Annotated in this window: 56 protein-coding genes and 1 tRNA gene (2 of these 57 cut by a window edge); 25 read left to right on the forward strand and 32 right to left on the reverse strand. The window is 69.1% G+C overall.

The genetic code is table 11. The features are described 5' to 3' along the window. Positions 1 to 1093, reverse strand: the 5' portion of a protein-coding gene (purD, locus tag ABIE38_RS16935) for a phosphoribosylamine--glycine ligase (RefSeq protein ID WP_354058276.1). The gene continues 164 nt to the left of window position 1, outside the view; 1093 of the gene's 1257 nt are visible here — the first part of the coding sequence; the start codon lies at positions 1091 to 1093; its stop codon lies off the left edge, out of view. Positions 1094 to 1165: 72 nt separating this feature from the next. Next, on the reverse strand, positions 1166 to 1870 hold the full coding sequence (locus tag ABIE38_RS16940) for a TetR/AcrR family transcriptional regulator (RefSeq protein ID WP_354058278.1): 705 nt from the start codon (positions 1868 to 1870) through the stop codon (positions 1166 to 1168). Between the two features lie 127 nt (positions 1871 to 1997). Here ABIE38_RS16940 and ABIE38_RS16945 point away from each other — a divergent pair, with 127 nt between their 5' ends. Further along, positions 1998 to 2426, forward strand: coding sequence for an HIT family protein (locus tag ABIE38_RS16945; RefSeq protein WP_354058280.1), 429 nt, complete (start codon positions 1998 to 2000; stop codon positions 2424 to 2426). A gap of 5 nt (positions 2427 to 2431) precedes the next feature. On the opposite strand, the gene ABIE38_RS16950 is transcribed toward ABIE38_RS16945, so the two are convergent. The 3 genes from ABIE38_RS16950 to ABIE38_RS16960 form a co-directional block, all read right to left on the reverse strand. After that, positions 2432 to 2839, reverse strand: a complete 408-nt coding sequence (locus ABIE38_RS16950) for a nuclear transport factor 2 family protein (protein WP_354058282.1) — start codon at positions 2837 to 2839, stop codon at positions 2432 to 2434. 3 nt (positions 2840 to 2842) lie between these two features. Continuing rightward, positions 2843 to 3262, reverse strand: a complete 420-nt coding sequence (locus tag ABIE38_RS16955) for a nuclear transport factor 2 family protein (protein ID WP_354058284.1) — start codon at positions 3260 to 3262, stop codon at positions 2843 to 2845. A 92-nt stretch (positions 3263 to 3354) separates the two neighbouring features. After that, positions 3355 to 3427: transfer RNA gene (locus ABIE38_RS16960), tRNA-Thr, on the reverse strand. A 90-nt stretch (positions 3428 to 3517) separates the two neighbouring features. Between ABIE38_RS16960 and ABIE38_RS16965 the strand changes: the two genes are divergently transcribed. The 3 genes from ABIE38_RS16965 to ABIE38_RS16975 all read left to right on the forward strand — a co-directional run bounded on the left by ABIE38_RS16965 (position 3518) and on the right by ABIE38_RS16975 (position 6653). Beyond that, entirely contained in the window at positions 3518 to 4900 is a 1383-nt protein-coding gene (locus tag ABIE38_RS16965) for a threonine/serine exporter family protein (protein ID WP_107748800.1), read from the forward strand. A gap of 69 nt (positions 4901 to 4969) precedes the next feature. Continuing rightward, positions 4970 to 5158 (forward strand): hypothetical protein, encoded by a 189-nt coding sequence (locus tag ABIE38_RS16970; RefSeq protein ID WP_107748799.1) that lies wholly within the window; start codon positions 4970 to 4972, stop codon positions 5156 to 5158. Between the two features lie 31 nt (positions 5159 to 5189). Beyond that, positions 5190 to 6653 carry an alpha,alpha-trehalose-phosphate synthase (UDP-forming) gene (locus ABIE38_RS16975; protein WP_354058286.1) on the forward strand — a complete coding sequence of 488 codons (1464 nt, stop codon included), beginning with the start codon at positions 5190 to 5192 and terminating at the stop codon, positions 6651 to 6653. Here the strand turns inward: ABIE38_RS16975 and ABIE38_RS16980 are convergent. The 12 genes from ABIE38_RS16980 to ABIE38_RS17035 form a co-directional block, all read right to left on the reverse strand. Continuing rightward, complete coding sequence (locus tag ABIE38_RS16980; protein ID WP_354058288.1) at positions 6640 to 7482, reverse strand: hypothetical protein; 843 nt, start codon at positions 7480 to 7482, stop codon at positions 6640 to 6642. The genes ABIE38_RS16975 and ABIE38_RS16980 overlap by 14 nt on opposite strands. Further along, on the reverse strand, positions 7479 to 8033 hold the full coding sequence (locus ABIE38_RS16985) for an Rv1363c family protein (protein WP_354058290.1): 555 nt from the start codon (positions 8031 to 8033) through the stop codon (positions 7479 to 7481). The genes ABIE38_RS16980 and ABIE38_RS16985 overlap by 4 nt, the downstream gene beginning before the upstream one ends. A 3-nt stretch (positions 8034 to 8036) precedes the next feature. Then, a complete protein-coding gene (locus ABIE38_RS16990) occupies positions 8037 to 9455 on the reverse strand; it encodes an MCE family protein (RefSeq protein WP_354058292.1) in 1419 nt (472 codons plus the stop codon). Further along, positions 9452 to 10675: an MCE family protein gene (locus tag ABIE38_RS16995; RefSeq protein WP_354058294.1), complete on the reverse strand. Its 1224-nt coding sequence runs from the start codon at positions 10673 to 10675 to the stop codon at positions 9452 to 9454. Before ABIE38_RS16995 ends, ABIE38_RS16990 begins: the two co-directional genes overlap by 4 nt. Continuing rightward, the gene (locus ABIE38_RS17000) at positions 10675 to 11940 is read right to left on the reverse strand and encodes an MCE family protein (RefSeq protein ID WP_354058296.1); all 1266 of its coding nucleotides are present in this window, start codon (positions 11938 to 11940) and stop codon (positions 10675 to 10677) included. Before ABIE38_RS17000 ends, ABIE38_RS16995 begins: the two co-directional genes overlap by 1 nt. Further along, on the reverse strand, positions 11937 to 13085 hold the full coding sequence (locus tag ABIE38_RS17005; protein WP_354058298.1) for an MCE family protein: 1149 nt from the start codon (positions 13083 to 13085) through the stop codon (positions 11937 to 11939). Before ABIE38_RS17005 ends, ABIE38_RS17000 begins: the two co-directional genes overlap by 4 nt. Then, positions 13078 to 14133, reverse strand: a complete 1056-nt coding sequence (locus tag ABIE38_RS17010; RefSeq protein ID WP_354058300.1) for an MCE family protein — start codon at positions 14131 to 14133, stop codon at positions 13078 to 13080. The genes ABIE38_RS17005 and ABIE38_RS17010 overlap by 8 nt, the downstream gene beginning before the upstream one ends. After that, complete coding sequence (locus ABIE38_RS17015; RefSeq protein ID WP_354058302.1) at positions 14130 to 15368, reverse strand: MCE family protein; 1239 nt, start codon at positions 15366 to 15368, stop codon at positions 14130 to 14132. Before ABIE38_RS17015 ends, ABIE38_RS17010 begins: the two co-directional genes overlap by 4 nt. A gap of 9 nt (positions 15369 to 15377) precedes the next feature. After that, complete coding sequence (locus ABIE38_RS17020) at positions 15378 to 16229, reverse strand: MlaE family ABC transporter permease (RefSeq protein ID WP_502914801.1); 852 nt, start codon at positions 16227 to 16229, stop codon at positions 15378 to 15380. A gap of 1 nt (position 16230) precedes the next feature. Continuing rightward, positions 16231 to 16995 (reverse strand): MlaE family ABC transporter permease, encoded by a 765-nt coding sequence (locus ABIE38_RS17025; protein WP_182609475.1) that lies wholly within the window; start codon positions 16993 to 16995, stop codon positions 16231 to 16233. A 234-nt stretch (positions 16996 to 17229) separates the two neighbouring features. Continuing rightward, positions 17230 to 18159, reverse strand: coding sequence for a 3-oxoacyl-ACP reductase (locus ABIE38_RS17030; protein WP_354058304.1), 930 nt, complete (start codon positions 18157 to 18159; stop codon positions 17230 to 17232). Beyond that, the gene (locus tag ABIE38_RS17035) at positions 18156 to 18350 is read right to left on the reverse strand and encodes a ferredoxin (protein WP_107748788.1); all 195 of its coding nucleotides are present in this window, start codon (positions 18348 to 18350) and stop codon (positions 18156 to 18158) included. Before ABIE38_RS17035 ends, ABIE38_RS17030 begins: the two co-directional genes overlap by 4 nt. A 108-nt stretch (positions 18351 to 18458) precedes the next feature. Between ABIE38_RS17035 and ABIE38_RS17040 the strand changes: the two genes are divergently transcribed. Genes ABIE38_RS17040 through ABIE38_RS17050 form a run of 3 tightly spaced genes read left to right on the forward strand, consistent with a single transcriptional unit; the run spans position 18459 to position 22472 of the window. Continuing rightward, complete coding sequence (locus tag ABIE38_RS17040; RefSeq protein ID WP_354058408.1) at positions 18459 to 19715, forward strand: acyl-CoA dehydrogenase family protein; 1257 nt, start codon at positions 18459 to 18461, stop codon at positions 19713 to 19715. 1 nt (position 19716) lies between these two features. Further along, complete coding sequence (locus tag ABIE38_RS17045) at positions 19717 to 20781, forward strand: acyl-CoA dehydrogenase family protein (protein WP_354058306.1); 1065 nt, start codon at positions 19717 to 19719, stop codon at positions 20779 to 20781. After that, the gene (locus ABIE38_RS17050; RefSeq protein WP_354058308.1) at positions 20778 to 22472 is read left to right on the forward strand and encodes an AMP-binding protein; all 1695 of its coding nucleotides are present in this window, start codon (positions 20778 to 20780) and stop codon (positions 22470 to 22472) included. Before ABIE38_RS17045 ends, ABIE38_RS17050 begins: the two co-directional genes overlap by 4 nt. 61 nt (positions 22473 to 22533) lie before the next feature. On the opposite strand, the gene pstB is transcribed toward ABIE38_RS17050, so the two are convergent. The 4 genes from pstB to ABIE38_RS17070 all read right to left on the reverse strand — a co-directional run bounded on the left by pstB (position 22534) and on the right by ABIE38_RS17070 (position 26362). After that, positions 22534 to 23424 carry a phosphate ABC transporter ATP-binding protein PstB gene (gene pstB, locus ABIE38_RS17055; RefSeq protein WP_354058310.1) on the reverse strand — a complete coding sequence of 297 codons (891 nt, stop codon included), beginning with the start codon at positions 23422 to 23424 and terminating at the stop codon, positions 22534 to 22536. Between the two features lie 36 nt (positions 23425 to 23460). After that, positions 23461 to 24294 carry a phosphate ABC transporter permease PstA gene (gene pstA / locus ABIE38_RS17060; protein WP_354058312.1) on the reverse strand — a complete coding sequence of 278 codons (834 nt, stop codon included), beginning with the start codon at positions 24292 to 24294 and terminating at the stop codon, positions 23461 to 23463. A gap of 98 nt (positions 24295 to 24392) precedes the next feature. Then, a complete protein-coding gene (gene pstC, locus ABIE38_RS17065; protein ID WP_354058314.1) occupies positions 24393 to 25355 on the reverse strand; it encodes a phosphate ABC transporter permease subunit PstC in 963 nt (320 codons plus the stop codon). A gap of 32 nt (positions 25356 to 25387) precedes the next feature. Continuing rightward, positions 25388 to 26362 carry a PstS family phosphate ABC transporter substrate-binding protein gene (locus ABIE38_RS17070; RefSeq protein ID WP_354058315.1) on the reverse strand — a complete coding sequence of 325 codons (975 nt, stop codon included), beginning with the start codon at positions 26360 to 26362 and terminating at the stop codon, positions 25388 to 25390. 215 nt (positions 26363 to 26577) lie between these two features. Here ABIE38_RS17070 and trhA point away from each other — a divergent pair, with 215 nt between their 5' ends. Beyond that, positions 26578 to 27276 (forward strand): PAQR family membrane homeostasis protein TrhA, encoded by a 699-nt coding sequence (gene trhA, locus ABIE38_RS17075; RefSeq protein ID WP_354058317.1) that lies wholly within the window; start codon positions 26578 to 26580, stop codon positions 27274 to 27276. A gap of 48 nt (positions 27277 to 27324) precedes the next feature. Here the strand turns inward: trhA and ABIE38_RS17080 are convergent, their stop codons facing one another. Then, complete coding sequence (locus ABIE38_RS17080; RefSeq protein WP_354058410.1) at positions 27325 to 28431, reverse strand: NAD(P)H-dependent flavin oxidoreductase; 1107 nt, start codon at positions 28429 to 28431, stop codon at positions 27325 to 27327. 2 nt (positions 28432 to 28433) lie between these two features. Further along, positions 28434 to 30071, reverse strand: coding sequence for an acyl-CoA synthetase (locus ABIE38_RS17085; RefSeq protein WP_354058319.1), 1638 nt, complete (start codon positions 30069 to 30071; stop codon positions 28434 to 28436). A 76-nt stretch (positions 30072 to 30147) separates the two neighbouring features. On the opposite strand from ABIE38_RS17085, the gene ABIE38_RS17090 reads away from it, so the two are divergent. After that, positions 30148 to 30954, forward strand: coding sequence for a crotonase/enoyl-CoA hydratase family protein (locus ABIE38_RS17090; protein ID WP_354058321.1), 807 nt, complete (start codon positions 30148 to 30150; stop codon positions 30952 to 30954). Between the two features lie 18 nt (positions 30955 to 30972). Here the strand turns inward: ABIE38_RS17090 and ABIE38_RS17095 are convergent, their stop codons facing one another. After that, a complete protein-coding gene (locus ABIE38_RS17095) occupies positions 30973 to 32433 on the reverse strand; it encodes an aldehyde dehydrogenase family protein (RefSeq protein WP_354058323.1) in 1461 nt (486 codons plus the stop codon). A 70-nt stretch (positions 32434 to 32503) separates the two neighbouring features. Further along, entirely contained in the window at positions 32504 to 34108 is a 1605-nt protein-coding gene (locus tag ABIE38_RS17100) for an acyl-CoA synthetase (protein ID WP_354058325.1), read from the reverse strand. A 62-nt stretch (positions 34109 to 34170) separates the two neighbouring features. On the opposite strand from ABIE38_RS17100, the gene ABIE38_RS17105 reads away from it, so the two are divergent. Continuing rightward, the gene (locus tag ABIE38_RS17105) at positions 34171 to 34827 is read left to right on the forward strand and encodes a hypothetical protein (protein ID WP_354058326.1); all 657 of its coding nucleotides are present in this window, start codon (positions 34171 to 34173) and stop codon (positions 34825 to 34827) included. 37 nt (positions 34828 to 34864) lie between these two features. Here ABIE38_RS17105 and ABIE38_RS17110 read toward each other — a convergent pair whose 3' ends face one another. Then, a complete protein-coding gene (locus ABIE38_RS17110) occupies positions 34865 to 35899 on the reverse strand; it encodes an LLM class F420-dependent oxidoreductase (protein ID WP_354058328.1) in 1035 nt (344 codons plus the stop codon). Between the two features lie 89 nt (positions 35900 to 35988). Here ABIE38_RS17110 and ABIE38_RS17115 point away from each other — a divergent pair, with 89 nt between their 5' ends. The 5 genes from ABIE38_RS17115 to ABIE38_RS17135 are packed head-to-tail and all read left to right on the forward strand — an operon-like array spanning position 35989 to position 40697. Then, the gene (locus tag ABIE38_RS17115; protein WP_354058330.1) at positions 35989 to 37014 is read left to right on the forward strand and encodes a Zn-ribbon domain-containing OB-fold protein; all 1026 of its coding nucleotides are present in this window, start codon (positions 35989 to 35991) and stop codon (positions 37012 to 37014) included. A gap of 9 nt (positions 37015 to 37023) precedes the next feature. Continuing rightward, positions 37024 to 38085 carry a thiolase family protein gene (locus ABIE38_RS17120; RefSeq protein ID WP_354058332.1) on the forward strand — a complete coding sequence of 354 codons (1062 nt, stop codon included), beginning with the start codon at positions 37024 to 37026 and terminating at the stop codon, positions 38083 to 38085. Beyond that, positions 38082 to 39266 carry a thiolase family protein gene (locus ABIE38_RS17125; protein WP_354058334.1) on the forward strand — a complete coding sequence of 395 codons (1185 nt, stop codon included), beginning with the start codon at positions 38082 to 38084 and terminating at the stop codon, positions 39264 to 39266. The genes ABIE38_RS17120 and ABIE38_RS17125 overlap by 4 nt, the downstream gene beginning before the upstream one ends. Next, a complete protein-coding gene (locus ABIE38_RS17130; RefSeq protein ID WP_354058336.1) occupies positions 39263 to 39781 on the forward strand; it encodes a nuclear transport factor 2 family protein in 519 nt (172 codons plus the stop codon). The genes ABIE38_RS17125 and ABIE38_RS17130 overlap by 4 nt, the downstream gene beginning before the upstream one ends. Position 39782: 1 nt before the next feature. Further along, positions 39783 to 40697, forward strand: a complete 915-nt coding sequence (locus ABIE38_RS17135) for a TIGR03619 family F420-dependent LLM class oxidoreductase (RefSeq protein WP_354058338.1) — start codon at positions 39783 to 39785, stop codon at positions 40695 to 40697. A 23-nt stretch (positions 40698 to 40720) separates the two neighbouring features. On the opposite strand, the gene ABIE38_RS17140 is transcribed toward ABIE38_RS17135, so the two are convergent. Next, on the reverse strand, positions 40721 to 41746 hold the full coding sequence (locus ABIE38_RS17140) for an alpha/beta hydrolase (protein ID WP_354058412.1): 1026 nt from the start codon (positions 41744 to 41746) through the stop codon (positions 40721 to 40723). Positions 41747 to 41914: 168 nt separating this feature from the next. Continuing rightward, positions 41915 to 43159 (reverse strand): cytochrome P450, encoded by a 1245-nt coding sequence (locus ABIE38_RS17145; RefSeq protein WP_354058340.1) that lies wholly within the window; start codon positions 43157 to 43159, stop codon positions 41915 to 41917. Positions 43160 to 43329: 170 nt separating this feature from the next. On the opposite strand from ABIE38_RS17145, the gene ABIE38_RS17150 reads away from it, so the two are divergent. The 4 genes from ABIE38_RS17150 (at position 43330) to ABIE38_RS17165 (ending at position 47835) form a co-directional block, all read left to right on the forward strand. Then, on the forward strand, positions 43330 to 44496 hold the full coding sequence (locus ABIE38_RS17150; protein WP_354058341.1) for a steroid 3-ketoacyl-CoA thiolase: 1167 nt from the start codon (positions 43330 to 43332) through the stop codon (positions 44494 to 44496). A 1-nt stretch (position 44497) separates the two neighbouring features. Beyond that, positions 44498 to 45085, forward strand: a complete 588-nt coding sequence (locus ABIE38_RS17155; protein ID WP_354058343.1) for a GNAT family N-acetyltransferase — start codon at positions 44498 to 44500, stop codon at positions 45083 to 45085. Positions 45086 to 45165: 80 nt separating this feature from the next. Then, positions 45166 to 45585 (forward strand): nitroreductase family deazaflavin-dependent oxidoreductase, encoded by a 420-nt coding sequence (locus ABIE38_RS17160; protein ID WP_182635238.1) that lies wholly within the window; start codon positions 45166 to 45168, stop codon positions 45583 to 45585. Positions 45586 to 45906: 321 nt separating this feature from the next. Then, positions 45907 to 47835, forward strand: coding sequence for a hypothetical protein (locus ABIE38_RS17165; protein ID WP_354058344.1), 1929 nt, complete (start codon positions 45907 to 45909; stop codon positions 47833 to 47835). A gap of 141 nt (positions 47836 to 47976) precedes the next feature. Here the strand turns inward: ABIE38_RS17165 and ABIE38_RS17170 are convergent, their stop codons facing one another. Next, complete coding sequence (locus ABIE38_RS17170) at positions 47977 to 48894, reverse strand: SDR family oxidoreductase (protein ID WP_354058345.1); 918 nt, start codon at positions 48892 to 48894, stop codon at positions 47977 to 47979. A gap of 29 nt (positions 48895 to 48923) precedes the next feature. Further along, positions 48924 to 49697 carry an SDR family oxidoreductase gene (locus ABIE38_RS17175; RefSeq protein ID WP_354058347.1) on the reverse strand — a complete coding sequence of 258 codons (774 nt, stop codon included), beginning with the start codon at positions 49695 to 49697 and terminating at the stop codon, positions 48924 to 48926. 78 nt (positions 49698 to 49775) lie between these two features. Here ABIE38_RS17175 and ABIE38_RS17180 point away from each other — a divergent pair, with 78 nt between their 5' ends. The 5 genes from ABIE38_RS17180 to ABIE38_RS17200 all read left to right on the forward strand — a co-directional run bounded on the left by ABIE38_RS17180 (position 49776) and on the right by ABIE38_RS17200 (position 54155). Further along, complete coding sequence (locus ABIE38_RS17180) at positions 49776 to 50570, forward strand: enoyl-CoA hydratase family protein (protein WP_354058349.1); 795 nt, start codon at positions 49776 to 49778, stop codon at positions 50568 to 50570. Then, a complete protein-coding gene (locus tag ABIE38_RS17185) occupies positions 50567 to 51502 on the forward strand; it encodes a CoA transferase subunit A (RefSeq protein ID WP_354058351.1) in 936 nt (311 codons plus the stop codon). Before ABIE38_RS17180 ends, ABIE38_RS17185 begins: the two co-directional genes overlap by 4 nt. Next, a complete protein-coding gene (locus ABIE38_RS17190; protein ID WP_354058353.1) occupies positions 51502 to 52272 on the forward strand; it encodes a CoA-transferase subunit beta in 771 nt (256 codons plus the stop codon). Before ABIE38_RS17185 ends, ABIE38_RS17190 begins: the two co-directional genes overlap by 1 nt. Continuing rightward, positions 52269 to 53354: an NAD(P)H-dependent flavin oxidoreductase gene (locus ABIE38_RS17195; RefSeq protein ID WP_354058355.1), complete on the forward strand. Its 1086-nt coding sequence runs from the start codon at positions 52269 to 52271 to the stop codon at positions 53352 to 53354. Before ABIE38_RS17190 ends, ABIE38_RS17195 begins: the two co-directional genes overlap by 4 nt. 177 nt (positions 53355 to 53531) lie before the next feature. Further along, the gene (locus ABIE38_RS17200) at positions 53532 to 54155 is read left to right on the forward strand and encodes a hypothetical protein (RefSeq protein ID WP_354058357.1); all 624 of its coding nucleotides are present in this window, start codon (positions 53532 to 53534) and stop codon (positions 54153 to 54155) included. Between the two features lie 69 nt (positions 54156 to 54224). Here ABIE38_RS17200 and ABIE38_RS17205 read toward each other — a convergent pair whose 3' ends face one another. Beyond that, on the reverse strand, positions 54225 to 55394 hold the full coding sequence (locus tag ABIE38_RS17205) for an acetyl-CoA C-acetyltransferase (protein ID WP_354058358.1): 1170 nt from the start codon (positions 55392 to 55394) through the stop codon (positions 54225 to 54227). 29 nt (positions 55395 to 55423) lie between these two features. Then, positions 55424 to 56005 (reverse strand): TetR/AcrR family transcriptional regulator, encoded by a 582-nt coding sequence (locus tag ABIE38_RS17210; protein ID WP_354058360.1) that lies wholly within the window; start codon positions 56003 to 56005, stop codon positions 55424 to 55426. A 111-nt stretch (positions 56006 to 56116) separates the two neighbouring features. Between ABIE38_RS17210 and ABIE38_RS17215 the strand changes: the two genes are divergently transcribed. Continuing rightward, positions 56117 to 56118: a 2-nt sliver of a hypothetical protein gene (locus tag ABIE38_RS17215; protein WP_354058362.1), read on the forward strand. It continues 787 nt past the right edge of the window; only 2 of the gene's 789 nt are visible here; only part of the start codon is in view: it crosses the right edge, with 2 bases visible at positions 56117 to 56118; the stop codon falls past the right edge of the window.

Below are 56118 nucleotides of genomic sequence, written 5' to 3' on the forward strand. Positions count from 1 at the left end.
AGACCAGTCGCCCGTCCGCGTCGCGGGCCGTCCCGGCGTGGAAGACCCCCGGCTGCTCGGCGCCCTCGATGACGTCCCCCCGGCGTGGCGCGGACGGGTAGTTCTCCGCGGCCAGCACGACGGTCACGGCGGCGCCGTCGCGCCACACCAGCGGCGGGAGCTCCGCGAGACGGCCTGTGGCCACCGCGTGCAGGGCCCGGCCGAGCGGCGACTCCAACAGAGCCAGGACCGCCTGTGTCTCGGGATCACCGAAACGGCAGTTGAACTCCACGACCTCGGGCCCCGACGTGGTGATCGCCAGCCCCGCGTACAGGAGACCGGAGAAGCCGCACCCCCGCGCGACCATCTCCCGGGCGACCGGCTCGCACACCTCGGAGACGATGCGGTCGACCATCCCCTGCGGCAGCCACGGGAGGGGGGTGTAGGCACCCATCCCGCCGGTGTTGGGTCCGCGATCCCCCTCCCCGACACGCTTGTGATCCTGAGCGGGGAGGAGCGGGACCACCGTCTCGCCGTCCACGAGGCAGAACAGCGACACCTCGGGGCCGTCGAGGAAGGACTCGAGCAGAACCGGGTGCCCGTCGTCGAGGCAGGCGAGCGCATGGGCGTGCGCGGCGGCGCGGTCGGGCGTGACCACGACCCCCTTGCCCGCCGCGAGGCCGTCATCCTTGACCACCCAGGTCGGGCCGAACCGGTCGAGCGCCCCGTCCAGGTCGGCGGGTGAGTCGACGACCTCGGCGCGCGCCGTACGGACCCCCGCCGCGGCCATGACGTCCTTGGCGAAGGCCTTGGAACCCTCGATCCGGGCGGCCTCGGCCGAGGGGCCGAACACCGGGATCCCGGCCGCGCGGAGGGCATCGGCCACCCCCGCCACCAGCGGCACCTCCGGTCCGATGACGACCAGGTCCACCTCGAGTCGGCGGGCCAGCGCGGTGACCGCCGACGGATCCGTCACCGCCGTGTCGTGACACGTGGCCTGCACCATGCCGGGATTGCCCGGCGCGGCGTGGAGCTCCGTCACCGCGGGATCCGCGGCGAGGGCGACGAGGAGGGCGTGCTCACGGGCACCGGAACCGATCACGAGAATTCGCACAGCGACCACAGTAGTCGCGCCCCCCGGGCGACGTGACCCGGCACGGCCGGTGCGGGCGACGACGGGTGGACCTCAGTTCGGCAGGTCGGTCGCGATCCCGTCCGGCAACGTGGCCTCATCGCGGACCCGAAGCCCCTCCGCGGTGAGCATGTCCGTCATACAGAGATCGAGCGTGCGCGCCGTCGCGTGGTCCGCCTCAGGGGTCCCCATCGGCTCGAGTCCGAACATCGCGTGCGAACAGAGGCCGTCGATCCCCGCCCACAGGACGCGCTGGTCCCTGATCCTCGTCCCCGGACGGAAGACCCCCGCCTCGATCCCGCGGTCGACGATCCGCTGCATGATCTCGACGACGTCCGACGCCGCGAACGCGACCGTCGGCGACGCCCCGAGCGTCTCGACCATCATCCGCGCCCAGGCGGGCTCCGCGACCGTGAACTCCACGATCGCGATCCCCGTGTTCCGGAGGTCCACGTAGGCCGCGAGCCCCGGGTCCGCCTCCGCGCCGGCGACTCCCGGCAGGTTCGCGCGCTCACCCATCGCGGCGAACCCGCGGGCCGAGACCTCCTCGACCAGCTGCTGCCGGTTGGTGAAGTGCCGGTAGGCGGCGGTGGCCGACACCCCGATGACCGGCGCGATCTCCCGCAGCACGATCGCCTTCTCCCCCGAGGACCGCGCACGCGAGGTGGCCTCGTTGATGATCGCGTTCCGCAGGTCACCGTGATGGTAGGACTTCTTCTTCACGGTGTCGTCTGCCGTCGGTGCCGATACCTCGATCATCTGCCGTCCCTCCGCCATCCTCTACGGACCGATCGCCGCTCGTTGTCCGGGTGGCGTACCCCTCATTACACCACGAGTCACCGCACAACCGCGGCAACCGGCCGCCCGGGAAACGTAGGCTGAGAGCATGTCGACCGTATTCAGCAAGATCATCTCCGGCGAGCTCCCGGGAAGGTTCGTCTGGGAGGACCCCGAGGTGGTCGCGTTCCTCACGATCGCGCCCGTCGCGGCCGGCCACACCCTCATCGTCCCGCGAGAGGAGATCGACCGCTGGACAGATCTGGAGCCACGACTGTTCACGCGGCTCAACGAGGTCGCCCAGGCTGTCGGCAAGGCCGTGGTCGAGGGTTTCGGGGCGTCGCGGGCCGGTTACCTCATCGCGGGGTTCGAGGTTCCGCACACCCATATCCACGTCTTCCCCGCCGACGACATGTCCGGCTTCGACCTGTCCCGGGCGGACCCCGACGCCCCGGCGGAGGAGTCGGACGCGGCGGCGACGACGATCCGGCGCGCCCTGCGCGAGCTCGGTCACGCGGAGTTCGTGCCCGGGGACTGACCGGCTCAGTGACCGAGCGCGCGCGCCACCTCGCTCATGTCCAGATAGTCGCTCCATTCCCGCACCAGGCCGTCGCGCAGCGTGAAGAACGCGCCCGCGCTGAGCTCGACGGCCTGCCCGCTGATGGTGAGGAACATCGTCCGGCTCATCGCGACGGTGTCACCCGAGGCCATGACCCGGTGGATCTCGACACGGACGTTGGTGGCGACCTCTCTGTTGAACTCCATCAGGTGCGCCACTCCCTCCCGGCCGCGCACCTCGTGGGACCCCTCGATCCGCAACACGATGTCGGGCGCGCACAGAGCGGTCGTCGCGGGCACATCCCCATGGAACCTGGCCTCGACGAGTGCCCTGACCACCACGGCGGCGTCGACGAGATGCTCCTCCCGGTCCATCGGACCACTCCCGTTCACCGTCTACTCCGCGATCGCGTTCAGGGTGCGTAGGTCCTTGTAGTCCTCCCAGCGCGTGACCAGTCCGTCCTCGACATCGACGAAGGCCAGCGCCGGGATATCCACTCCCCCCTCGGGCAGGGTGTAGGTCTCGAGTCGCCGGAGGGCGACGGTCCCCGCTTCCGCCACCGCCGAGAGGACGGCCACGTCGAGGAACCCGGACAGACGTGCGACATCCTCGATCATGTCGCGCACTCCGGCGTGCCCCTCGTAGAGACGGAGGTGGCCGCCGTTGGTGTACACGATCGACGGAGAGGAGAGCGCCAGCGCGGCGCCCTCGTCACATGTAGTGACGGCGCGCATCCACGCCTCGGCGATCCGCCGTGTGGACTCGGCGTCCCCGCCCACATCGCCGTATCCGGAGTCCTCGCCGTCGCTGAACACCTGTCACATCTTACCCAGTGACCTGAGAAAACTGAACGTAGGCCGCACGCCCGTGTGGCGCGCGCTCCGGGCTCCGCCGGGCGGCGGGTGGGAGCTGGAGACGAGACTTGAACTCGCAACCGCCCGATTACAAGTCGGGTGCGCTACCAATTGCGCCACTCCAGCACGGCTCCGGCTCGGCCGGGGCCCGGCTCACATCCTAACCGGATCCCGGGCCGCGCTCTCGACCGCCGCGGTCTTGACTACGGTGTCCACGTGGAGATCCGCGACGCACCTGCACCGTTCACCCGCCCCCTGGCGTGGCTGGGTCTGCGCAAGTCCACGATGGACCTGGCGGTCGAACCGCCCCTGTCCCCGATGGCACCGGTCGACCTGGACGACGACGGCGCCGTCACCGACGTGTTGAACCTCGCCCTGGAGATCGCCGGGATCCTCCTCTCCTCCGGAGAGGGCGCGGCGGACACCGTGGCACAAGGTGAATCGGTCGCGGCGGCGTTCGGTCTGCCGGGCGCCACCGTCGAGGTCACCTTCACCTCGTTGACCATCGGCGTGAACCGCCGACGTGGCCGCCCACCCATCTCCGTCATCCGGGTGGTCAACTACCGCACGATCGACATGACCCGGGTGACCCGTGTCGCCCGGCTCATCGACCTCATCGTGCGGCGTCAGCTGACGGTCGAGCAGGCCACGGCGGAGGTCGAACAGATCATCGCCTCCCCGCACCCCCACTCGTTCCGGGTCGCGGTCCTGGGGTGGGCGATGCTGGGTTGCGCGGTCGTCATCCAGCTGGGCGGCAGCCCGCTGGCCGGACTCCTGTCCATGGTGTCGACGTTCGCGCTGATGTACGCCAACCGGTATCTGGACGGCCACCGCCTCCCGAAGTTCTTCCAGCAGATCGTCGGGGGGTTCATCGCGGCCGCCTGGGCGCTGTTGGCCTACGTGTTCCTGAGCGACAACTTCGTGGACATACAGCCATCGACCCTCGTCGCCGCGGGAATCATCGTGCTACTCGCGGGCCTCACGCTCGTCGGCGCGATCGAGGACGCCATCACCGGTTTCCCCGTGACGTCGGCCGGCCGCGGCGTGGAGACGATGATCCTCACCGGCGGGGTTCTCGGCGGCATCACGATCGCCCTGGCGGTGTTCGCGCGACTGGGCATGTCCCCACCCCCCATCGACCCGACCATCTCCGGCAACGCGCCTCTGTATCTCGCCGTCTTCGCGGCGGGGGTCGGGGCCGCCGGCTTCGCGGTGGCCAGTTACGCGACCGTGCGCGCGACGTGGCTCGCCGCGGCCGTCGGAGCGATCGGGATGGTCATCTTCCAGGTCGTCACGACGACCGGGTTGGGCGTGGTCGTGGGTTCCGCGCTCGCGGCCTGTGCGATGGGGTTGTTCGGCGGCATCCTCGCCCGTATCGCGACCGTCCCGCCACTGATCGTGACCATCGCGGGGATCACGCCGCTCCTGCCCGGGCTGTCCGTCTATCGGGGGCTGTCGGCCCTCACCAGTGATCAGACCGGTATCGGTGTGGGACTGATGTTCCAGGCCCTGGCGATCGCGGTGGCCCTGGCCGCCGGCATCGTGTTCGGCGAATGGGTCACGCGTAATCTGCGCAGGTCCGCCGCCGCCGACCAGTGACGTAAGATGACCTCGGACGTCTGAGCCCACACGGGCCCTCCGTCCCATACCGACCACGGGAGGACACACATGGCATCCGCCGCAGCGGCCAGCAAGGAACCCGAGCTCGACGTCGACCTCGAGCCCGTCGCCGACGAGACCGCATACCAGGCCCAGAGGATCGTGGCCTCGTACGCCGCAGACGCCGACGAGTGCCTGATGCTCCTCGAGATGCTCGGGATCGGCCCCGAGAAGGTCGACCCTGCCGACGTCGACTAGCCGCATCACAGCGATCACGGAGGGGACGGGGATGACGCGCGCGACCGAGCAGACGCCGCCCGACGCCGGTGCGGACTTCGTCGTCGTCGCCAATCGGCTACCCGTCGACCTCGTCCGTGACAAGGACGGCCGGGAACACTGGAAGGCCAGCCCCGGCGGACTCGTGACGGCTCTGGAGTCCATCCTCAAGGCCAACCACGGTGCCTGGGTGGGCTGGCCCGGCGTGGCGGACGCCGCCCCCGAGCCCTTCGACGCCGACGGCATCCGATTGCACTCGGTCACGCTGTCCGCCGAGGACGTCGAGCTCTACTACGAGGGGTTCTCCAACGGCACGCTGTGGCCGCTGTTCCACGACGTGGTGGTCCCCCCCGAGTACCACCGAGAGTGGTGGAACGCCTACGTCGCGATCAACCGCCGGTTCGCCGAGGCCACCGCCGCGGCCGCCGCCACCGACGCCACGGTCTGGGTGCAGGACTACCAACTCCTGCTGGTCCCCCGCCTGCTACGCGAGATGCGACCCGACCTGACCATCGGGTTCTTCCTCCACATCCCGTTTCCCCCCGTCGAGTTGTTCATGCAGCTGCCGTGGCGCTCGGAGATCATCGACGGGATGCTCGGGGCCGATCTGGTGGGCTTCCACCTGCCCGGCGGAGCGGACAACTTCCGGATCCTCGCCAACCGACTCGGCGGCCACCCCTCTGTGCGGCTGCGCTCGACCCGGGGTCGGGCGTCCGAGATCCGCGTGGACGACCGCAGGGTCCGGGTGGGGGCGTTCCCCATCTCGATCGATTCGGCCGCCATCGACTCGGCCGCCCGCGACCGCGACACCCGCGCCCGCGCGGAACGCCTGCGCACCGAACTCGGCTCTCCCCGGATCCTGCTGCTGGGTGTCGACCGCCTCGACTACACCAAGGGGATCGACGTCCGGCTCCGCGCCCTGGAGGAGCTGTTCGAGGAGGGACGGCTCGAGACCGCCGACGTCACCCTGCTCCAACTCGCCACCCCGAGCCGCGAGAGGGTCGAGCAGTACCAGATCATGCGCTCGCGGATCGAGGAGTCCGTGGGCCGGATCAACGGCAGTTTCGGCGAGATCGGGCACCCCGTGGTGACCTACATCCACCGCCCCGTCCCCAAGTCCGAGCTCACGGCCTTCTACGTGGCCGCGGACGTCATGCTTGTCACCCCCGTGCGGGACGGCATGAACCTCGTGGCCAAGGAGTACGTGGCCTCCTGCACCGACGGCGAGGGCGCGCTGGTGCTGAGCGAGTTCGCCGGCGCCGCCGCCGAACTCCGTCAGTCGTACCTGTGCAATCCGCATGACCTGGAGGGGGTCAAGGACGCCATCATGGCGGCCGTCACCGAACCGAAGGACGACCGGCGTCGACGCATGCGGGCGCTGCGCCGACAGGTGCTGGGCAACGACGTACACGCGTGGGCACGCCGGTTCTTCGAGACCCTCGACGCGACGTCCGAGCCCCCCGTCACAGAGCGTTGAGTTCGCCCAGCTTCCACTCCCCGTCCACCCGGACCATCTGGATACTGAGCCTCGAGGCCGAGCTGGCCGCCTCGGGCGCCTCCTTGGTCGAGACCATCCGGTTGAGCATCACCAGCACCGTCACGTTGTCCGCGTCCACGACCTCCTGCGGCGCGGCGGCGGCCACGGTCGCGTAGACGCTGGCCTCCTGCTGTTTGGCCGCCGAGGCCACTGTCGGCATGGACTGATCGACGAACTCGGTCAGTGCCGGCTCGGTGAGACGCTCGCGCACCGCCGCGAGTTCGGCGTCGACCGTCCGGTGATCGTAGGTGAACATCTGCGTGACGATCTCGCGCGCCGCGTCGGTGGCCTGCGTGGGGGCCGAGGCCACCTGCTGTTCGACGGCCGTGGCGTCCCTGGCCTCGAGATAACGCCAGACGGCGATCCCGGAGAACACGAGCAGGATGACCGAGGCCACGGCCAGGACCGACATCAGTCGGCGCCGCCGGGCCGGGTCCATGGGTTCCGTCGGGGCGGCCCGGTGAGGAGCGGTCTTCCCCGCGCCGGTGGTCGGGGTGGTACCCGACGGGGAGGGCGACATAGCCTGGGCGTCGCGGGACCGGGTCGGCGCGGGCCCGGGGGCCGTGGCCTCGCCGCGGGGCATGGCCGCCATCCCCTCGAAGAGGCCGCCCGCCCGGGCCGCCTCCATGGCGCGTTCACGTGCCGCGTCGGCCTTGCGCTGCGCCCGCGCAGCCCGTTCGGCCTCGCGTTGCGCACGACGGGCGGCGCGGACGTCGGGCCTGCTCGCGTCGGGTGTGGTGTCGTCGGGTGTGGTGTCGTCGGTGCTCATGGGATGAAGTTCACCCCCGAGACCTTCATCTCGCCGTCGTCGTGCCGGTTGACGGTGACGCGCACCCGGTACTGGCGATCCTGGTCCTCCTGAGACCTGGGGTTGCCGATCGTCTGGTCGATCGCCATGATCACGTCCGCGTGGTCGGGGTAGGACCTCTCGACCGCGGCCGCGGAGACGACACCGTCCGCCACGACCTCCGTGGTCTGGACGACCTCCTCGTACGAGTCACGACGCGGAGCGAACTGCTCCGAGAAGTCACCCTCGATCATGCCCACTATGCGGTCGACGTCCTCGGAGAGCGTCTCCTGGCGGATCGTCATCAGATGGGTCAGAACCTCCGTGGCGAAGTCACGGTAGGCCTGGTCGAGCTCGGTGGCGGAGGCGCGGTCGGCGCGGACCGACGCCGCCTTCCCCTGCTCGGACAGCCAGAGTCCTCCGGTGACGAGTGCGGCGAGGAGGGACAGGGCGGCGATGACGGCCAGCGGCATGAGGCCGCCCCGCCCCGCGCGGTCGGGCTGTTCCCGATCGTTCGAGGGCTGCGATGACACTGGCTAGGTCACTCCGTTCGTCATGACGTCGGTGAGGCTGGCGTCAGCCGGCAGGCGGGCGGCCGTGCCGAGGTTCAACTGACGATACGTCTTGCCGTCGGCCCCGAGATACTCGCCCGTCGCCGGGTCGTACATCGCCGCCGAGGTGCGGATCTCCCGCTCTCCCGTCGTCGACGACGGCACCACGTTGTACCCGTTGGGGTTGTTCCCGGGCGGGCCGACCTCACTGGTGTCGGGGGGGTTGTGCCCCTCGGGCGTGTAGTTGTTCGACCTGCACTCCTCGGGCGAGGCCGCGCGGCGGCCCGGGAACTCCATACACGGCAGGTTGCGCGCTCCGCGGACGGTCAACTGGGAGTCCTGGGGGACTTTGCAGTAGATGCCGTTGATCAGCGGCGGGACGGAGAGGTCGGCGGGCGACCGCCGCTGGTCCGCCGGCAGGAATCCCGTCGTACACGGCGGGGTCTCGTTGATCTGGAGGTTGAAGTCCACCTTGATCTCCCCGTCGTCCTTCGCCCCGTTGATGGCCGTGATCAGCGAGGACACCAGGGCCGGGTAGATCACGAGCAACTGCTCGATCGACCGGTTGTAGACCACCCCGACCTCGCCGACGCTCACCAGGTTGGCGACCAGGACCGGCATGGTCGGTTGCAGGTCGTTGAGGACTCTGGTCGCCCGTCCGAGCGAGTCCGGCCCGCGCTGCACGAGGGAGGTGAGCTGCGGTTCGTTGGTCCGGAGTTGATCGGTGACGTCGGCGAGGTTGCGGGTCCAGGCCCGGATCGAGTCCGACGAGCGCAGCTGGGAATCCAGGACCGGCTCGGCGTCCTCGATGAGCTGGCGGGTGACCCCGGAGTTGTCCCGGGCCTCGTCCAGCAGCAACTGTGCGGAGTCGAGGAACTGTCGCAGGTCCCGCTCCGACCCGTTGAACGCGTCGAACGCCTCGGAGATCACGCGGCGCATCTTCGCGTCGTCGATCGACGCCATCAGCACCGTCGCCTGGTCCAGGACCGGTCCGATGCCCTGGGGCATGTCGACACGGTCCGTCCCGAACACCGCGCCGTCCTCCAGTCGACCGGCCGGCTCCCCCTCGGGCACGAACTCCACGTACTGCTCACCGATCGCCGAGACGCTGCGGATCTGAGCACGCACGTTCGCGGGAACGTCCGCATTCGACTCGAAGTGCATCTCCGCGACGACGTGCCCGGGCTTGAGGGTCACCGAGTCGACACGGCCGATGACCGTCCCGAGGTAGGTGACGTTGGCGTTCTGGTACAGACCACCGGTATCCGGCATCTCGAGTGCGACGTCCGTCCGGTTCCACCCGAGCGACGTGGGCAGTTTGAGGTACACGACCGACATGACGGCCAGGGCGAGGACCGTGACGACGGCGAAGACCGTCAGCTGGAGTTTAACGAACCTGGTCATCGGGGGGCCTCCTCGGCCGGGGGCGCGGGGTCGCCGGCGGAGTCCGGGGCGGCGAGGCCCCCAGCCGGTTGGTCCAGCTGTTCGGGCGCCGGGGGCTGCGGGACGTCGAGCGAATACGGGTCCGCGCTCGCCAGCGGGTTCGGCGCCAGACCGACGTACCCCTCGAGACCGGCCATCCGGTTTCCGAACTCCGTTCCCAGCAGGAACGTCTCCGCCAGACGGTCATTCGTCATGTCCGCATCGATGTACAGGTTCGCGTAGTCGCCCCGGAGGAAGTTGTCGATGCCGGCCTGGGGGAACGGGAAGGTGATGAGGATCTGCATGACGCGGGTGAGATTTCGGCCGCTGTTCGCCAACCCCTCGAGGACAGGGGTGATGTCCTGCAGGTTGGCCACGAGGTTGCTTCCACCACCGGCGTCGATGAGCTGGTTGGCCTTGTTGCCGAAGTCGCCCAGGGAGACCAGCGCGGTGGTGAGTTCCTGCTTCTGGGCGTTGACGAGTGACAACGCCTCCGGCATCTGACCCAGCGCCTTGGCCAGGGTGTCGTTCTGCTCGTTGATCTGCCGGGAGAGCCGGTCCAGACCGTCCATCGCCGCGATGATGTCGGCCCGCTGCTGGTCGAGACCGCTGACGGTGGTCTCCAGCTGTGAGATGACCTCCTTGGCCTCGAACTGGCGACCGTCCAACGCGGTGTTGAGCTCGCGGGAGATGGTCTCGAACTGGGCCAATCCGCCGTTGGTGAGGACCACCGACAGTGCCGACAGCGTCTGCTCGGTGGTCGGGTACACACCGGCGCGGGCCAACGGGATGACGTCCCCGTCGGAGAGCGAACCCTCGGGTTCTCCGTCCGGGGGCGGGAAGATCTCGAGGTGTTGCGACCCGAGGAGGCTGGTCTGCCCGATCTTGGCATGCGCGTTGGCCGGGAGCCGGACGTCCTCGTTGAGCGAGACCGTGACGATCGCCGTGTAGTCCTCGACCCTCATGCCGGTGATGGAACCGACGTTGACGTCGTTGACGCGTACCGGCGAGTTGCGGGTGATGGTCGTGACGTTGGGCATCTCGATGGTCACCTCGTAGGCGCCCTCACCGTTGCCCTGGGCGCCCGGGAGCGGGAGCGAGTTGAGCCCCTCCCAGGTGCACCCCGCACCGGCGAGCAGCACGGCACCACCGAGCGCGCCGGCCGCGAGCAGACGTCTGTTCCGGGAACGATCGCGGGTCATCACGCACCTCCCGTCGCGATGAGCGTGTCAGTGAGGTTGTCGCCGCGGTTGACCACGTTGATCAACGGGTCCGGGCGGGCGGACACGGGCTGCACACCGGGCGCGGTCTGGGTACCGGGCCTCTGGGAGTTCCAGATCTGGTCCCTCTCCGCGGTCGGGGTGATCGGCGGGGTGACCGCTCCGTACGGGTAGTTGGAGGTGAGCGAGTTGAACAGCGGCCCCATGTACTGCGCACACAGTTGCGCGTCGGATTCGGCCGTGTTGTTGGCCAGACCCGCGATGGCACCGCAGATGAAGTTGGTCGGGTTGGCCATCTGGTTCATGGCCAGGACACCGGTGAGGACGCCCTGGTACGGGCGGTAGATGTTGTAGAAGTTCGACATCGCCGTGGGACCCACGTGCAACACACCCTCCAGGTCGGCGCGGCGGTCGCGGACCACCTCGGTGGCCTGCCCCAGCTTGTCCACGGCAGTCGTCACCCGTGTCCCGTGGTTCTCCAGGAAGCGGTCGATGTCGATCACCGCCAGGTCGAGATCCCTGAGCGCGGCGTCGATGTCGTCGGTCTGGTCGCCGAGGACCTGGGTGACGCTGGCGAGCCTGCCGCCGAAGGAGACGATCTGCTCCTCACTCCGCGAGAGCGCGGTGACGAAGAGCTGGAGGTTCTTGAGAGTGGTGAAGAGGTTCTCGCGGCCGTCGGAGAGCAGCGCCATGGTCTGCGAGAGCTCGTTGAGGGCGTCTCGCACCTCCGCACCGTTGCCGTCGAGCATCGCGTCGGCGGACTCGACGAACTCACCGAGCGCTCCGGTCTCCTCGTCGCCGGTCGGCCCGAGGGCCGACGAGAGCTTCATGAGCTGTTCCTTCATGGCGTCCCACTCGACCGGCACCGCGGTCCGCTCGACCGGGATCGACCCACCGTCCTCCATCGCCTCCCCGCCCGTGAACGCGGGGGTGAGCTGGACGAAGCGTTCGGCGACGAGCGACTGGGCCACGAGCAGCGCGTTGGCGTCTGCCGGGACGGGCACGTCCTCGTCGACCTTCATCGTGACCTTGGACAACCCGCCCTCCGTGGTGATGTCCGTGATGGTTCCGACGCGCACCCCGAGAACCCGGACCGTGTCATCGACGTAGACGCCCCGGGTCGACTCGAAGTAGGCGCTGATGATCTTCGATCGCGACGTGAAGAACCACACCGCGGCCACGACGAGCATCACCACGACGAGCAGCGCGACGACCTTGGCGAGGGTGGAGGAAAGTAGTCGACTCATCGGGGCAACCTGTTCTCGCCCCAACCGGGGAACTCGTCCATGATCGTCAGGCCGGGGACACCCGGCATGGTCGGCTCGCGCACCAACCCGGGTTCGGGCTGGACGCGGTCGTCGATGAGCGGCATGACGTCGCGCAGGATGGTCTGCTGATACTGGCCCAGAGACAGGTTGGAGACGTACGCGTTGAACCACGGTCCGGAGGCGACCGCCTCGCTGAGCGCGGTCGAGAAGGGAACGATCCGTCGCAGTCCCAGGTCCAACGACTCCCGGTTACGGATGAGCATGTCCGACACCCTCTCCAGCTTGTCCAGTGCCGGCCCCAACTGGGCCTCGTTGTCCTGGACGACCCCGGAGAGCTGACGGGCGAGCTCGTCGATGTTGGCGACCAACTCACTGAGCGCCCTGCGCCGCAGATCGAGCTCGGTGAACAACGTGTTGCCGTCCACCATGAGCTGGTTGAGCTGGTCGCTGCGCCGGCCGAGGATGTCGGTGGTCCCGGCGGCCCTGTCGAGCAGCTCACGGACGCCCTCGTCCCGCTTGTTCAGGGACTGGGACAACCGGGTGATCCCGTCTATCGCACCCCGGACCTCGGGCGAGGACTGCTCCATCGTCTCCGAGATCACCGTCAGGGCCTCGTCCACCGAGTCGGTGTCCATGGCCTCGACGGTGTCGGTCAGGTCGCCGAGGGCGGCCGTGAGCGAGTACGGCACCGAGGTGCGTTCGAGTGGCACGGTGGCGTCCTCGAGTTCCCCACGACCATCGGAGTAGACGGCGAGAGCGCGACGGCCGAGGATCGAGTCGGTCTTGATCTGGGCCGACGTGTCGGACCCCAGCGCGACACCGGTGTCGATGGCGAAGTCCACCCTAACCCTGTCGCCGTCGAGGGCGATCCTGCGAACCGAGCCGACCTTCATCCCCGCCACCTGGACGCTGTCCCCGGTGTTGAGCCCGGCGGCGTCGGCGACGTAGGCGGTCGCGTTCCGCAACCCGTTGACGTACGGGATCCGGTCGTAGTTGAGCGAGACACCCATGAGCACGACGGCGCCCAGAGCCCCCCAGATGCCGATCGTCCGGGGGTCGCGGTCGCGGAACCGGAGCTGTCCCTTGGGCGCCTTCAGCGGCGCGCCGTCCTTCTTGTCACTCATCGGGGAACGAACACCTTCCCGTCGTCTGCTCGTATTGCGGCAGGAAGACGTCCCGGCCGGTGACCGGGTTGGTGAGCCGGACGATCACCCCGCAGAGGTAGAACTGGAAGAAGCTGCCGTAGACGCCCAACCGGCCCATCTTCTCGAAGTCGCCCGGGAGCCGCTGGATCGAGTTCTCGACAAAGGCCTCGTCGTCGTTGAAGAGGGTCGCGATGCGGTCGATCTGCGCCACGTCCTCCTTCAGGGCGGGCCGGACGTCCGACAGCAGGGTGGTCATGTTGGCACTCGCGTCGTTGAGTCGGGAGACGGACTGGCCGATCGGCTGGGAGTTCGCCGACAACCCGGAGATGAGTTGCTGCAGGTTGACGATGATCGAGTCCACGTTGTCGTAGTTGTCCCCGACCGTGGTGAGGACGCCGTTGAGGTTGGTGATGACATCCCCGATGAGCTCGTCCCGATCGGCGAGCGCCGTGGTGAGGGACGAGGTGGAGGCCAGCAGGTCCTGGACGGTGCCCGCCTCACCCTGGAACACCTTGACGATGGACTCTGACAGCTGGTTGACCTGACCCGGGTCGAGCGCCTTGAACAGCGGGCGGAACCCACCGAGGAGAGCGTCCAGGTCCAACGCCGGCGAGGTCTGGGAGATCGGCAGCGTTCCACCCGGTTCGAGCGGCGACTGGTCGCCGGTGCCACGCTTGAGTTCGAGGTAGCGGTCCCCGGTGAGGTTCTCGTAGCGGACCACCGCCTCGGTGCTCCGGTGAACGATCTGGTTACCGGCCACGGTGAACTCGACATCTGCGGTGTTGCCGTCCGCCAGGCCGATCGACCGGACCCGCCCCACCTCGACGCCGGCGATACGGACCCGGTCCCCGGACTCCAGCCCCGAGACGTCGGTGAAGTGCGCGTTGTAGTCCTCGAAGTCGCCCGAGCGGTAGTCGCTGAACACCACCACGAGTCCGGTGAGGACGAGCAGCATGACGACCGTGAAGACCGACAGCTTGATGAAGGTGGCGCGCGCCTGCTTGGCGGCCTTACGACCGGCGGTCACGGGGTCTCCCCGTCCATGCCCAGCATGACCTGCAGCAGCGTCGGGGGCGCGGGCCTGCCGGGCTCCATCGGTCGCAGCGGCCCGAACAGCGGGGCGGGGCGAGAGGTGAACACGTCGGGCATCCCTTCCACGGGATTGGAGCCCGTGTCGGTCACGACGAACGGGGCGTGCACGGTCGGATCGGGGAACGGGAGGCCGTAGCAGTTCGGACCCGTACTGGCGTTGACCTTGGGCAGGTCCTTGGGGTACTCGTACGCCCGCGCACCCTGCTGGAACCCGGCCTTGAACACAAGCCCCGGCTGATCCTTTCCACCGAAGGCCGCCTCGGCGTCCTCGACGTTCTCGTTCAGGCCCACGATGAGGCAGGTGAGCATCGGCGAGTACTCGGCCAGCAGGCTCGTCGACGCGCGCAGGTCAGCGAGCAGCTTGACCAACTCGTTGCCGTTCTCCGCCATCAGTCGCTTGCCGGTCTCACCGGTGCCGATCGCGGCGACGAGCGTCTGCTCGAAGCGCTCCTGGTTGTTGACGATATTCGTGCCGACGTCCGTCCCCGAGTCGAGCAGGCGCATGATCTCCGGGGTCACGTCGGCGTAGAGGTTGACGACCCGGGACCCCTTGGCCAGGTCGCGCTGCAGGGTGTCGATCTGGGGGTTGATCTCCTGCAGGTAGGCGTTGAGATCGGTGATCGTGCGGCCCAACTGCTCGCCACGGTCGTCGACCGCACCGGAGACGGCCCCGAGGGTCGCGTTGAGCTTCTCCGGTTCGATGGCGACCAACAGGTCGGTCAGGTCCTGGAAGAGCGAGTTGACCTCGGCGGTGACGTTGGCGGTCTCGACGACGGCCCCCCTGGCGAGCTGCCCCTCGGGCGCCCCGACCGGCGGTTCGAAGTCGACGGACTTGGCCCCGAAGATGGTGTTGGAACCGATCCTCACCTGGGAGTTGGCCGGGATGGCCTCCAGCGCTGCGGGATCCACCTCTATGTCGATCGTCGCACCGTCGAACTCCTGCCGGATCTCTCTGACGTTGCCGATCTCGACCCCGCGGGAGCGCACCTTGGCGTCAGCCTCCATGACCAGTCCCGCACGGTCGCTGCGGACGGTGAGCGGCACCCGGGCGTCGAAGGCGCGCGCGAACATCAGTAGGGAGAGCGCCACCACCACCACCACGAACAGCGTCAGGATCACCGCCGCGACGCGCTGGGGCACCGTGTCGCTCTGATTCAGGGTTCTCGCCACGACCGCCTCCTATCCCGACAGGTTGAAGTTGCCGTCTCCGCCGTAGATCGCGAGGGAGACGAGAAGGGTGACGGTCACCACGGCGATGAGCGAGGTGCGGACGGCGTTGCCCACGGCCGAACCGACACCGGCCGGGCCACCGGCGGCGTTGTAGCCGTAATAGGTGTGGATGAGCATGATCGTGATGGCCATGGCGATGGCCTGCACGAAGGACCACAGGATGTCCGTGGGGATGAGGAACGTCGAGAAGTAGTGGTCGTACACGCCGCCGGACTGACCGTAGATCTGGACCGTCGCGAACCGGCTCGCCAGGAACGAGGCGATGACCGCGAGAGAGTACAGCGGCACGACGGCGATCATCCCGGCGACGATCCGGGTGGACACCAGGTAGGTGATCGAGTCGATCGCCATGACCTCCAGGGCGTCGATCTCCTCGGACACCCGCATCGCCCCGAGCTGGGCCGTCGCGCCGGCGCCGATGGTGGCGGCCAGTCCGATCCCGGCGATCACCGGTGCGGCGATGCGGACGTTGATGAACGCGGCGAAGAAGCCGGTGAGGGCCTCGACGCCCACGTCGGTCAGCGACGAGAAGCCCTGGACGGCGATCACGCCGCCGGTGGCGAGGGTGAGGAAGCCGACGATCACGACGGTGCCGCCGATCATCGCCAGGGCACCCGCACCCATCGCGATCTCGGCGATGAGCCGGAGCGTCTCCTTGGGGTACTGGGTGAGTGCCCGCGGCGTCGCCACGAGAGCGCGCCAGAAGAACAGTGCGACGGCGCCGAAGTCGTCGAAGCGACCGACGGTGAGGTTCCGGGCCCGTGACAACCGCGGGAAACGGGCGGTCTCGATGATGGTCAACTCACGCCCCCAGGACCTTCACGCCGACCGCGGTGAGCACGGTGTTGACGACGAACAGCGCCATGAAGGCGTAGACGACGGTCTCGTTGACCGCGTTTCCGACATCCTTCGGCCCGCCACGGACGTAGAGACCCTTGTAGCAGGCCACCAGGCCGGCGAGCATCCCGAACATCCCGGCCTTGATCTGGGCCAGCACGAGCTCTCCGAACCCGGTCAGCAGCGTGATGCCGTTGACGAACGCCCCGGGGTTGACCCCCTGGAGCAGTACAGAGAAGAGGAACCCGCCGAGGATGCCGATCGTGCACACGAGCCCGTTGAGCAGCAGGGCGACGAAGGTCGAGGCGGCCACCCTGGGGACGACCAGCCGCTTGACCGGATCGATGCCGAGGACCTCCATTGCGTCGATCTCCTCGCGGATGGTCCGCGCGCCGAGGTCGGCACAGATCGCCGTGGCGCCGGCGCCGGCGACGATGAGGACCGTGACCATGGGGCCGACCTGGGTGACCGCACCGAGCGCCGCTCCCGCACCGGAGAGGTCGGCCGCGCCGATCTCCCGCAGCAGGATGTTCAGGGTGAAGCTCACCAGGACGGTGAACGGGATCGCCACCAAGACGGTGGCCAGCATGGAGACCCGGGCGATAAACCACGACTGTTCGACGAACTCGCGGCCCTGGCGCACGATCGACGGGAACGAGACGAATGTGTCGAGACTCAACGCGACGAACTCGCCGACTCCCTTGAGCGGCGCGTCGAGAACTCTCGCCATGTCGCCCCCCTCCTGTCGTGTGCCGGCCCCCGGCCCCACCGATCTGAACAAGTGACCGGTTCGGTGTGACCCCGATTACACAGTAGCTAGAACACGTTCTCATTAGCAAGGCCTACCGGTCACCCCCGAACGGTGCCCCTGCGCATGTGTCGGGAATCTAACACGCCCCGACACAACGAAAGCGGTCCCCGACACGTCTCTCAGTAAACGCGTCGGGGACCGCATCGTTTCAGGTCAGAGCGCCATGATCTCCGAGGCGGAGAAGGACTTGCCCTCAGGCCGCCCTGACCAGTGCCCGGAGACCGCGTCGGCGAACTCCCGGCGGCCCCACACACCGCCCTCGGCGTCGAACCGCTTCTCCACCACCGGTGCCTCCACCAACGCGACCATGCCGCCGTATACCACGAACAGCTGACCGCTGACACCGGCCGCGGCGGGTGACGCGAGGTACGACACCAGGTCCGCCACCCGGTCCGGCGACAGCGGATCGGGCCCCTTCGACTCGTCCCAGTCCTCGAACACGCCCTCGGTCATCCCCGTCCGCCCACGAGGAGCGATGGCGTTGGCCGTACAGCCGATCCGGGCGAGCACACGTGAGGCCGAGAGGGTGAGAGCGGTGATGGCGGCCTTGGCCGCGCCGTAGTTCGCCTGCCCGGGCGGGCCGAAGAGACCCGCCTCGGACGAGGTGTTGATCAGCCGCCCGTACACCGGGGCGTCGGACTTCTTGCTCTCGCCCCGCCAGTGAGCCGCGGCGTTACGGGTGAGCAGGAAGTGCCCGCGCAGGTGCACCCTGATCACCGCGTCGAAGTCGTCGTCCTCCATGTTGAACAGCATCTTGTCCCGGGTGATGCCTGCGTTGTTGACCACCACGTGCAGACCGCCGAGCCGCACGGCCTCGGCCACCATCGCGTCGGCGGTCTCCCGCTCGGAGACGTCACCCACGACGAGCGCCGCCTTGGCGCCCGCCGCCTCGATGTCGGCGATCACCGCGTCCGTGGCCTCGCCGGACCGGATGTCGTTGATGACGACCGCGGACGCCCCCGAGCGCGCCAACTCCACGGCCTCCGCGGCACCCAGCCCGGAGCCGGACCCGGTGACGACCGCCACCCGGCCGTCGAGCGAGAGATCCGTCCCGAGGTCCGTCCGACCCTGCCCGGGTGTCACTCCGCGACCTTGAGCGCCGCCATCGGGCACTTCTCGACAGCCTTGAGCGCGCGCTTCTGCAGCTCCTCGGGAACCTCGTCGACGATCACCCGCACCACCTCGTCGTCGTCGTTCAACTCGAAGACCTTCGGGGCGAGCCCGACACACACGGCCTGCCCCTCGCAGCGGTCGGGATCCACGTCAATCCTCATACCCGTCCTCCTTGGCCGGGCCCGCGTCCACTGTGGCCGCGAGCATGATTCGATACTATGTGAGACACGACACTAGAACGTGTTCCACTCGAGATGAGCTTAGGGCATATGGACATCACCTACACCACAGACCAGCAACGGCTGCGCGGGGAGTTGCGCGAGTACTTCTCCGCCCTGATGACCCCCGAGCGCCGAGAGGCCTTCACCTCCACGACCGGCGAATACGGCCACGGCAACGCCTACCGGGAGATCGTGGCCGAGATGGGCCGGGACGGCTGGCTGACGATCGGCTGGCCGGAGGAGTTCGGCGGCCGGAACCGCCCGATGGTGGAGCAGCTGATCTTCACCGACGAGGCCGCGATCGCCGGGGTGCCGGTGCCCTTCCTCACCATCAACTCGGTGGCGCCGACGATCATGGCCTTCGGATCCGAGGAACAGAAGAGCTACTTCCTGCCGCGGATCAGCCGCGGCGAGCTGCACTTCGGCATCGGTTACTCCGAGCCGGAATCGGGCACGGACCTGGCCTCCCTGAAGACCCGGGCCGTCCGCGAGCCCGGGACCGGGGAGCACGCGGGCCGGGAGGTGTACCGCATCAACGGGCAGAAGATGTGGACGTCCCTCGTGGCGTACGCGGACTGGATCTGGTTGGCCGCACGCACCGATCCGGACGCCAAGCGGCACAAGGGCATCTCGATGATCATGGTGCCCACCGACGCCGAGGGGTTCTCGTGGACTCCCGTGCACACGATGGCGGGCCCGGACACCAGTGCCACCTACTACCAGGACGTGGTGGTGCCCGCCTCCAATCTCGTCGGGCCCGAACACGGCGGGTGGCCGCTCATGACCAACCAGCTCAACCACGAGCGGGTCGCCCTCACCGCAGCCGGTCCGCTCCAGGCCTCGCTCCGGCAGGTCCTGGAGTGGGCACGCACCACGCGCGCGTCCGACGTCGGCCTGCCCGGCGGCGGGGACGTGATCGACAACGAGTGGGTGCGCACCCACCTGGCCCGCGTCCACGCGATGGCGGAGTACCTGGCGCTGCGCAACTGGGAGATCGTCTCCGCCGACTCCACCACGCCCACACGCATCGCCGCGTCGGCGACCAAGGTGTACGGCACCGAGACCGCGTGCGAGGCGTACCGGCTCCTCATGGAGGTGTTGGGCTCCGCCGGGTTCCAGCGTTCCCACTCCCCCACCGCCGTCCTCCACGGGCGCATCGAGAAACTGCATCGCTCCGCCCTCATCCTGACCTTCGGCGGAGGCACCAACGAGGTCCAGCGCGACATCATCGCCGCCGCCGGACTCGGGTTGCCACCGGCGCCGCGCATCGCCCCCACCCCGTCCTCTGCCCGGAAGGACAGCTGACATGGATTTTCACATCGACGACACCACCCGTGAGCTCTCCACGCTCGTCCGCGACATGGGAGAGCAACTGGTCACCGACGACTCCCTGCGCGAGCTCGACGCGCGCTTCGGCCCCGGAACCGAGGCCGAGGGCGGAGCAGACCGCGCGACCGCCCGGTTCCATGCCCGATTCTGGGACGAACTGGTCCGCGCGGGCGTGCCCGCCGCCCTCGCCCCGGAGTCGCTCGGCGGCGCCGGCCTGGGCGTGGTCGGCGAGGCCCTGGTACTGCGCGAGCTGGGCCGGGTCCTGGCCCCTGTCCCCCTGTCCCCCGCGATCCGCGCCACCGTCATGCTCGAGGCGGCCGGCCTCCCCGAGCGGGCCGGGGCCGTGGCCGAGGGGCGCGAGATCGCCGCGGTGGGCGACGGGCCCGCACCCGAGGTCGACTGGGCGCCGATCGCCGATGTGATCGTGCAGGCCACACCCGACGGCATCAGGGTGACCGACCGGACCTCCGTCTCGGTCGAGCGGACCGTCCCGGTCGACTTCTCCTGCGCGGGTCTGGTGTCCGGCGCCGAGGCCGAGCCCACCCCCGTGCCGGGCGCGGTGCTCGAGGTCGACGCCCTGCGCCGCCGCGTCCACCTGGCGGCGTACCAGTGGGGCGTGATCGAGGCCGCGCTGGAGCGCACCGCCGCGTACGCGAGTACCCGTCACCAGTTCGGTCGGCCCATCGGGTCCTTCCAGGCGGTCGCCGCGAGACTGGCCGACGGTTCGATCGACGTCGACGCCGTTCGGCTGAGCACCCTGCGCGCGGCCTTCGAACTCGACGCCTGCGGTGGGGAGCCCGGTGCTCCCGCCCACGCCGCGGTGTCCTCCGCCCACTTCTGGGCCTGCGACGCCGGGCACCGCCTCGCCCACACCGCGGTCCACGTCCACGGGGGCGTGGGGCTCGACCGCTCCGAGCCCGCCCACCGGTACTTCCTCGCCGCCAAGGCCGGGGAGTTCCGCCTGGGCGGGGCCACCCGGCAACTGATCGACCTCGGTGCGGTACTGGCGGCCAACGGTGACCCCTGGGAGTACTCCGCGTGAACGCGCCCGTCCGGACCATCGCGGACGTCGCCGCCGGGCCGTACGCCTCGGTGGCCGAGGCGGTGGTCGCACTGCGCGACGTGCGCGACCGCGGCATCTGGTCCGACGGCGAGCTGACGCCCTGGTCGCAGGCGGTCGGTGCGGTTGCGGTGCGGATCGCGGCGCTGCGGGAGTTGCTCGGCTCATCGTCGACATCTCCGGTGGCATCGTCGCCGGCATCGGCGTCTCCGCCCCACGTCGGGCTGCTCCTGGCCGGCACGCCCGAGTACCTCCACCTGCTCGGAGCGGCCGCGTGCTCGGAGATCGTCGTGGCCGGACTCAACCCCACCCGCCGCGGCGCGGCCCTGGCCCGGGACGCCGCGCTGGCGGACTGCGCGCTGATCCTCACCGACACCGACCACGCCGGGTTGCTCGACGGTCTGCCGATCGACATCCCGGTGATCTCGGTGGACTCCCCGCAGTGGGCTGACCTGCTCGCGCGGCACTCCGACGACTCCGACGCCGTGGCGCCGGACCTCTCCGGAACTCCCGCGGGCCCCGACGACCTGGTCGCCCTGGTCTTCACCTCGGGTACCAGTGGCGATCCCAAGGCGGTACGGATCACCCAGTCCAAGATCTCCGTTCCCGGACGCATGCTGGCCGACAGGTTCGGGATCGGCCCGGACGACTGCGTGTACAGCGCCATGCCGCTGTTCCACTCCAACGCGGTCATGGTGGCCTGGCCGATCGCCCTGTTCACGGGCTGCTCGATCGCGCTGCGCCGCCGGTTCTCCGCCTCCAACTGGCTCGACGACGTCCGCCGCCACGGCTGTACCTTCGCCAACTACGTCGGCGCGCCACTGTCCTACATCCTCGCCACACCGGAGAGGCCCGACGACGCGCACAACCCGATGCGCGTGGTCTACGGCAACGAGGCGCCGGCGGAGGTGCGCCACGAGTTCGCCCGGCGCTTCGGCGTGACCGTCGTCGACGGGTTCGGCTCGAGCGAGGGCGGGGTCTCGGTGTCCCGCACGCCGGACACTCCCGACGCCGCGCTGGGCCCGCTGCCCGCCGGCGTGTCGATCGTCGACCCGGAGACCGGCGCGACGTGTGAGCGAGCCCGGTTCGACCACGCGGGCGTGCTACTCAACGCCGACGAGGCGGTCGGAGAGCTGGTCGCCGACGGGCCGGGCCTCTTCGCCGGCTACTGGGGCGACCCCGCCGCCGACGCCGAACGCATGCGCGGGGGGCGGTTCCATTCCGGAGATCTGGCCTATGTCGACGACGACGGGTGGGTCTACTTCGCGGGCCGATCCGGTGGCTGGATGCGGGTCGACGGGGAGAACCTGGCCGCCGCGCCGGTCGAACGCGTCCTGCGACGCCATCCCGACCTGGTCGAGGTGGGCGTGTACGCCGTGCCGGCGGGCGAGGTGCGCGGCCCGGGCACGATCGGGGACGCCGTCGCCGCGGCGGTCGTCCTGCGGGACGGGGCGGACCCGGTCGAGGTGGCGGCCGGTATGGGCGAGTTCCTCGCCGAGCAGTCCGACCTGGGCCCCAAGCAGTGGCCCTCACTGTTGCGGGTGACCGCGGAGCTGCCGCGCACAGCGAGCTTCAAGTTCCGCTCCCGCGACCTCACCGAGCGGGGCGTGGACCCCGCCGGCGACGGACTGTGGATCCGCGCCGCGGGGTCGACGGGTTTCATTCCCGCCTGACGACCCGGTCGTCGCTCGATCGACCGGGTCGTCAGCAGCTCGTCAGCCCCTCGTCACCGGCTCAGCCGAAGCGGCCGGAGATGTACGCCTCGGTGCGCTCGTCACTCGGGTTCGAGAAGATGGTCGACGTCAGGTCGTACTCCACGAGCACGCCCGTACGGTCACCCGTCCGCTCGTCGGGCAGGGCCGTGAAGAACGCCGTCCGATCTGCGACGCGGCCCGCCTGCTGCATGTTGTGCGTGACGATGATGATCGTGTAGTCGTTGCGCAGCTCCAGCATCAGGTCCTCGATCGCCGCGGTCGCGATGGGGTCGAGCGCGGAACAGGGCTCGTCCATCAGGATGACGTCCGGACGGGTCGCGATAGCCCTCGCGATGCACAGTCGCTGCTGCTGGCCACCCGAGAGTCCGTAGGCCGAGTCCTTCAGCTTGGACTTCACCTCGTCCCAGAGAGACGCCTTCCGGAGACAGTCCTCGACGTGGTCATCCATGTTGTCGATCGACATGCCGGTCACCCGGGGACCGTAGGCGACGTTGTCGAAGATCGACTTGGGGAACGGGTTCGGCTTCTGGAACACCATCCCGATCCGGCGTCGGACCTCGATCGGGTCGACCTTGGCGTCGTAGATGTCCACCCCGTGGTAGAGCACCTGCCCCTCGATCCGAGCGGAACCGATCAGGTCGTTCATGCGGTTCAGGCACCGGAGCACGGTGGACTTACCGCATCCGGAAGGACCGATCAGCGCGGTGATCTCGTTCTTGGCGAAAGTCAGGTCGACATCGTGTACGGCGTGGAAGCCGCCGTAGAACACATTGAGACCCTTGATCGCGAAGACCGGGTGCGCCGGGGCGATCGAGGCGGTCTGGTGAGTCGATGCGTCCGGCGTCCGGATCTCGTGGGACAGCGGCGGCATCCCCGTCGATGTCCGGGAGCGGGCGAGTGGTGTGTTCATCAGATTCTTCCTTTGCATGGTGGGGCCGACATCGGATCAGTTCTCCTGCGTGAAGCGAGCCCGGATCCAGATGGCTATCGAGTTCATGGCCAACAGCATCCCCATCAGGACGACGATCCCCGCCGCGGCGAGCACGTGGAAGTCGGGGTTGGCCTGGCTGCTCCAGTAGTAGATCTGCACCGGGAGAACGGTGAACCGGCCCTCGAAGAAGCCTTCCGGATTGAAGGTCACGAAGGTCGCCGTTCCGATCATGATCAACGGAGCTGCCTCACCGATCGCTCGGGAGAGCGCCAGAATGGTGCCGGTCACGATGCCCGGGATGGCCGAGGGGAGGACCTGGTGCCAGATCGTGCGCCACCTCGTGGCCCCGACCCCCATCGACGCCATACGGATCGACGAGGGCACCGAACGGATCGCTTCCCGGCCCGTGACGATGATCGTCGGGAGGACCAGCATCGTCAGGGTCAACGATCCCGTGTAGATCACCGAACCCAGGCTCAGCCCGCCGCGGTAGATGAACGCCATCCCGAGGATTCCGAACACGATCGAGGGAACGGCCGCGAGATTCTGGACGTTGACCTCGATGAGCCGGACATACCACTTGTCCGGATCGGCGAACTCCTCGAGGTAGACCGCCGCACTAACGCCAAGGGGCACCACCGTGACGACCAGTCCGATCATCACGTAGAGAGTGCCGAAGATGGCCGACTGCACTCCCGAGGTCGCCAGTTGGGTTCGACGACCCGACGGCATCTCCGTGAGCAGATTGAGGTCCAACCGAGGCCATCCCGTGGTCACGGCCCAGGCCAGCACCGCCAGCAACGTCGCGATTGCCACGAAGATGCAGGCGAGGAGCAGTGCTTGGAACATCTGCCCACCCACCCGGCCCGAGCGGGAACCACTCTGCAGATTCGCGAGCGTCACCTCTCGGGCCTGAGTGGTAGCGATGCGATTTCGTGCTGCGGTTTTCACTCGTACTTCTCCCGGAAGCGACGGACCAGCGCGATACTGATCAGGTTCATTGTCAGGGTGAGGACGAACAACAACGCCCCCACCGCGAAGATCACGTTGTAGTCCAGAGTTCCCTGGGAGATGTCTCCCGTTGCGGTGCGCGCGATGAACGCGGTCATCGACAGCACCGATTCGTTGGGCATGAAGGTCAGGTTCGGCGTGGCACCGGCGGCGATCAGGACCAGCATCGTCTCCCCGATGCCGCGGGATATCCCCAGGATGAAGGCCGCCATGATGCCGGACAGCGCGGCCGGCACCACGACGCGGACCGCGACCTGCATTCTCGAGCTGCCCAGGCCGTACGCCGCCTCCCGCAGGCCCGAGGGAACGGCCTGCATGGCGTCCTGGGACACGGAGGCGATGGTGGGGATCAGCATGATGCCCATCACCAAGCCGGCGCTACCCGCGGAGAAGATTCCCGGCGCGTCCCCGAACGGACTGGGAAGGAACGTGGGCCAGACATCCTGGAGGATCGGGGTCACGAAGAGGTAGGCGAACAGCCCGTACGCCACCGTGGGAACACCCTCGAGGACCTCCAATATGGGCTTGAGGATCTTGCGTGCCCGGGGCCCCGCGTACTCACTGAGCCAGATCGCGGCGCCCAGCCCCGCAGGGATGGCGATGAGCAGCGCGTAGAACGTGACGTTGAGCGTTCCCACCACGAGGTTGAGGACATCGAACTCACCCTGTCGGGGCGCCCAGGTCCCGGCCCGGAGGAACTCCCACAGCGCGATATCCGCGAAGAAGTGCCGGGCCGGTCCCAGTAGCGAGATGACGATCCCGATGGTGATGACAACCGAGAGAGCGGCGCAGAACAGGAGCCATCCGATGATGGTCCGTTCGCCCCAGCGCTTACTGCTGGCTGACAGGTCGATCTGTTCGTCAGACTCCGGTGGTCTGGACATGGTGCTGGTCGTCATGCGGCTCCTCGGCGCTCATCCCTCCTGGCAGGTCAGCCGTTGGCGAGCTCGTCGACCTGCTCGTGAGCCTGCTCCTCCTGCTCCTCCGTCAACGGGATGAACAGGGCCTCCTCAGCGATCTCTTCCTGGTTGTCGATGTAGAACTTGAGGAAGGCCACGACCTCCTCGCGCTGCAGGGCCTGGTCGCTCGGGTAGATGTACAGCTGACGACCGAGCGGGTTGTAGGAGCCGTCGCGGACGGTGTCCTGGGTCGGGGCCACGCACTCGCCGGCCTCGTTCTGGATCTCGACGGTCTTCACGGCGTCGCCCGACTCCTCGACGAACGAGAGGGGCACGAAGCCCATGGCCCCGATGCTGCTGGAGACACCGTCGATCGCGGCGTTGTCGTCCTCGCCGATGTCGGTGTAGCGGGCGGTGATGTTGCCCTCTTCGCCGTTGATCGCCTCGGTGAAGTAGTCGTAGGTACCCGAGTCGCTGCCCGGGCCGTAGAGCTGGACCGTCTCGTCCGCCCACTCGCTGTTGACGTCCGACCAGCTGGTCGCCGTGGCGTCGGTGGCCCAGAACTGCGACAACTCCTCCACCGTCAAGCACGTCGCCCAGTCGTTCTCCGGGTTGACGATCACGGCGAGGCCGTCATTGGCCACCGCCACCTGCTCGTACGCGATCCCGTTCGCCTCGCAGTTGGCGATCTCCGACTCCTTGATCGGCCGGGACGCCATCGAGATGTCGGTCTCACCCGCGCAGAACTTCTCGAACCCGCCACCGGTGCCCGAGGTGGCCACCGCGATCTGGACACCGGGGTTCTCGTTCATGAACAACTCGGATGCCGGCACCGTGTGCGGCGTGACCGTGCTGGAACCGTCGATCGAGATCTGACCGGACAGGTCCGATCCCTCACCCTCGGTGCCCGAGGCGCCGTTGGCGTCCTCGCCTCCGCCGCAAGCGGACAGAACGAGAGCGAGTGCGGCTACACCGGACAGCGACGCGGTACGAACAGATGCCTTCATGGCTTCGGTACTCCTGGGTTTTCTCAGTGGGACACCAAGAACCTAGGTGCTCATACCAACCAACTGACGATTCCAATCTGAACAGGAGCTGAACGACTGATGCCTTCTTGGGGGCTCCCGGGGAGCCGGTCGCGTGCCGGCCGGCCACCGCGCCGCACCCCGGTCGAGTACTGTCATCGCGATCACGACGGGATCGCGCTCGATCAGGAGGCCTGGTGGGACCGAACACAGATGCACCGACCGAGACCGGAGGGGACGCGGACGACTTCGGCGTCCCCGCGCTACCCGAGAAGCCGCTGCTCCGAGGGTGGATCCACGCCGGGACTCTGCCCGTGGCCATAGTCCTCGGCGTGGTCCTCACCGTCCTCGCGGACGGGACCGCGCTGAAGTGGGCGTGCGCGGTGTTCCTGGCCACGTCGTCGCTGCTCTTCGGAATCTCGGCCCTCTACCACCGCCGTACCTGGAACCCGGAGGCCACCGCGCTGCTGCGCAGGCTGGACCACTCCAACATCTTCCTGCTCATCGCGGGCACGTACACGCCCATGACGGTCGCCGCGCTCGATCCCCCGGCCAGCACGATCCTGCTGGCGATCGTGTGGACCGGGGCTCTGGTCGGTATCGCGTTCCGCCTGTTCTGGCTGTCAGCGCCCCGGTGGTTGTACGTGGTGCTGTACATCGTCCTGGGGTGGACCGCGGTGTGGTTCGCAGGTGACCTCGTCGAGGCCAACCTCGTGGGGGTCGCACTCGTGGTCGCTGGCGGCGTGGCCTACACGGGCGGGGCCGTGGTCTACGGCCTCAAGCGGCCGAATCCCGTTCCCGGGGTCTTCGGCTTCCACGAGGTCTTCCACACCTGCACGGTCATCGCCTTCGCCTGTCACTGGGCGGCGATGCTGTTGTTCATCACTCAGGCCTGAGCGGCCCCACGGCGCGGACGGCCATCCGCGCCCGCGCCTGCTCAGGGGTCAGCCGAGCGTGCCGCGCAGACGCTCCACCGCCGCCTCGTACTCGGTCACGATCTGCGCCATCGTCTCGGCGACGGGGACGACGCCCTCGAGTGAACCGATGATCTGCCCTGCGGGCATGGCCACCACGCCGGGATCCTGAGACGCCGAGATCCGCTGGTGCGCCTCCGCGACGAGGATGTTCTGCAGCGGCATCGGCAGCGGGCTCGGGGCGCCCTCGGCCGCCCACGCCTCGGTCCACTTGCTCTTGAGCAGTCGCGCGGGCTTGCCCGAGTAGATTCGGGTGCGGACGGTGTCCGCGCTGGTGGCCGCGACGAGCGCCTCCTGCATCGCCTTCGAGCCACCGTCATCGCCGTACTCGGCGGCGGTGAGCCACCGGGAACCCATCCACGCCCCCTCGGCGCCCATGCCGATCGCGGCGGCGACCTGCGAGCCACTCCCGATCCCACCGGCGGCCAGCACGGGCGCGCGACCGTCGAGCGCGGCGACGATCTCCGGCACCAGAACGAGGGTCGCGACCTCGCCGGTGTGGCCGCCGGCCTCCCCGCCCTGGGCGATCACGATGTCGACGCCGTTGTCCACGTGCGCGATCGCGTGCTTCTTCGCACCGGCGAGCGCCGCGACCTTGATCCCGTTGGCGTGCGCGAGGTCCACGATGTGCTTGGGCGGTGAGCCGAGCGCATTGGCGATGAGCACCGGGCGGTGCTTGAGCGACATCTCGACGTGCGCCTCGGCGACCGAGTGGAGCCACCCCAGGACACCGGCGTTGTGCTCGGCGTCGTCGCCCAACGGCGGCACCCCGAGGTCGTCCAGGACCCGGGAGACGAACGCCTTGTGCTCCTCGGGGATCATCGCGGCGATGTCGGTGGTGCTGCCCTCGGTGGGCACCTTGTTGGGCATGACGATGTCCACGCCGTAGGGTTTGCCGTCCGTGTTCTCGTCCATCCAGGTCAGGACCTCGTCGAGCTCGGCCGCGTCGTTGTAGCGGACGCACCCGAGGACGCCCATGCCGCCGGCGCGCGTCACCGCTGCGGCGACCGCCTTGGACGGGGTGAAGGCGAAGACCGGGTACTCGATCCCGAATTCCTCCGCGAGGGGGGTACGGATGCTCACTTGCTGATCTCCTGGCTGTCGTCTGCGGGGCGGGACGCGGCGATCTCCGCGGCCCATCGGTAGTCGGGCTTGCCCGCGGGATTGCGCTTGACCGATTCCTCGACCCACAGCGCTCGCGGGCACTTGTAGCGGGCGATCTCCCGCCGCGCGTGGTCGTTCAGCTCGTCGATCGGCGGACACTTGCCGTCGCGCGTGTGGAGAACGGCGGCGACCTTGTGGCCCATCCGCTCGTCGGGGACGCCGATTACGAGCGCGTCGTACACGTCGGGGTGCGTCTTGAGGGCGGCCTCGACCTCCTCCGGGTGGACCTTCTCGCCTCCGGTGTTGATGGAGACCGATCCGCGGCCGAGCATCGTGACGGTGCCGTCCTCCTCGACCCGGGCGTCGTCACCGGGGATCGAGTAGCGATTCCCGCCGTACGTCTTGAACGTGGCCGCTGTCTTGACCTCGTCCTTGTAGTACCCCACCGGGATGTGCCCGGTGCGCGCGACCTTGCCGATGACATCGGAACCGGGCTGGACCTCGTTGCCCTCGGAGTCGAGGACCGTGGTCTCCCCGTCGATCTTCACGCGGGGTCCACCGGTGTGGGTCTTGCCCTTCTCCGCGAGCGCGATGCCCGAGAAGCCGGTCTCGGAGGACCCGATCGAGTCCGAGAGCATGACGTTCGGGAACGCCTCGATGAACTGGTCCTTGACCGAGGGCGAGAACAGGGCCGCGGAGGACCCGATGTAGAACAACGACGACGAGTCGTACTTCTCCGCGTCCCATTCCTCGATCAGTGGACGCGCCATGGCGTCCCCCGTGATGAACAGGAGATTGATCTTGTGCTCGGTGACGGTCCGCCAGACGGTCTGGGCGTCGAACTCCGGGATGAGCACGCTGGTGTGGCCCGCGAACAGCGCCATCAAGATCGCCCACTGGGCGCCGCCGTGGATGAGCGGGGGCAGGGCGGCGCGGACCAGCACGCCCCCGTCGACCGCCTTGTTCGCCAGCTCCCACTCGTCCGCGACCTTCTCGCCGGTGAGGAAGTCGATGCCGCCGCCGAGGACCATGAACACGTCCTCCTGACGCCACATCACCCCCTTCGGGGAGCCCGTGGTGCCGCCGGTGTAGAGCATGTAGATGTCGTCGTTCGAGCGTTCGCCGAAGTCGCGCTCGGGAGACTGCGCCGCCAGCGCGTCGTCGTAGTGCGCGACGGAGACCCCGTCGGGCGTCTGCGGGTCAGGGGTGTCGGTGCCGTCCTCGATGACCAGGCAGTGACGCACCCCCGGTGTGTTGGGAAGGGCCTGTGCGAGCACGTCCGAATAGCGGCGCTCGTGGACCACCACGACGGAGTCGGAGTTGTCGAGTAGGTACTCGAGCTCGGCCGGGACGTACCGGTAGTTGACGTTGACCATCACGGCGCGGATCTTGAAGATCGCGACCATCGCCTCGACGGCCTCGATGGTGTTGCGGCTGTACACCGCCACCTTGTCGTCGGGCCCGACGCCGACGGACCGTAGGTGGTGGGCGAGCCTGTTGGCCCGCTCCTCCAGTTCCCTGAAGGTGAACGATCGACCCTCCTGGACCAGGACGACCCGGTCCGGAACGCGATCGACACTGTGCTCGACGAGATCTCCGATGGTGTACGCCATACTCCCAAAGTAGAACGTGTTACCGTCGGCCGTGGGCGAAAGCCGTGAACCCGTGTAACTAATTTTTGGAGGCCCGATGACCCGCGTCGAGACGCCCGAGGACCAGCACCTGCTCACCGAGCGGCGCGGCCACGTCCTGATCGTCACCATGAACCGACCCGAGGCCCGCAACGCCCTGTCCGGCCCGATGATGCGCGGCATGGAGGCGGCGTGGGACCTGGTGGACTCCGATCCGGACATCCGTGCGTGCATCCTGACCGGCGCGGGCGGGTACTTCTGCGCGGGCGCGGACCTCAAGGCCATGAACAGAGACGCTCCGGGCGACAAGTTCGCCGGCGGCGGCTGGGACCTGACCCGTCTGCCCGCGTTGCTCAAGGGGCGCCGGCTGAGCAAGCCGCTCATCGCCGCTGTCGAGGGCCCGGCGATCGCCGGCGGGACCGAGATCCTGCAGGGCACCGACATCCGGGTCGCCGGACGCTCCGCGAAGTTCGGCGTCTCCGAGGCCCGCTGGGGCCTGTACCCCCTCGGCGGCTCCGCGGTGCGGCTCGTGCGTCAGATCCCGTACACCGTCGCGATGGAGGTCCTCATGACGGGCCGCCATCTCACCGCCGAGGAGGCGGAGCGGTTCGGGCTGATCGGCCACGTGGTCGAGGACGGCTCCGCCCTGGACAAGGCACTGGAGATCGCCGAGCTCATCACCGCGAACGGGCCCCTCGCGGTGCAGGGGATGATCGAGACGATCCGACGCACCGAGGGCATGCACGAGGAGGAGGCCTTCCGCGTCGACGCCGAGGTCGGCGGGCGGGTCTTCGCCTCGGCCGATGCGAAGGAGGGCCCTCGCGCGTTCGCGGAGAAGCGCAGGCCCGAGTTCCGCGGGGAGTGACCGGGCGCCCGGCCCCGACTAGAGACCCAGTCGGGTCCGGGCCTTCATCGCCCCGAGGTACCCCGAGGCCAGCCTCTTCTTGCCGGCCGTGAACGGGGGCGCCAGGAACCCGGAGACGTTGACGTCGTAGGAGTGCATCGCGACGGCCCGCTCGTGGGTGAACGTCCGGAATCCGTAGTGCCCGTGGTAGCCGCCCATCCCCGAATTGCCGACCCCGCCGAACGGGATGGCCGGGGAGGCCATCCCGATGCCGAAGTCGTTGCCGTAGATATTTCCCGAGCGGGTGCGGTCGGCCACGGTGTCGAAGCGGCCGTTCTTCTGGCCGTACCAGTACAGGACCAGCGGGCTGGGCCGCTCGTTGATGTAGCGGACCGCCTCGTCGAGGCTCCGGTACCCGAAGACCGTGAGGACTGGCCCGAACACCTCGTCCGAGTCGATTTCCATCTCGGGCGTCACGCCGGTGAGCAGGGTGGGTGCGATCTTACGGACGCCCGCGTCCGGCAACCGCTCCCCCGCCGGGGCGGCGTCGCGCCTGACGGCGCCCTTGGCCACGGCGTCGTCGATCAGTCCGACGATGCGCTCGTAGTTGGACGTGTTGACGATCGCGGTGTACTCGGGGTTGCCCACGATCGCCGGCAGGGTCCGACGCCAGTGGTCCAGGACGGTGTCGCAGAACGCCTCCAGCTCGGCCTCGGGAACGAAGACGTAGTCCGGGCACATGCACACCTGGCCGCCGTTGACCATGCGGGAGGCCGCGATGCCCCGCGCGGCTCGGTCGAGGTCGGCACTGGTGTCCACGATGACGGGGTTCTTGCCGCCCAGTTCGAGGGTGACCGGCGTGAGGTTGTCTGCGGCGTCCTTGGCCACGGACCTGCCGACGCCCGGGGAGCCGGTGAAGAACAGGTGGTCGAAGGGCAGAGTGGAGAAATCCGAACCGCGGCCGTGTTCCGGCCCCGCGACGGCCAACTCGTCGACGGCGAAGTACTCGGGCGCCCGGCTGCAGAGCACCTCGGTCGTGCGCGCTGTGACCGACGACGGCCGGATCATCACCCGGTTGCCCGCGGCGAGCGCCGACCCGGCCGGCACGATCGTCAGGTACAGGGGGAAGTTCCAGGGGCCGATGATCCCGACGACCCCCTTGGGATCATGGCGGACCTGTTGGATGAAGCCGACCCGGTCGAGGGCCTGCGAGACCCGTGTGGGTTTCATCCACTTCTTCAGATGGCCGCGCTGGTGGTCGAGGTCCGGGATGGAGGAGGCGATGTCCGTGAGAAGCGAGAGGGTCTCGGGCCGTGAGCCGTAGTCCTCGCGGATCGCCTCGGTGAGTTCGGCCGCGTTGTCCAGGACGAGGTACTTGAGCCGCTGGATCCGATCGCGCCGTATCCCGGCCTCGGGCTGCGGGTCGGCGAGGAACGCCTGCTGCTGCCGCTCGAGGATCTGGGCGAGCGTGAGATCACGGGCGGTCGGGGTTCTGGTCATGCGTCCAGGGTAGTGACCGCCCCGCGTGGCCGGTGGGCAACCGGGCCAGCGGGCATCCGCCCTGGAGGACTCAGCGGGCGTCCGCCCAGTACGGGTCCTTGAGCTTGCGCTTGACCAACTTGCCGTTGGCCTGCCGGGGCAGCTCCTCCACCACGTCGATCGACCGCGGCATCTTGAACTTGGCCAGTCGGCCGGAGAGGTCGTCGAGGATCTGCGCCTTGAGCTCGTCGGATTCGACGTAGCCCTCGGCCAGCTCCACCACGGCCTTGACCTCCTCACCCCAGTCGGCGTGCGGGATTCCGAACACCGCCACGTCGCGGACGGCCTCGTGGCGGGTCATCTCCGACTCGATCTCGGCCGGGTAGATGTTCACACCGCCGGAGATGATCATGTCGTTCTTGCGGTCGCACAGGAACAGATAACCGTCGGAGTCCACGTAGCCGATGTCGCCCATGGTGAACAACTCGCCCACGTAGGTCTTCGCTGTCTTCTCCGCGTCCTGGTGGTACTCGAACTTCGACCCGTGCATCTGGAGGTAGACGTTGCCCGTCTCGCCGGCGGGGAGTTCGTTGCCGTCGTCGTCGAGGATCTTCAGGGTGGTGGTCTTCCACGGCCGACCCACGCTACCGGGCTTGCGCAGCCACTCCTCGCCCGTGATGGTGCAACCACCGCCCTCGGTTCCGGCGTAGTACTCGGTGAGGACGGGCCCCCACCAGTCCAACATCGCCTGCTTGACGTGCTTCGGACACGGGGCCGCGCCGTGGACGATCGTCCGGAGGCTCGACACGTCGTACTTCGCGCGCACGTCCTCCGGCAGCTCGAGCAGGCGCGAGAACTGGGTCGGGACCATGTGGGACTGGGTCACCCCGTGGGCGTCGATGAGACGCAGCATCTCCTCCGGGGACCACTTGTCCATGAGCACCACCGTCTGCCCCAGGTTGAGCGAGATGGCGACGAAGTTGAGCACGGCCGTGTGGTAGAGCGGCGAGCCGCAGATGTGCACGTTGTCCGCGGCCTGGATGCCGAAGCCGGCGAAGAAGAAGTAGTTGGGAACCGTCACCTGGTCGGGAGAGGCGCCGGTCAGAGGCCTGCGCACGCCCTTGGGGCGACCGGTGGTGCCCGAGGTGTAGAGCATCGGGGCGCCGAGGGTACGGCCCGACGGCAAGGGGTCCTCCCCCTCGGCCGGGACGGCGAGCTCGGAGAGCGGCCGGAAACCCGGGACGTCGCCGATCGCGTAGCAGCGGGCGGGTTCGAGTCCGGCCTCGGCGGCGGCGGTGGTGGCCACGTCGGCGAACCTCTCGTCGGCCACGAAGACCGTCGAGCCCGAGTTCTCCAGGATGTAGGCCACCTCGGGCCCCGTCAGGTGCCAGTTGGCGGGGGCCACGTAGAGACCGATCTCGAGTGCGGCGAAGTAGACCTCGAGGAAACCGATACTGTTCGGCGCCATCAGGACGATCCCGTCCCCGGCCCCCAGACCCAGCGCGCGCAGTCCCCGCGCGTGGCCGTGCGCCGCGTCCGCGAGCTCGCCGAAGGTCACCTGGCGGCCGGAGGCCTCGATCACGGCGACGCGGTCCGGGTCGGCCTCGGCGATCCGGTAGACACTGGTCACGTACTCCCCGGTCCGGTCGTTCAGGACTCCGGTCTCGGTGGGAATGGTGGGTGTGGGTGCACTCATACGACCCATAGTAGAACCTGTTCTATTCCTGCGGCGGGCTTTCCCCGCCTAGTCTTGCGATCATGCCCTCCGACTCGCGTGCCCGTCATCTCGCCGCCGCCGCATCTGCCCTGGTCACGGCAGTGGCGCTCACCGCATGCAGCACTGTTGACACCGACACCGACACCGCCCGGTCGGAAGCGACCTCCGAGCTGAGCGCGACCGCGGAGCCGGGCGCCACCTCACCGTCGGGCGCGAACTCACAGTCGGCAGACGCCACCGTCGACGGCGTGCCGGTCGACGACGCCGCCCGGGCGATCAGCAACGAACTCATCGGCGTCCTCGCGGCGGTCCCGGACGAACTGGGCGACGTGGAGGTGGATCTCCTCCAGCTCTATCCCGATTACGTGAGCCTGGTCTACGTGGACCCGGACGAACCGGACACCCGATACCGCGTGGAGTTCCGGGACTCGGCCTGGTCCCCGCCCATGAGCATGCGCAGGCCGGATGTCGGAGCCCCCCTACCGCTGGACGCGATCGATCCGGAGACCCTTCGGGTGGCGTTCGAGGCCACGCCGGGACTGCTCGAGATCGACGATGCGCGACTGAGCCACGTGTCCATCTCGCCGGACGAGAGCGGCCAGACCGACATCCTGATCGCGCTCGCCACTGACGTTTCGCTCGGTCGGGCGACCTTCGGCCCCGACGGTCAGGTGCGCGAGATTCAGGCCCCCCTGTGACCTGATCCTCCGCACCGCAGCCCGGATGCCCGGCCGGTCAGCCGATGAGCCTCCCGAGCTGCTCGACCTCCTCGACCGAGCGGGCGGTCACCACGAGCATGGTCACGCCCGCGGCCTCCCACTCGGCGATCTGCGACCGCACCGAGTCCTCGTCGCCGATGATCGCGGTGGCCTCGACCATCTCGTCCGGCACCGCCGCCGCGGCCTCCTCCTTGCGCCCGGAGCGGAACAGTTCGGTGATGCGGTCGACGTCGTCGGCGAAGCCCATCCGGCGGAACGCCTCGGCGTGGAAGTTCTTCTCCTCCGCGCCCATGCCGCCGGCGTAGAGCGCGGTGAACGGCTTGTACGCGTCGAGGACCGCGCGCCGATCCTCCGTTATGTGGAGCTGGCACAGGAACGCCACCTCGAAGTCCTCCCGGGTACGCCGCGCGCCGGGTCGGGCGAAGCCCTCGTCGAGCCACGCGTTGAACTCGTGCGCGGTCCGCGGCGAGGCCAGGAACCCCAGCCACCCGTCCGCGATCTCGGCGGCGAGTGCGACGTTCTTGGGGCCCTCGGCCCCCAGCCAGATGGGCACGTCCTCGCGCAGCGGGTGGAGGATCGACTTGAGCGGTTTGCCCAGCCCGGAGGCGCCCGGCCCCTGGTAAGGCAGGGCGTATGCCGGACCGTCGGAGGTCACGGGGCCCTCGCGGCGGAGCACCGCGCGGATGATGTCGATGTACTCCCGCGTCCGGGCCAGCGGCTTGGCGAACGGCTGGCCGTACCAGCCCTCCACCACCTGCGGACCGGAGACGCCCAGACCCAGGCAGAACCGGCCGCCGGAGAGGTGGTCCAGGGTCATGGTGCTCATCGCGGTGGCCGTGGGCGTACGGGCGGAGAGCTGCACCACCGCCGTGGACAGGCGGATGCGTTCGGTGAGCGAGCCGTACCAGGCGAGCGGGGTGAACGCATCCGAGCCCCAGGCCTCGGCGGTGAAGACGGTGTCGAACCCCGCCTTGTCCGCGGCCACCACGAGGTCGGCGTGGGTGGTGGGCGGCTGGGCGCCCCAGTATCCGAGCTGCAAGGCGAATTTCATGGGCACCAGTGTGACCCAGACCGCCCCGCGACGGTGTCCGGCTCACGAAAAGTCACACACGGCACAGTGGAACGTGTTCTACTTGTGGCGTGACATCCAGAGAGATCGTTGTCGACATCACCCCGCCCGACGAGGCCGTGCTCGAGGCCCCGCTCGCCCCGTCCTTCGACTACACGCGGTCGACCGGACCGGTCCTGGGCGCGTTCTTCACCGGCCTGCGCGACCGCCGACTCGTGGGGGTCCGCGACTCCCGCGGCGCCGTGCACCTGCCACCGGTGGAGTTCGACCCCCACACGCACGAGGCCCTGACGGACTTCGTCGAGGTCGGCTCGGGGACCGGGATCGACGGCGTCGTCGTCGTCTGGACCTGGGTTCGGCAACCCACCGACGTCAATCCGCTCGACTCGCCGTTCGCCTGGGCCCTGGTCCGGTTCGACGGCGCCGACACCGCCATCCTGCTCCCCCTCGCCGCCGACGGCCCCGAGGACGTGAGCTCGGGGATGCGCGTGCGGCTGCGGTGGTCCGCCGAGCGGACCGGGACCATCCACGACATCGCGTGCGTGGTCCCCGTGGACGTGGCGGGTGGAGACGACCCGGGCGACGACGACGAGGTTGCGCAGACCTCGGGGGACGAGCCCGTCACCATGGTCGTCACCCCGATCGGACTCTCGGTGACCCACACGGCGGGGCCCGCCGAGAGCGAGTTCCTCCGGGCGATCGTGCAGGGCCGCGTGCTCGGGCGGCGCCGATCCAACGGACCCGAGGTCTACGTCCCGCCGCGCGACTACTGCCCCTCGGACGGTGTGGCCATGGGCGAGTACGTGGAGGTCGCCGGCGTCGGCACGGTGACCACGTTCGGGATCGTCAACGTGCCGTTCGCCGGCCAGGAGATCAAGCCGCCCTACGTCACCGCGTACATCCTCCTGGACGGGTCCGACGTCCCCATCCAGCACCTGGTTCTCGGCTGCGAGGCCTCGGAGGTGCGCATGGGCATGAGGGTGCGCGCGGTCTGGACACCCGAGGCCGACCGCCCGGCCTCGATGAAGGCCATCACGCACTTCGAGCCGACCGGCGATCCCGACGCCGACCCCGACACCTACGCCGATCACCTGTAGAGGACACCCGTGACCCCCACCGCACCCCGGGACGTGGCCGTCGTCGGTTTCGCCCACGCCCGACACACAGAGTCCACCTTCGGCACCACCAACGGCGTCGAGATGCTCGCGCCCGTCTTCGCCGAGTGTTACCGGCAGACCGGACTGGACCGCACCGACATCGAGTTCTGGTGCTCCGGTTCCTCCGACTACCTCGCCGGCCGGGCCTTCTCGTTCATCTCCGCCGTCGACACCATCGGCGCGTTTCCCCCCATCTGCGAGTCGCACGTGGAGATGGACGCCGCCTGGGCGTTCTTCGAGGCCTACCTCAAGATCGCCACCGGCCAGGCCGACACCGCGCTGGTCTACGGGTTCGGCAAGGCCTCGGCGAGCACCGACCTCGACTCGGCGCTGGCGCTGCAGCTCGACCCGTACACCGTGGCCCCGCTGTGGCCCGGCCGCCACCACATGGCCGCGTTGCAGGCCCGCGCGGGAATCGACGCCGGCAAATGGTCCGAGGAAGAGATGGCGTCTGTGGCCGCCCGCGCCACCGGCCGGGACGAGCGGGAGCTCCTCGCCGAGCCGTATGTGGCGGACCCGCTGCGCCGACACGACTGCCCGCCGGTCACCGACGGCGCCGGCGCGATCATCCTCGCCTCCGGCGACCGGGCCCGGGAGCTGGTCGACACCCCGGCCTACGTCACCGGGATCGAGCACATCGCCGACTCCGCCGAGTTCGGGGCCCGCGACCTCACCGACTCCCCCTCGGCCCGCGCCGCCGCCGCGCGCGCCACCCGGTCCTCGGGCGAGCGCCCCGATCTCGGTGGAGTGACCGTCGCCGAGCTGCACACCCAGTACACGCACCAGGAGCTGCTCCTACGTGCCGCGCTGGGGATCGGCGACCACGTGGCCGTGACCCCGTCCGGCGGATCGTTGCTCGCGGACCCGCTGTTCTCCGCCGGGCTCGAGCGCATCGGCTACGCCGCCAACGACGTCATGGAGGGCCGTACCGAACGCGCCCTCGCGCACGCCACCAGCGGACATCTGCTCCAGCAGAACCTCATCTGCCTCCTGGAAGGACGCCCCGCATGAGCGCCCACAGCACCGGTCTCCCCGCGGCCGTTCTCGGCACCGGCCAGACCCACCACGTCGCCAGGCGTACCGACGTCTCCATGGCCGGCCTCTGCCGCGAGGCGATCGACGCCGCCATGGACGACGCCGGCGTGGGGTGGGACGACATCGACGCGGTGATCGTGGGCAAGGCCCCCGACCTGTTCGAGGGCGTGATGATGCCCGAGCTCATGATGGCCGACGCGCTCGGCGCGGTCGGCAAGCCGCTCCTGCGCGTCCACACCGCCGGCTCGGTCGGCGGTTCCACCGCCGTGGTGGCCGCCTCTCACATCCAGTCCGGCCGCTACCGTCGCGTGCTGGCCGTGGCGTGGGAGAAGCAGTCCGAGTCCAACGCCATGTGGGCCCTCAGTCTGCCCGTGCCGTTCACGGCCCCCGTCGGGGCGGGTGCCGGCGGTTACTTCGCCCCGCACGTGCGCTCCTACATCCGCACCACCGGGGCCCCTGAGCACGTCGGCGCGATGGTGGCGGTCAAGGACCGGCTCAACGGGTCCATCAACCCCCACGCCCACCTCAAGCAGCCCGACCTCACCGTGGACAAGGTGTTGCAGGGGCAGATGCTGTGGGACCCCATCCGGTTCGACGAGACCTGCCCGTCCTCCGACGGCGCCTGCGCGATCGTCCTCGGTGACGCCGAGGCGGCCGAAGCGGTCGAGGCCACCGGCCGGAACGTCGCCTGGGTGCACGCCACCGCGCTGCGCACCGAGCCCGGTACCTACGCGTTCCGCAACTACCGCAACCCGCAGGCCGGCCGCGACGCCGCCGCCGCGCTGTGGGCCGAGGCCGGGATCACCAATCCGGCCGAGGAGATCGACGCGGCCGAGATCTACGTCCCCTTCTCCTGGTTCGAGCCCATGTGGCTGGAGAACCTCGGGTTCTGCGGGGAGGGCGAGGGCTGGCGCATGACCGAGTCCGGTGCCACCGCGCGCGACGGGTCCCTGCCCGTCAACCCGTCCGGCGGTGTGCTGTGCTCCAACCCGATCGGCGCGTCCGGCATGCTGCGCTTCGCCGAGGCCGCCCGGCAGGTCATGGGCCGCGCCGACGAGCACCAGGTCCCGGGGGCGCGCAAGGCCCTCGGCCACGCCTACGGCGGCGGGTCCCAGTACTTCTCCATGTGGGTGGTCGGAACGGAGCGCAAGGAATGAGCAACCCCTACCTGGGCGAGGACGGCATGTACCGGCCGCTCGAGATGAGTGACGCAGCGCTCGCGAGTCCCGCCTACGCCGCCGCGCGCCGTTCCTGGGCCGCGACCAACACCGGCGACCGCGACGCCTGGATCGCCGGGTGGAACCCCGAGGGCACAATCGAGGATCCCGTGGGGCCGTCGATGTTCGACGCCGAAGGCATCGGTCACACCGGCACCCAGCGGCTCCTGGAGTTCTGGGAGAAGGCCGTGGCCACCCCGGACCACATCGAGTTCCGGTTCGACCGCGGGATCGCCGCGGGCGACGAACTCCTCTGCGTCGGCACCATGCGCACCCACATGGGCTCCAGCATCATGGAGATCGACATCGCCGTGGACTACCGCGTCGACTCCCAGGGTCGGCTCGTGAACCTACGCGCATTCTGGGAACAGGACGTGGCCATGGCCTCGGGTCTGCGACCGCTGACCGACGACGACCGCGCTGCCATCGCCGGTGCCGTCAAGAAGGACGCCTGACATGAGCCGCGTAGTGGACGCCGAGTTCTCCGTCCCCATCTCCTTCTCCCCGGTCGATCAGATCATCGACATCGCCCGCGGTGCCGAGGCCGCCGGCTTCGACCGGATCGTCCTGCCCGACTCGTTGTTCCACCCGCGGCGCCAGGACGAGGACTACCCGTACACCCCCGACGGCTCGCGCATGTGGGATGAGAACACCCAATGGGTCGAACCGCTCATCGCGTCCGCAGCCATGGGCGGGGCCACCTCGACCATCCGCTTCTGCCCGCAGGTACTCAAGGTCGGCCCGCGCAATCCACTGCTGCTCACCAGGCAGGTGGCGTCGGTGGCGCTGCTCACCGGAAACCGGTTGGACCTGGGCGTGGGCATCGGCTGGGACCCCAACGAGTTCGAGTGGTGCGGCGCGCCGTTCAAGGGCCGCGGAAAGCGCACCGACGAGTCGCTGGCGATCATGCGCCAGGCCCTGCGGGGTGAGTGGATGGAGTTCCACGGCCAGCACTTCGACTTCGACGAGCTGATCTTCACCCCCGCACCGAGCGAGCAGGTGCCGTTCTACGTGGGCGGCCACACCGAGATCGCGCTCAAACGGGCCGCACGCGTGGGCCAGGGGTGGACCAGCGCCATGATGGGCTACGACGAGATCGTCACCACCGTCCGGCGGCTGGGCGAACTCCTCGAGGCCGACGGTCGCTCGCTGGCCGACCGCGGCGACGGCAGGCCCTTCGCCATCCAGGTCGTCTGCCTCGACCGCTTCGGCACCCGGGGCTTCACGGAGCTGGCCGAGGCCGGGGTCACCGACATCATCGTGATGCCCTGGATGGTCGACGGCCACGGGTTCGACTGCTCCACCGAACAGAAGCTCGAGTCCATCGCCGCCTTCGGCGAGAAGTACGGTCTCGGTTCCTCCGGGCACTGAACTGCTCCCCGCCGACTCGGGGATCAGGCGGGGACGTGCTGCGAGATGTCCGCCAGGCAGGCGAGGACCTCCCGGTGGGTGTCCTCCGTGGCCTCCAGGTGCATGAGGTGCCCCGCCGGTGACGCGATCGCGCGGACCATCCGGACATCGTCGTGATGACGCCCCAGCTTGGAGAGCGGATCCCGGCCGTGAAAGCCCTCGAGGTCCGGGTCGTGCTCGGAGTAGAGGAAGTAGAACGGCACGGGATTGGTCTGCCGCTCGAACTCCTTGCGGGCGAACCACGACACGTCCATCGCCCGGTACCACTGCAGCGGACCCGCGAACCCCGTGCGGGCGTACTCGGCCTCGTAGACGTCCATCTCCTCCACCGAGAACCACCGCCACGGAAGCGGCGGAGCCTCGGGCAGCGCCTCGAGATAGGTCGACCCCGGGGGGTGCTGCCAGACGTCGAGATAGTGGTACTCCGCGGACAGCGCGTGGAAGACCCGGGTGAGGAACTCGCGCTCGCGACCGGCGAGATCGGCCTCCGCCACTCCCGGCTGCGTGAAGTAGTTCAGGTGCAGGAAGTGCTTCTCGGCCAACATCGCCGAGCCCTCCAGCGGCGGCACCGACCCGGCGGTACCCATGAACGGGTTCTCCATCCCGATCACCGCGCGCACCCGCCCCGGTTCCAGGTGGCACGTGTCGTACGCGACGCCCGCGCCGAAATCGAAGCCCACCACCACCACGCGCTCCGCGCCTTCGGCGTCGCACACCGCCAGGAGGTCGTCGACCACCTCGCGCGGCGAGTAGGCCTCTACCTCGGCCGGCGCGTCCGAACCCCCCATGCCTCGCAGGTCGGGTGCGATGACCCGCCACCCGGCGGCGGCGAGGACGGGGATCATGCGGTGCCAGGTGTACCAGAAGTGTGGGAACCCGTGGACGAGGACCACGGTGCCCGGGTAGCCGTCCGCGGATGCAGGCTGGCCGTCCGCGGATGCGGTGTCCGGTTCGGCGACGACGTAGTGGAGACGAACGCCGTCGCGGTCGACGTAGCGGTGGTCGAGCATGCCGTTCACACTGCCTCTTCCCGCCTCCGCCCGACGGGGTTCAGCCGAATCGGTGGAGCCTTTCCGGGGACGACGACGAGGCCCGCCCGGAGAGAACCGACGGCCCCGACCAGGCCTGGCGGGAAGGCGGGGTCGGGGCCGTGGGCCGGGACGCGTGTGGGGCTCGGGTCAGCGCATGACCGGGCACTTGTAGTCGACCGACCACTCGGTGATGCCGTTGAGCCACCCCGAACGGATGCGGGACGGCTCCCCGAGGGCCTCCAGGTTGGGGAGGTGATCGGCGATGGCGTTGAAGATCAGTTCGATCTGCAGCCTCGCCAGGTTCGCCCCGATGCAGTAGTGCGGGCCGTTCCCGCCGAAGCTCAGGTGCGGGTTGGGGTCGCGCAGGATGTTGAACGAGAAGGGGTCGGAGAAGACGTCCTCGTCGAAGTTCGCCGAGCCGTACATGATGGCGGCGCGGTCGCCCTTCTTCATGGTCACGCCACCGATCTCGACGTCCTCGGTGGCGGTGCGCTGGAACGAGGTGATCGGCGAGGCCCAGCGGAGGATCTCGTCGTAGGCGGTCGCGGGGCGCTCGGCCTTGAACAGCTCCCACTGGTCGGGGTTGTCGAGGAAGGCGACCATCCCGTGTGTGGTGGCGTTCCGGGTGGTCTCGTTGCCGGCCACGGCCAACAACACCACGAACCAGCCGAACTCGTCGGCGGTGAGCCTCTCGCCGTCGATGTCGGCCTGGATGAGCTTGGTGACCAGGTCGTCACGGGGATCGATCTCACGCTTGGCCGCGAGTTCCTGCGCGTAGGACAGGACCATGGCGTTGGCCATCTGCGACTCCTCGACCTTGCCGGGCACGTCGTAGCTGGTCATCTGGTTGGACCATTCGAAGATCTGATGCCGGTCCTCGAGGGGGATGCCGATGAGCTCGGCGATCGCCTGCAGAGGCAACTCGGAGGCCACCTCGGTGATGAAGTCGCCGCTGCCCTTGGCCGCCGCCGTCTCGACGATGACCCGCGCCTTCTCGGCGAGGTGGTCGCGGAGCTTCTCGATGTTGCGCGGGGTGAAGCCCTTGGAGATGGTGCGCCGGTACTTCTTGTGCTCTTCGCCGTCCTGGTTGATGAACAGCAGGCGGGTCAGTTCGACGATCTCGCGCTCGGTGCCCGGCGCGAAGCGCGGGATCGCGGTGTTCTCGAACGTGGAGAACACCTCGTTGGTACGACGCGAGATCTCCTTGACGTCCTCGTGCTTGGTGACCACCCAGTACCCGTGGTCGTCGAAGCCGTCGGCCCCGGGCTCGTTGGAGCACCACCGGATCGGTTCGGTGCGCCGGAGATGAGCCCACTCCGGATGCGGGAGCCGCTTCTCGTAGAGCTCCGGGTCCGTGAAGTCGAAACCTTCGGGGATGGTGACTGCCTGCACTGGTACTCCTTGACCGCGTCGGATGCGTCTCGTGCTCGTCGACCGACGACCCCGGGATACTGCGAACCCGGGACCCGAGCGGTAATCTAGAACACGTTCCACCCACCATACTAGAACACGTTCCCCCCGGGCGCCCGATCCGTCGTGCCCGGTCACCCGGAAGGACCACCATGGGCAATCCCGTCATCGTCGAGGCCGTTCGCACACCGATCGGCAAGGCTCGCGGCGCATTGTCGGGCCTGCACCCCGCACATCTGCTGGGCGCCTCCCAGAAAGAGGTCATCCGGCGCGCCGGGATCGACGCGTCGCTGGTCGAGCAGGTCGTGGGCGGCTGCGTCACCCAGGCAGGCGCGCAGGGCAACAACGTCACCCGCGGCGCATGGCTCGCCTCCGGACTGCCGTGGCAGACCGCGTGCACGACCATCGACTGCCAGTGCTCATCCGCTCAGCAGGCCACCCACTTCATCGCCAACCTCATCCACGCCGGAGCCATGGACGTCGGGATCGCCTGCGGAGTGGAGTCGATGAGCTGGATCGCCCTGCGCGCGGCCGTCGGCAACGGAGAGAACGGCATGCCGCGGCCGGACGACTGGGAGCTCGATCTGCCCGACCAGTTCACGGCTGCGGATCGAATCGCCACCCGCCGCGGACTGAGCCGCGCCGACCTCGAGGAACTGGGCGTGCGTTCCCAGGCCAACGCCAAGCGGGCGTGGGACGAGGGGCGGTTCGACCGTGAGACCTTCGCGGTCGACGCCCCCGAACGCCTCAAGGACGGCACGTACACCGGGGAGACGGTGTCCGTCACCCGGGACCAGGGCCTGCGCGAGACCACCGCAGAGGCGCTCGCCGGCCTCAAGCCGGTACTCGAGGGCGGTCTGCACACCGCGGGCACATCCAGCCAGATGTCCGACGGTTCCGCGGCGGTCCTGCTCATGGACGAGGACGTCGCCAAGGCACACGGACTCCGACCCCGCGCGCGGATCGTCCACCAGGCACTGGTCGGCGGCGAGCCCGAGTACCACCTCGACGGCCCCGTCCAGGCCACCCAGCGCGTGCTCGACCGGTCGGGGATGTCCATCTCCGATTTCGACCTCTTCGAGTGCAACGAGGCCTTCGCCTCCGTGCTGCTCAGCTGGGCACAGGTCCACGGGCCGGACATGGACAAGGTCAACGTCAACGGCGGCGCCATCGCGATCGGACATCCCGTCGGCAGCACCGGGGCTAGGCTCATCACGACCGCCCTGCACGAGCTCGAGCGCACGGACGGCGACCGCGCCCTCATCACGATGTGCGCGGGCGGCGCCCAGGCCTCGGCGAGCATCATCGAGAGGATCTGACATGAGCACCGACGCCATCGAGACAGCCGCGGCCCGCAGGAGCGAGGTCTTCACGACCCTCGCGGCAGCGGAGTCCAGGCAGGATGCCGCAGCGGCACTGGCCGACCTCCTCTCCATCACCTCCGAGGAGGCCGAAGCAGTGCTCCGGGCACCGCTCGAGAACCTGATGGGACAGCCGGGCGGCGCATCCACCCCGGCCGGACCGGGCGGCTTCACCCTGCACCCGTTCCGCGACTCGGAGCACCACAGGTCCCTCTTCCACTCCCGGTCCTCGGACGAGACCTCGGCGACCGGAGGCGCGTGGGACGAGCAGAAGACCGAGGCCGAACTGCGCGAGGGACTGCGGCGCGTCGAGGCCGAGTCGGCCATGTGGTTCGTCGCCGTGGATACCTCTCGCGACCAGCCGGTGGGCCTGGTGTTCGGTGAGCAGATCGACGACGGCGATGTCGACGTGGCCATCTGGATCCACCCCGAGGAGCGCAAGAAGGGCTTCGGCCTGGCCGCGCTGAAGGAGAGCCGACGCGAGCTGGCGGCGTTCTTCCCGGGCAAGCACGTGATCGTCCGTGCGCCGCTGTCGGGGTCGAAGTGAGCGAGAGCCACCCCGGGGTGGAGACCGGCGTGGACGATCCCCGGCGCTCCAAGCCGTGGGTCCTCGGCATCATCAAGGTGATGTCCCGCGTCAACACCTGGACGTACCGCGTCTCCGGCGGCCGTATCGGTGGCAACTGGCGGGTGGGATCGGCACTGAAGGCTCCGGTTCCGGTCTGCCTGGTGACCACGACGGGTCGCAAGTCCGGCGAACCGCGCACCGTGCCACTGCTCCACCTCCCGGACGGTGACCGGGTCCTTCTCGTCGCCTCACAGGGTGGACTGCCCAAGCACCCGCAGTGGTACCGGAACGTCCTGGTGAACCCCGAGGTCACCATCCAGGTCGGGCGGAGGACCCGAGCGATGACGGCGAGGGAGGCGACCGCGGAGGAGCGCGCCGAACTCTGGCCCCGCCTCGTCGAGCGCTACTCTGACTTCGCCTCGTACCAGGCCAACACGAGCAGAGTCATCCCGGTGGTGATCTGCGAACCTCTCGGCTGACCCCGCCACTTCCGTCCCGGCCGGGGCCTCTCCACCCGAGAGGCCCCGGCCGCTGTCGTCCACCCGGGAGTCGACCCGGCCGCACCGGCCGCCGTGTGTCGACGATCGCACCGTTCTAGGTGTTCGTTTACTCAGTGCACAGGTTTTGACGAGTGTTTATCAATCCCATATCACCTCATTAGTCACTTGCGCACCACTTCCTGAGCAAACCGTTGACACCCACTCAGCCTTAGAGGATTCTTATCGGAGTTAGACGACCGGACCTGGGGCCACGCGGTCCCAGTCGTCCGCAGGGGTCACACCACCGAAAGGACCTCCCCCATGAACAAGCCCAACAGGGCCGCCGCGGTCGCGGCGACATTTCTGCTCGCCACCGCCGGAGTCCAAGGCACGGCGAACGCGCAGGACCTCGGCAGCATCATCGACGCGCTCGGCCCGCTGACCGGCTCGATCGGCGATCTCGACGGGGGTTCCGCCGGCTTGGATCCGCTCAGTGGTTCCGCCGATCTCCCCGCTCTCAGCTCCGAGCCCCTCGCCGGGTCCACGGCCCTGCCGGGCAGTTCCGATCCCCTCGGCGGGTCGTCGGCCCTCCCGGGCAGTTCGGATCTGCTCGGTGGATCCTCCGATCTGCCGGGAAGCTCGGATCTGCTCGGCGGGTCGTCGGAGATCGGTTCCACGGACATGGCCCCGCTGTCCACAGATCTGCTCGGTGGATCCGCTGAGTTCGGATCGACTGATATCGGTTCTCTCGGCATGATGCCCCTGTCCTCCGATCTCCTCGGCGGCTCGGCCGAACTCCCCGCCTCGTCCGAGCTCCCGCCGCTGTCCACCGACCTGCTCGGCGGCTCGGCAGAATTCGGATCGGCCGAGTTCGGCTCCACCGACGTCGGTTCCCTCGGTATGGCCCCGCTGTCCACCGACCTGCTCGGCGGCTCCGCCGACTTCACCTCCTCGGACCTCGCTCCGCTGTCCACCCAGCTGGACCTGCTCGGCGGCTCCGCCGAGTTCGGCTCCACCGAGGTCGGTTCCGCCGGCATGGCACCCCTGTCCACCGACCTGCTCGGCGGGTCGGCCGAGTTCGGCTCTGCCGAATTCGGCTCCACCGAGGTCGGCTCCGCCGGCATGGCACCCCTGTCCACCGACCTGCTCGGCGGCTCCGCGGGCTTCACCTCGTCCGACCTGGCCCCGCTCGTCGGCTCCGCCGGCATGGCCCCGCTCTCCACCGACCTGCTCGGCGGCTCCGCGGGCTTCACCTCGTCCGACCTGGCCCCGCTCGTCGGCTCCGCCGGCATGGCCCCGCTGTCCACCGAGTTGCTGGTGGGTTCGGGCGACGTGGGATCGGATGGCATGACCCCGCTGTCCACGGACCTCCTCGGAGGCTCCGCCGAGTTCGGTTCGACCGAGGTCGGATCCCTCGGCATGACCCCGCTCTCGACGGAGCTCGACCTCCTCGGTGGTTCCGCGGAGTTCACTTCATCTGATCTCGCGCCGCTCACCGGCTCCGAGGGCATGGGTTCGCTGGGGATGACCCCGCTGTCGACCGAGCTCAACTTCCTCGGTGGTTCCGCGGAACTCCCGCCGCTGTCCGCCAACTTCCCGGACGGTTCGACCGAGGGCATCGGCGGCTCTGCCGAGCTCGTCGGCGACGGTATCGCCGGGTCGTTGACCAACGGCTCCGCCAACCAGCTCGCCGGCTCGGTGGAGAGCAACTCCGCCGACCCGATCATCGGGTCGATCGCCGAGGGCGGGATCCTGCCCGCGCTCTCCGGTTCCATCGAGGAGATCTCCGGATCCCTCTCGGGCAACAGTGGCTCCACGGGCCAGAGTTCCGACCTGATCACCGGATCCACCGGTGGCAGCGCCGACGTGCTGACCGGTTCCTTCGGTGAGCTCACCGCGGTCAACGGCTCGCTCACCGCCCTGACCGGTTCGCTGGAGAACGGTTCTCTCCAGGGCGTCGGATCGACGAACCTCGGTTCGGAGATGGGTGCGCTCAGCTCTCTGGAGGCCGCGGCCAGCCTGGGCGGTGAGAGCGGTTCGGGAATCGCCCTGCTGCCCGTCCTGTCGCTGGGCGGCACGCTCGTCCTCGCGGGCGCCGCGATCAACGGTGGCGTGGCGCTCCCCGCCCTGCCGCCGATGCCCGGTCTGCCGCCGCTGCCCACGATCTGTGACCTGCCCCAGGAGCAGGTCGACCAGCTCGCGAACGCGGGATCGGTTCACGCGCAAGATTGCCCGGATCCCGAGAACTGAGTCACCTGATGCCGGGCGCTGAGCCCGGGACCAGAGAAGGAGCCCCGCACCGTGCTGGTGCGGGGCTCCTTCTGGCAGTTCAGGCCGGACGCGGTTCGGGCCGGGCGGAGTTCAGGCCGGGCGCGCTTCGGGCCGGCGAGCTCAGCGGGCGCCGTACACGGGCACCGGCGCGGGCGACTCGGAGAGCAGTCGCGGCACCACGGATCCCAGCTCTGCCGGATCCCACTTGGCACCCTTGTCCTCGGACGCGGCGCGCTGCCACCCGTCGCACACGGTGACCTTTCCGCCCTCGACCTCGAACACGCGGCCGGTGACCTCGGCGGACTCCACCGACCCCAGCCACACGACGAGCGGCGAGACGTTGGCCGGGTCCATCGCGTCGAAGGAACCGTCCTCGGGCGCGGCCATCTGAGAGGCCATACCCTCCCCGGCGGAGGTGGTCATCCGGGTACGCGCGGCGGGAGCGATGGCGTTGGCGGTCACGCCGTACCCCTTCATCTCGGCGGCGGTCTGGATGGTCAGCAACGCGATCCCCGCCTTCGCGGTCGCGTAGTTGCCCTGTCCCACCGAACCGAACAGTCCGGCTCCCGACGAGGTGTTGATCACCCGGGCCTGGCGGGGCCGGCCGGCCTTCGACTCCGCGCGCCAGTACTCGGCGGCGTGCCGGAGCGGCGCGAAGTGGCCCTTGAGGTGGACGTTGATCACGTTGTCCCAGTCCTGCTCCCCCATGCCGACGAGCATCTTGTCCCGGAGGAAGCCGGCGTTGTTGACCAGCACGTCGAGCCCGCCGAAGTGGTCGATCGCCTGGTGGACGAGTTCGCGTGCCCCCTCCCACGAGGAGATGTCGTTACCGTTGACCACCGCCTCGCCGCCGGCGGCCCGGATCTCCTCCACCACCTGCTCGGCCGGGGACTCCCCCACGTCCGACCCGTCGAGCCCGGCGCCGAGGTCGTTGACCACGACCCTGGCTCCCTCGGCGGCGAAGGCCAGGGCGTGCTCCCGGCCGATCCCGCGGCCGGCTCCGGTGACGATGACGACGCGTCCGTCGCAGATTCCCATGGTTCTCCTTGGATAGTTGTTCGGTGATGTCAGGGACTGGTGTTGGCGTTGGCCGCCGAGAGGAACGCCGGCTTCTCGCCACCCCCGTGGACCAGGAGTTCGGCGCCCGTGATGTAGGCCGCCAACGGCGAGGCCAGGAACGCGGCCGCCTGGCCCACGTCCCTCGGGTCCGCCATCCGGCCCATCGGGATCGTGGCGTCCACTGCGGCCACACCGTCGGAGTCCCCGTAGTGCAACTCGGCCAGCTCGGTCTTGACCGGGCCCACCACCACGGAGTTGATCCGCACCGCCGGCGCCCACTCGACGGCCAGGGACTGCGTGAGGGAGTCGATGCCCGCCTTGGCGGCCCCGTACGAGGCGGTCCCGGGCGAGGGGCGGTGGCCGGAGACCGACGAGATGTTGACTATCGCCCCACCGGACGGCTGCATGACCCGGTTCGCCTCCTGGGCCACCGTGAGGGCGGACAGCAGGTTCAGCGCGATGATCTTGGAGTGGAAGTTGGCGCTGGCGTCCGCAGCGAGGGCGAACGGGGCGCCCCCGGCGTTGTTGACCACCACGTCCAACCGACCGTGTCGTTCCACGATCCGGTCGACCATCGCACGCACGCCGTCGGGGTCTCGGAGGTCGACCGAGTGGAACTCGAGATCCGCGACGTCGGACCCGTCGTCGGCGGGGCGCCGCGCGCAGGTGACGACGACGGCGCCGGCTTCGCGGAAGACCCTGCTGATCCCCGCGCCGACGCCACGGACGCCGCCCGTGACGAGGACGACCCTGCCCGCCAGACCCAGATCGATGTTCGACATGCGTGCTAGCCTACCAAGCAAGCGTTTGGTTAGTCACCCGGCCGCTGAAGCGCAGCGGCGGCGTGCGAAGGGAGCACCATGGGCATCAGTGTCGACAAGGGAACGGACGGCATCGCGACCGTCACCGTCGACTTTCCCCCCGTCAACGCCATCCCGTCCGCGGGGTGGTTCGAGCTCGGGGAGCAGATCCTCGCCGCCGGGCGTGACCCGGAGGTGCATGTGGTGATCCTCCGGGCCGAGGGCCGGGGATTCAACGCGGGCGTCGACATCAAGGAGATGCAGGACTTCGAGGGTTTCGACCACCTCCTGGCGGCCAACCGCGGGTGCTACGTGGCCTTCAACGCCGTCTACGAATGCGCGGTCCCCGTGATCGCCGCGGTGAACGGTTTCTGCGTCGGCGGCGGCATCGGGCTCGTGGGGAACGCGGACTGCATCGTCGCCTCCGACGACGCGGTGTTCGGGCTGCCCGAGGTGGACCGGGGGGCACTCGGCGCCGCAACCCACCTGGCGCGCATGGTCCCCGCGCACATGATGCGCACGCTGTACTTCACGTCGCGCAACGTCACCGCCCAGCAACTCCATTCGTGGGGGACGGTGTACGAGGTGGTACCCCGTGACCAGCTGGACGCGGCGGCGCGCGATCTCGCGGAGACGATCGCCGCCAAGGACACCCGCGTGATCCGCGCGGCCAAGGAGGCCATCAACCACATCGACCCGGTCGACGTGAAGACCTCGTACCGCATGGAGCAGGGCTTCACCTTCGAACTCAACCTCGCCGGCGTGGCCGACGAGCACCGGGATGAGTTCGTCAAGACGGGCCGCAACCTGGACAGACGAGACAACAGAGCCGAGAGGACGGGCGAGAACAAGTGACGACGACCCCCACCCCGCGCGACAAGCGCACCAGTCTCGACGAGGCCGTGGGACGCCTCTCCAGCGGCATGACCATCGGCATCGGCGGTTGGGGTTCGCGGCGCAAGCCGATGGCGCTCGTCCGCGCGATCCTGCGCCGCGAGGACCTGACCGACCTCACCGTCGTCACCTTCGGCGGCCCGGACCTGGGCCTCCTGTGCTCGGCAGGGAAGGTGTCCAAGGCCTATTACGGCTTCGTCTCACTGGACTCCGCGCCGTTCTACGACCCCTGGTTCGCCCGCCGACGCACCGAGGGGGCGATCGTCTCCCGCGAGATGGACGAGGGCATGGTCCGCGCCGGCCTCACCGCCGCGGCGCACCGCCTGCCGTTCCTCCCGACGCGCGCCGGTCTGGGTTCGGACGTGTTCCGCTTCTGGGGAGACGAGCTCAAGACCGTCGACTCGCCGTACCCGGTGGACGGCCGGACCGAGACGCTGGTGGCCATGCCCGCCCTCCGACTGGACGCCGCCCTGATCCACCTGGACAAGGCCGACAGGCACGGCAACGCCGCGTTCACCGGCGTCGACGGGTATTTCGATGATCTCTACGCGATGTCCGCGGACACGGTCCTCCTCGAGGTCGACGAGGTCGTGGAGTCGGCGGATGCGCTGATGAACGAGGTGGGCCCGCAGCGCATGCTCCTGAGCCGGATGTTCGTCGACACCGTCTCCGAGGCGCCGAACGGCGCCCACTTCACGTTCGCCGGCGGCTACGGCCGTGACGAGGCGTTCCAGAGGCACTACGCCGCTGCGGCCAAGGACGACGCGTCGTGGGCGACCTTCGTCTCCGAGTTCCTGTCCGGTTCCGAGGAGGACTACCAGAAGGCGGTCACGGCGTTCGCGGAGAAGGCCGCCGCCGAGAAGGCCGCCGCCGCAGACAAGGGAGCCAAGTGATGACCGACACCACCACCCAGTCCGTCAGCCGGGCCGAGTACTGCGCCGTGGCGTGCGCGGAGATCTTCGCCGGGGCCGGCGAGATCTTCGCCTCCCCCATGACGCCGATGGCCACCATCGGCGCCCGCCTCGCGCGCCTCACCACCGAGCCGGACCTGCTCATCACCGACGGCGAGTACCGCTTCCTGGGCCAGACCCCGCCGTTGGGCAAGGTCATCGACTTCGAGGGGTACATCCCGTTCCCCCGGGTATTCGACGTCCTCCAGGCCGGCACCCGCCACGTGGTGATGGGCGCCAACCAGATCGACAGGTTCGGCAACCAGAACCTCTCGGCCTTCGGCGACGACGTCCAGAAGCCCGCCCGGCAGATGTTCGGCCTGCGCGGTGCCCCGGGCAACTCGATCAACCACGCCACCAGCTACTGGGTCGGCAAGCACTCCACCCGCGTCTTCACCGAGAAGGTCGACATCATCTGCGGCGTGGGCTACGACCGCTACGACGAGGGTGATCCGGCGTTCCGCTTCCACCACCTCCACCGGGTGGTCTCCAACCTGGGCGTGTTCGACTTCGGCGGCGCCGGTCGTGGCATGCGCGCGGTGAGCCTCCACCCGGGAGTCACCGCGGACGAGGTCGCGGACAACACCGGGTTCGCGATCGAGGGCCTGGCCGAGGCGGGGGTCACCCGCGACCCGTCCGCCGAGGAACTCCGCATCATCCGCGAGGTCCTCGACCCACGCGGATTCCGCGACCGCGAGGTGCCGGCCTCGTGAACGCCCCCACCATCACCACGGCCTTCACCGAGCTCGTCGGCGTCGAGTACCCGATCGTCCAGACGGGGATGGGGTGGGTGTCCGGTCCGGAGCTCACCGCGGCCACCGCCAACGCCGGGGGCCTGGGGATCATCGCCTCCGCCACCATGACGTACGCGGAGCTCGAGAACGCGATCGTCCGCACCAAGGAGCTGACCACCAAGCCCTTCGGGGTCAACCTCCGCGCGGACGCCGAGGACGCCGCCGAGCGGTGCGAGCTCATGATCCGTCACGGAGTGAGGGTCGCGTCGTTCGCGCTCGCGCCCAAGCCGGAGCTGATCACCAGGTTGAAGGAGAACGGACTCGTCGTCGTCCCCTCGATCGGCGCGGCCAAGCACGCCGTCAAGGTGGCCTCCTGGGGCGCCGACGCGGTGATCGTCCAGGGTGGCGAGGGCGGCGGACACACCGGCCCGGTCGCCACGACGCTGTTGCTGCCGAGTGTCATCGACGCGCTCGGTGGGGCCGGGAACACCTCCATCCCGGTGATCGCGGGTGGAGGGTTCTTCGACGGCCGTGGCCTGGTGGCCGCGCTCGCCTACGGGGCCGCCGGTGTCGCGATGGGCACCCGGTTCCTGCTCACCAGCGATTCCCGCGTCCCGGATGCGGTCAAGCAGCAGTACCTGGAAAAGGGACTGCAGGACACCGTCGTCTCCACCCGCGTCGACGGCATGCCGCACCGCGTCCTGCGCACCGGCCTGGTCAACGCCCTGGAGTCGGGCAGCCCCGTCAAGGGGATGCTGGCGGCCGTCCAGAACGCCAACAGGTTCAAGTCCATGACGGGCATGAGGTGGCAGGCACTCGCCAGGGACGGCCTCAACATGAAGAAGGCCTCCGACCGCACCTGGCAGCAGATCGTCATGGCCGCTAACACCCCGATGCTCCTCAAGGCCGGCCTCGTCGAGGGGAACACCGAGGCCGGTGTGCTGGCCTCCGGTCAGGTCGTGGGCATGATCGAGGACCTGCCCAGCTGCGACGAGCTGATCCAGCGGATCATGACCCAGGCGCATCAGCGACTGGAGACCCTGCGGGACCTGGGGGCATAGCCCCGCCCACAACCCCACCCACCCCACGGGCAACCCCCTTGACGCACCCGCCGACCGCGCAGGTCGGCGGGTGCGGTCGTGTTGACCGAATCAGCACTTCCTCAGGACTTTCTTGGACTACGCTGAGAATCGTTGTCCGCCAACCGCGGACCCCACCCCGCATCCCAGGAGAACACTATGACCTCCCCCCGTACCGCCGTCCGCACCGCGGCCGTCCTCGGCGCCACCGCCGCCCTGACCCTCGCCGGCGCCGGCGCCGCGTCCGCCGCCACCGCCGCCGCGCCCGTGGTCAATGGCAACACCGTCTCCGTCACCTTCGAGAAGGACCTCCTGATCGATGCGGACACGTGTGTCGCCGCGGTGGTGCCCACGTCGAGCGCCCCTGCTCTCCTCTCCCAGCTCGAGGCACTGAACAACCTGGATCTCACCGCGATCAACAACCTGATCAACGGCTTCTCCGACGTGACGTTCCTCCAGACCGGCGGCCTCCTGCCCTCCCCGATCGCCAACGTGACTTTCGGCAACGTCACGGTGTCGGCCACCGTGCCGTCCAACGTGTACGCGGTGGTCAGCTACTGCCTGATCGGCGGATCGGATATCGGCGGGCCCGTGCTCGTCGGCGACCCGCTCGACGCGATCCAGGGCAGCCTCGGCGGGTTGTCCTCCGACGGCGACGTGCTCGGAACCCTCTCCGCCGCCACCGGCGAGGGCGATGACAGCGGTCTCGGCAGCGTCCTCGGCCTTCTCGGCGGCGGAGGCGACCTCGGCCTCGACACCCTCTCGGCGGCTGCCGACAACTGAGCGTTCACAAACGGGCCCCGCACCACTCGGTGCGGGGCCCGCTGACGTTGTGGAGCCGCGGCCGAGCCGTCAGGAGTCCAGGCGCTCGATGATCGTCACGTTGGCGGTGCCGCCGCCCTCGCACATCGTCTGCAGGCCGTAGCGGCCGCCGGTGCGCTCGAGCTCGTTCAGGAGCGTGGCGAACAGCTTCGCGCCGGTGGCGCCCAGCGGGTGGCCGAGTGCGATGCCGCCGCCGTTGGGGTTCACCCGGGCCGGGTCGGCGCCGATCTCCTTGATCCAGGCCAACACGACGGGGGCGAACGCCTCGTTGATCTCCACCACGTCGATGTCGTCGATCGTCAGTCCGGTCTTCTCCAGCGCCCACCGGGTGGCCGGGATCGGCGCGGAGAGCATCATCACCGGATCGTCTCCGCGCACGGTGAGGTGGTGTATCCGGGCCCGCGGCGTCAGGCCGTATTTCTCCACCGCCTCGGCGGACGCGAGCAGCCCTGCAGACGCACCGTCGGAGATCTGGGAGGCCACCGCGGCGGTCAGAGACCCGCCCTCGGCGAGCACCGGCAGCGAGGCCATCTTCTCCAGCGTGGTCTCGCGGGTGGTCTCGTCCGCCTCGAGCCCGGCCAGCGGGACGTACTCACCGGCGAACCGGCCCTCGGCGATCGCGGCGCGGGCGCGAGAATGCGACTGCAGCGCCCACTGCTCCATCTCCAGACGCGAGATGTCCCACCTGTCGGCCATCATCTGGGCACCGTTGAACTGCGAGATCTCCTGGGCGCCGAAACGCTCGACCCACCCGGTGGAGCCGGTGAACGGGTCGTCGAACCCGTACTCGCGACCCGCCAACATGGCGGACGAGATGGGCAGGGCGCTCATGTTCTGGACTCCGCCGAACAGCACCACGTCCTGGGTGCCGGACATGATCCCCTGGGCCCCGAAGTGGATGGCCTGCTGGCTGGATCCGCACTGGCGGTCGACGGTCGTGCCGGGCACGCCGAGGGGCATCCCGGCCGCGAGCCACGCGGAGCGCGCGATGTTGCCCGCCTGGGGCCCGATGGCGTCCACACAGCCGAAGATCACGTCGTCGACGACCTCAGGGTCGATCCCCGTGCGCTCGACGACGGCGCGGATGACGTGCGCGCCCAGGTCCGCCGGGTGCTGGCCGGACAGGCTGCCGCCGCGCTTGCCCGCGGGCGTCCGGACTGCGTCGATCACGTAGGCCTCGCGGCCGGTCACGCTGGTCATGTGTCTCCTCGTCGATGGGGTGGTGCTGATCAGTCGACGGCCAGGCCGTCGAGCACGATGTGCAGGTACTGGTCCGCGATCGCGGCGTGGTCGTCGGCGCCCTCCGGCCGGTACCAGCGCACCGCCACCCAGACGGTGTCGCGGAGGAACCGGTAGGTGAGCCGGATGTCGAGGTCGGGACGGAACTCCCCGGACTCCATCCCCCGGCTCAGCACGTCGGTCCACATCTCGCGGAACTCTGTGTTGCGCTCCCGCAGGTAGTCGAACCTCGGGTTACCCCGGAGATGCTTGAGCTCGTCCTGGTAGATGGCCACCTCGTCCCGGTGGCGGTGGATGGCCTCGAACGAGACGCGGACTAGCCCCTCGAGGGTCTCCCGGGGCGACGACCCCGCGTCGACGATCCGCTGATAGTCCCCGAAGAGCGAGTCGAGGAATCCGCGGAGGATCTCGTCTACGATCGCCTCCTTGGACGAGAAGTGGTGGTACAGGCTGCCCGAGAGGATGCCGGCCGCGTCGGCGATGTCGCGCACGGTGGTGGCGCGCAGGCCGCGCTCGGCGAAGAGCCCGGCGGCGATCGCCAGGAGCTCCTCACGTCTGGTCGTGCTGGTCATTCGGCCACCCTACCAACCAAGCACTTGCTAGGTACAGGCCGCGCATCCCGAGCCCTGCGGCGGCCGCGTCGGTCCGCCCGCCGACGCGGCCGACTGCCTAGACTCCCCACCAT

The organism is Dietzia sp. 2505 (assembly GCF_040546785.1).
GTDB lineage: Bacteria > Actinomycetota > Actinomycetes > Mycobacteriales > Mycobacteriaceae > Dietzia.

Bases quoted from the DNA above. Each gene is read 5' to 3' on its own strand.
- ABIE38_RS16940 (WP_354058278.1), bottom strand. From the start codon at position 1,870: ATGATCGAGGTATCGGCACCGACGGCAGACGACACCGTGAAGAAGAAG.
- ABIE38_RS16945 (WP_354058280.1), top strand. From the start codon at position 1,998: ATGTCGACCGTATTCAGCAAGATCATCTCCGGCGAGCTCCCGGGAAGG.
- ABIE38_RS16970 (WP_107748799.1), top strand. From the start codon at position 4,970: ATGGCATCCGCCGCAGCGGCCAGCAAGGAACCCGAGCTCGACGTCGAC.
- ABIE38_RS16975 (WP_354058286.1), top strand. From the start codon at position 5,190: ATGACGCGCGCGACCGAGCAGACGCCGCCCGACGCCGGTGCGGACTTC.
- ABIE38_RS16980 (WP_354058288.1), bottom strand. From the start codon at position 7,482: ATGAGCACCGACGACACCACACCCGACGACACCACACCCGACGCGAGC.
- ABIE38_RS16990 (WP_354058292.1), bottom strand. From the start codon at position 9,455: ATGACCAGGTTCGTTAAACTCCAGCTGACGGTCTTCGCCGTCGTCACG.
- ABIE38_RS16995 (WP_354058294.1), bottom strand. From the start codon at position 10,675: ATGACCCGCGATCGTTCCCGGAACAGACGTCTGCTCGCGGCCGGCGCG.
- ABIE38_RS17000 (WP_354058296.1), bottom strand. From the start codon at position 11,940: ATGAGTCGACTACTTTCCTCCACCCTCGCCAAGGTCGTCGCGCTGCTC.
- ABIE38_RS17005 (WP_354058298.1), bottom strand. From the start codon at position 13,085: ATGAGTGACAAGAAGGACGGCGCGCCGCTGAAGGCGCCCAAGGGACAG.
- ABIE38_RS17025 (WP_182609475.1), bottom strand. From the start codon at position 16,995: ATGGCGAGAGTTCTCGACGCGCCGCTCAAGGGAGTCGGCGAGTTCGTC.
- ABIE38_RS17035 (WP_107748788.1), bottom strand. From the start codon at position 18,350: ATGAGGATTGACGTGGATCCCGACCGCTGCGAGGGGCAGGCCGTGTGT.
- ABIE38_RS17040 (WP_354058408.1), top strand. From the start codon at position 18,459: ATGGACATCACCTACACCACAGACCAGCAACGGCTGCGCGGGGAGTTG.
- ABIE38_RS17045 (WP_354058306.1), top strand. From the start codon at position 19,717: ATGGATTTTCACATCGACGACACCACCCGTGAGCTCTCCACGCTCGTC.
- pstB (WP_354058310.1), bottom strand. From the start codon at position 23,424: ATGAACACACCACTCGCCCGCTCCCGGACATCGACGGGGATGCCGCCG.
- pstA (WP_354058312.1), bottom strand. From the start codon at position 24,294: ATGTTCCAAGCACTGCTCCTCGCCTGCATCTTCGTGGCAATCGCGACG.
- pstC (WP_354058314.1), bottom strand. From the start codon at position 25,355: ATGACGACCAGCACCATGTCCAGACCACCGGAGTCTGACGAACAGATC.
- ABIE38_RS17070 (WP_354058315.1), bottom strand. From the start codon at position 26,362: ATGAAGGCATCTGTTCGTACCGCGTCGCTGTCCGGTGTAGCCGCACTC.
- ABIE38_RS17085 (WP_354058319.1), bottom strand. From the start codon at position 30,071: ATGGCGTACACCATCGGAGATCTCGTCGAGCACAGTGTCGATCGCGTT.
- ABIE38_RS17090 (WP_354058321.1), top strand. From the start codon at position 30,148: ATGACCCGCGTCGAGACGCCCGAGGACCAGCACCTGCTCACCGAGCGG.
- ABIE38_RS17095 (WP_354058323.1), bottom strand. From the start codon at position 32,433: ATGACCAGAACCCCGACCGCCCGTGATCTCACGCTCGCCCAGATCCTC.
- ABIE38_RS17100 (WP_354058325.1), bottom strand. From the start codon at position 34,108: ATGAGTGCACCCACACCCACCATTCCCACCGAGACCGGAGTCCTGAAC.
- ABIE38_RS17105 (WP_354058326.1), top strand. From the start codon at position 34,171: ATGCCCTCCGACTCGCGTGCCCGTCATCTCGCCGCCGCCGCATCTGCC.
- ABIE38_RS17110 (WP_354058328.1), bottom strand. From the start codon at position 35,899: ATGAAATTCGCCTTGCAGCTCGGATACTGGGGCGCCCAGCCGCCCACC.
- ABIE38_RS17125 (WP_354058334.1), top strand. From the start codon at position 38,082: ATGAGCGCCCACAGCACCGGTCTCCCCGCGGCCGTTCTCGGCACCGGC.
- ABIE38_RS17130 (WP_354058336.1), top strand. From the start codon at position 39,263: ATGAGCAACCCCTACCTGGGCGAGGACGGCATGTACCGGCCGCTCGAG.
- ABIE38_RS17135 (WP_354058338.1), top strand. From the start codon at position 39,783: ATGAGCCGCGTAGTGGACGCCGAGTTCTCCGTCCCCATCTCCTTCTCC.
- ABIE38_RS17140 (WP_354058412.1), bottom strand. From the start codon at position 41,746: ATGCTCGACCACCGCTACGTCGACCGCGACGGCGTTCGTCTCCACTAC.
- ABIE38_RS17150 (WP_354058341.1), top strand. From the start codon at position 43,330: ATGGGCAATCCCGTCATCGTCGAGGCCGTTCGCACACCGATCGGCAAG.
- ABIE38_RS17155 (WP_354058343.1), top strand. From the start codon at position 44,498: ATGAGCACCGACGCCATCGAGACAGCCGCGGCCCGCAGGAGCGAGGTC.
- ABIE38_RS17160 (WP_182635238.1), top strand. From the start codon at position 45,166: ATGTCCCGCGTCAACACCTGGACGTACCGCGTCTCCGGCGGCCGTATC.
- ABIE38_RS17165 (WP_354058344.1), top strand. From the start codon at position 45,907: ATGAACAAGCCCAACAGGGCCGCCGCGGTCGCGGCGACATTTCTGCTC.
- ABIE38_RS17170 (WP_354058345.1), bottom strand. From the start codon at position 48,894: ATGGGAATCTGCGACGGACGCGTCGTCATCGTCACCGGAGCCGGCCGC.
- ABIE38_RS17175 (WP_354058347.1), bottom strand. From the start codon at position 49,697: ATGTCGAACATCGATCTGGGTCTGGCGGGCAGGGTCGTCCTCGTCACG.
- ABIE38_RS17180 (WP_354058349.1), top strand. From the start codon at position 49,776: ATGGGCATCAGTGTCGACAAGGGAACGGACGGCATCGCGACCGTCACC.
- ABIE38_RS17190 (WP_354058353.1), top strand. From the start codon at position 51,502: ATGACCGACACCACCACCCAGTCCGTCAGCCGGGCCGAGTACTGCGCC.
- ABIE38_RS17200 (WP_354058357.1), top strand. From the start codon at position 53,532: ATGACCTCCCCCCGTACCGCCGTCCGCACCGCGGCCGTCCTCGGCGCC.
- ABIE38_RS17205 (WP_354058358.1), bottom strand. From the start codon at position 55,394: ATGACCAGCGTGACCGGCCGCGAGGCCTACGTGATCGACGCAGTCCGG.
- ABIE38_RS17210 (WP_354058360.1), bottom strand. From the start codon at position 56,005: ATGACCAGCACGACCAGACGTGAGGAGCTCCTGGCGATCGCCGCCGGG.